Source organism: Mycobacterium sp. AT1, from assembly GCF_002043095.1.
Classification (GTDB): domain Bacteria; phylum Actinomycetota; class Actinomycetes; order Mycobacteriales; family Mycobacteriaceae; genus Mycobacterium.
On record NZ_MVOC01000044.1, the window covers coordinates 1 to 57,089 of the forward strand.

The 57,089-nt window shown below is 68.0% G+C and carries 54 protein-coding genes and 1 pseudogene; 32 read left to right on the forward strand and 23 right to left on the reverse strand.

From position 1 onward, the window contains the following. A pseudogene (locus B1790_RS35375) lies at window positions 1-328 on the reverse strand (hypothetical protein); the annotation flags it as partial. Window positions 329-452: 124 nt separating this feature from the next. Between B1790_RS35375 and B1790_RS20025 the strand changes: the two are divergent. The 4 genes from B1790_RS20025 (at window position 453) to cysC (ending at window position 5,507) form a co-directional block, all read left to right on the forward strand. Continuing rightward, window positions 453-1,835, forward strand: a complete 1,383-nt coding sequence (locus tag B1790_RS20025; RefSeq protein WP_079925002.1) for a sulfatase — start codon at window positions 453-455, stop codon at window positions 1,833-1,835. 77 nt (window positions 1,836-1,912) lie between these two features. Continuing rightward, a complete protein-coding gene (locus B1790_RS20030; protein WP_079925003.1) occupies window positions 1,913-2,713 on the forward strand; it encodes a Stf0 family sulfotransferase in 801 nt (266 codons plus the stop codon). Then, window positions 2,710-3,633, forward strand: a complete 924-nt coding sequence (gene cysD, locus B1790_RS20035) for a sulfate adenylyltransferase subunit CysD (protein ID WP_079925004.1) — start codon at window positions 2,710-2,712, stop codon at window positions 3,631-3,633. The genes B1790_RS20030 and cysD overlap by 4 nt, the downstream gene beginning before the upstream one ends. Further along, window positions 3,633-5,507, forward strand: a complete 1,875-nt coding sequence (cysC, locus tag B1790_RS20040; protein ID WP_079925005.1) for an adenylyl-sulfate kinase — start codon at window positions 3,633-3,635, stop codon at window positions 5,505-5,507. Before cysD ends, cysC begins: the two co-directional genes overlap by 1 nt. Here the strand turns inward: cysC and B1790_RS20045 are convergent. Continuing rightward, window positions 5,504-6,277, reverse strand: a complete 774-nt coding sequence (locus B1790_RS20045) for a trans-aconitate 2-methyltransferase (RefSeq protein WP_079925006.1) — start codon at window positions 6,275-6,277, stop codon at window positions 5,504-5,506. The two genes, cysC and B1790_RS20045, sit on opposite strands and share 4 nt — an antisense overlap. Window positions 6,278-6,295: 18 nt before the next feature. Between B1790_RS20045 and B1790_RS20050 the strand changes: the two genes are divergently transcribed. Beyond that, window positions 6,296-7,186: an amidohydrolase family protein gene (locus B1790_RS20050; RefSeq protein ID WP_079925007.1), complete on the forward strand. Its 891-nt coding sequence runs from the start codon at window positions 6,296-6,298 to the stop codon at window positions 7,184-7,186. 9 nt (window positions 7,187-7,195) lie between these two features. Here B1790_RS20050 and B1790_RS20055 read toward each other — a convergent pair whose 3' ends face one another. Both B1790_RS20055 and B1790_RS20060 read right to left on the reverse strand, forming a co-directional pair. Beyond that, window positions 7,196-8,110, reverse strand: a complete 915-nt coding sequence (locus tag B1790_RS20055) for a class I SAM-dependent methyltransferase (protein WP_079925008.1) — start codon at window positions 8,108-8,110, stop codon at window positions 7,196-7,198. Window positions 8,111-8,137: 27 nt separating this feature from the next. Beyond that, window positions 8,138-9,037 (reverse strand): oxygenase MpaB family protein, encoded by a 900-nt coding sequence (locus B1790_RS20060; RefSeq protein WP_079925009.1) that lies wholly within the window; start codon window positions 9,035-9,037, stop codon window positions 8,138-8,140. An 83-nt stretch (window positions 9,038-9,120) separates the two neighbouring features. Here B1790_RS20060 and B1790_RS20065 point away from each other — a divergent pair, with 83 nt between their 5' ends. The 7 genes from B1790_RS20065 to B1790_RS20090 all read left to right on the forward strand — a co-directional run bounded on the left by B1790_RS20065 (window position 9,121) and on the right by B1790_RS20090 (window position 17,765). After that, a complete protein-coding gene (locus B1790_RS20065; protein ID WP_198952061.1) occupies window positions 9,121-9,765 on the forward strand; it encodes a TetR/AcrR family transcriptional regulator in 645 nt (214 codons plus the stop codon). Between the two features lie 102 nt (window positions 9,766-9,867). Beyond that, entirely contained in the window at window positions 9,868-10,986 is a 1,119-nt protein-coding gene (locus B1790_RS35380; protein WP_233165224.1) for an alpha/beta hydrolase, read from the forward strand. Next, on the forward strand, window positions 10,962-11,939 hold the full coding sequence (locus tag B1790_RS35385) for a 2-hydroxyacid dehydrogenase (protein WP_233165225.1): 978 nt from the start codon (window positions 10,962-10,964) through the stop codon (window positions 11,937-11,939). The genes B1790_RS35380 and B1790_RS35385 overlap by 25 nt, the downstream gene beginning before the upstream one ends. Before the next feature lie 49 nt (window positions 11,940-11,988). Beyond that, on the forward strand, window positions 11,989-14,169 hold the full coding sequence (locus B1790_RS20075) for an acyl-CoA dehydrogenase (RefSeq protein ID WP_079925011.1): 2,181 nt from the start codon (window positions 11,989-11,991) through the stop codon (window positions 14,167-14,169). A 21-nt stretch (window positions 14,170-14,190) separates the two neighbouring features. After that, window positions 14,191-15,126, forward strand: a complete 936-nt coding sequence (locus B1790_RS20080) for a LysR family transcriptional regulator (RefSeq protein WP_233165226.1) — start codon at window positions 14,191-14,193, stop codon at window positions 15,124-15,126. A gap of 88 nt (window positions 15,127-15,214) precedes the next feature. Next, window positions 15,215-16,714: an APC family permease gene (locus tag B1790_RS20085; RefSeq protein WP_079925012.1), complete on the forward strand. Its 1,500-nt coding sequence runs from the start codon at window positions 15,215-15,217 to the stop codon at window positions 16,712-16,714. 28 nt (window positions 16,715-16,742) lie between these two features. Then, window positions 16,743-17,765 carry an aminotransferase class IV gene (locus B1790_RS20090; RefSeq protein ID WP_079925013.1) on the forward strand — a complete coding sequence of 341 codons (1,023 nt, stop codon included), beginning with the start codon at window positions 16,743-16,745 and terminating at the stop codon, window positions 17,763-17,765. A gap of 76 nt (window positions 17,766-17,841) precedes the next feature. Here B1790_RS20090 and B1790_RS20095 read toward each other — a convergent pair whose 3' ends face one another. Further along, the gene (locus B1790_RS20095; RefSeq protein WP_079925014.1) at window positions 17,842-18,645 is read right to left on the reverse strand and encodes a transglutaminase family protein; all 804 of its coding nucleotides are present in this window, start codon (window positions 18,643-18,645) and stop codon (window positions 17,842-17,844) included. Between the two features lie 134 nt (window positions 18,646-18,779). Then, on the reverse strand, window positions 18,780-19,571 hold the full coding sequence (locus tag B1790_RS20100; RefSeq protein ID WP_079925015.1) for an SDR family NAD(P)-dependent oxidoreductase: 792 nt from the start codon (window positions 19,569-19,571) through the stop codon (window positions 18,780-18,782). 157 nt (window positions 19,572-19,728) lie between these two features. On the opposite strand from B1790_RS20100, the gene B1790_RS20105 reads away from it, so the two are divergent. Together B1790_RS20105 and B1790_RS20110 are read left to right on the forward strand one after the other, a co-directional pair. Further along, complete coding sequence (locus B1790_RS20105; RefSeq protein ID WP_079925144.1) at window positions 19,729-20,661, forward strand: esterase family protein; 933 nt, start codon at window positions 19,729-19,731, stop codon at window positions 20,659-20,661. A 20-nt stretch (window positions 20,662-20,681) separates the two neighbouring features. Next, entirely contained in the window at window positions 20,682-21,485 is an 804-nt protein-coding gene (locus B1790_RS20110) for an MBL fold metallo-hydrolase (RefSeq protein ID WP_079925016.1), read from the forward strand. 14 nt (window positions 21,486-21,499) lie between these two features. On the opposite strand, the gene fadD2 is transcribed toward B1790_RS20110, so the two are convergent. Further along, the gene (fadD2, locus tag B1790_RS20115; protein ID WP_079925017.1) at window positions 21,500-23,191 is read right to left on the reverse strand and encodes a long-chain-fatty-acid--CoA ligase FadD2; all 1,692 of its coding nucleotides are present in this window, start codon (window positions 23,189-23,191) and stop codon (window positions 21,500-21,502) included. Window positions 23,192-23,263: 72 nt separating this feature from the next. On the opposite strand from fadD2, the gene B1790_RS20120 reads away from it, so the two are divergent. Further along, window positions 23,264-24,517: a DNA polymerase domain-containing protein gene (locus B1790_RS20120; protein ID WP_079925018.1), complete on the forward strand. Its 1,254-nt coding sequence runs from the start codon at window positions 23,264-23,266 to the stop codon at window positions 24,515-24,517. Between the two features lie 161 nt (window positions 24,518-24,678). Continuing rightward, window positions 24,679-25,134, forward strand: a complete 456-nt coding sequence (locus tag B1790_RS20125; protein WP_079925019.1) for an STAS domain-containing protein — start codon at window positions 24,679-24,681, stop codon at window positions 25,132-25,134. A gap of 171 nt (window positions 25,135-25,305) precedes the next feature. On the opposite strand, the gene B1790_RS20130 is transcribed toward B1790_RS20125, so the two are convergent. After that, window positions 25,306-25,608, reverse strand: a complete 303-nt coding sequence (locus B1790_RS20130) for a hypothetical protein (RefSeq protein WP_079925020.1) — start codon at window positions 25,606-25,608, stop codon at window positions 25,306-25,308. A gap of 248 nt (window positions 25,609-25,856) precedes the next feature. On the opposite strand from B1790_RS20130, the gene B1790_RS20135 reads away from it, so the two are divergent. Continuing rightward, window positions 25,857-27,281 (forward strand): sugar porter family MFS transporter, encoded by a 1,425-nt coding sequence (locus B1790_RS20135; RefSeq protein WP_079925021.1) that lies wholly within the window; start codon window positions 25,857-25,859, stop codon window positions 27,279-27,281. Between the two features lie 69 nt (window positions 27,282-27,350). After that, window positions 27,351-27,521 carry a hypothetical protein gene (locus B1790_RS34735; RefSeq protein WP_158083854.1) on the forward strand — a complete coding sequence of 57 codons (171 nt, stop codon included), beginning with the start codon at window positions 27,351-27,353 and terminating at the stop codon, window positions 27,519-27,521. Here B1790_RS34735 and B1790_RS20140 read toward each other — a convergent pair. Further along, window positions 27,518-30,037, reverse strand: a complete 2,520-nt coding sequence (locus B1790_RS20140; RefSeq protein WP_142271412.1) for an excinuclease ABC subunit UvrA — start codon at window positions 30,035-30,037, stop codon at window positions 27,518-27,520. The genes B1790_RS34735 and B1790_RS20140 overlap by 4 nt on opposite strands. 143 nt (window positions 30,038-30,180) lie before the next feature. On the opposite strand from B1790_RS20140, the gene B1790_RS20145 reads away from it, so the two are divergent. From B1790_RS20145 to car, 6 genes are all read left to right on the forward strand, one after another. Then, window positions 30,181-30,444: a hypothetical protein gene (locus B1790_RS20145; protein WP_079925023.1), complete on the forward strand. Its 264-nt coding sequence runs from the start codon at window positions 30,181-30,183 to the stop codon at window positions 30,442-30,444. 92 nt (window positions 30,445-30,536) lie between these two features. Then, window positions 30,537-30,947: a phage holin family protein gene (locus B1790_RS20150; protein WP_079925024.1), complete on the forward strand. Its 411-nt coding sequence runs from the start codon at window positions 30,537-30,539 to the stop codon at window positions 30,945-30,947. Next, window positions 30,934-31,224 carry a DUF3618 domain-containing protein gene (locus B1790_RS20155; RefSeq protein ID WP_079925025.1) on the forward strand — a complete coding sequence of 97 codons (291 nt, stop codon included), beginning with the start codon at window positions 30,934-30,936 and terminating at the stop codon, window positions 31,222-31,224. Before B1790_RS20150 ends, B1790_RS20155 begins: the two co-directional genes overlap by 14 nt. Then, window positions 31,221-31,514, forward strand: coding sequence for a DUF4235 domain-containing protein (locus B1790_RS20160; RefSeq protein ID WP_079925026.1), 294 nt, complete (start codon window positions 31,221-31,223; stop codon window positions 31,512-31,514). Before B1790_RS20155 ends, B1790_RS20160 begins: the two co-directional genes overlap by 4 nt. Before the next feature lie 66 nt (window positions 31,515-31,580). Continuing rightward, complete coding sequence (locus tag B1790_RS20165; RefSeq protein ID WP_079925027.1) at window positions 31,581-31,781, forward strand: hypothetical protein; 201 nt, start codon at window positions 31,581-31,583, stop codon at window positions 31,779-31,781. A 198-nt stretch (window positions 31,782-31,979) separates the two neighbouring features. Then, window positions 31,980-35,513 carry a carboxylic acid reductase gene (car, locus tag B1790_RS20170; RefSeq protein WP_079925028.1) on the forward strand — a complete coding sequence of 1,178 codons (3,534 nt, stop codon included), beginning with the start codon at window positions 31,980-31,982 and terminating at the stop codon, window positions 35,511-35,513. Between the two features lie 97 nt (window positions 35,514-35,610). Here car and B1790_RS20175 read toward each other — a convergent pair whose 3' ends face one another. The 7 genes from B1790_RS20175 to B1790_RS20205 form a co-directional block, all read right to left on the reverse strand. Continuing rightward, complete coding sequence (locus B1790_RS20175; protein ID WP_079925145.1) at window positions 35,611-35,949, reverse strand: hemophore-related protein; 339 nt, start codon at window positions 35,947-35,949, stop codon at window positions 35,611-35,613. Window positions 35,950-36,177: 228 nt separating this feature from the next. Then, the gene (locus B1790_RS20180; RefSeq protein WP_233165227.1) at window positions 36,178-37,155 is read right to left on the reverse strand and encodes a pyridoxal-phosphate dependent enzyme; all 978 of its coding nucleotides are present in this window, start codon (window positions 37,153-37,155) and stop codon (window positions 36,178-36,180) included. A gap of 20 nt (window positions 37,156-37,175) precedes the next feature. Further along, on the reverse strand, window positions 37,176-37,937 hold the full coding sequence (locus B1790_RS20185) for a class I SAM-dependent methyltransferase (RefSeq protein ID WP_198952062.1): 762 nt from the start codon (window positions 37,935-37,937) through the stop codon (window positions 37,176-37,178). After that, a complete protein-coding gene (locus tag B1790_RS20190; RefSeq protein WP_142271426.1) occupies window positions 37,934-38,884 on the reverse strand; it encodes a methylenetetrahydrofolate reductase in 951 nt (316 codons plus the stop codon). The genes B1790_RS20185 and B1790_RS20190 overlap by 4 nt, the downstream gene beginning before the upstream one ends. 40 nt (window positions 38,885-38,924) lie before the next feature. Further along, entirely contained in the window at window positions 38,925-40,106 is a 1,182-nt protein-coding gene (locus tag B1790_RS20195; RefSeq protein ID WP_079925031.1) for a zinc-dependent alcohol dehydrogenase, read from the reverse strand. Between the two features lie 114 nt (window positions 40,107-40,220). Beyond that, window positions 40,221-40,469: a hypothetical protein gene (locus B1790_RS20200; protein ID WP_142271413.1), complete on the reverse strand. Its 249-nt coding sequence runs from the start codon at window positions 40,467-40,469 to the stop codon at window positions 40,221-40,223. A gap of 256 nt (window positions 40,470-40,725) precedes the next feature. Further along, window positions 40,726-44,232 (reverse strand): indolepyruvate ferredoxin oxidoreductase family protein, encoded by a 3,507-nt coding sequence (locus B1790_RS20205; protein ID WP_079925032.1) that lies wholly within the window; start codon window positions 44,230-44,232, stop codon window positions 40,726-40,728. A gap of 138 nt (window positions 44,233-44,370) precedes the next feature. Here B1790_RS20205 and B1790_RS20210 point away from each other — a divergent pair, with 138 nt between their 5' ends. Continuing rightward, the gene (locus tag B1790_RS20210) at window positions 44,371-44,841 is read left to right on the forward strand and encodes an Lrp/AsnC family transcriptional regulator (RefSeq protein WP_079925033.1); all 471 of its coding nucleotides are present in this window, start codon (window positions 44,371-44,373) and stop codon (window positions 44,839-44,841) included. Here B1790_RS20210 and B1790_RS20215 read toward each other — a convergent pair. Both B1790_RS20215 and B1790_RS34380 read right to left on the reverse strand, forming a co-directional pair. Beyond that, entirely contained in the window at window positions 44,831-45,181 is a 351-nt protein-coding gene (locus tag B1790_RS20215; RefSeq protein ID WP_233165229.1) for an SRPBCC family protein, read from the reverse strand. The genes B1790_RS20210 and B1790_RS20215 overlap by 11 nt on opposite strands. 81 nt (window positions 45,182-45,262) lie before the next feature. After that, window positions 45,263-45,541 carry a hypothetical protein gene (locus B1790_RS34380; RefSeq protein WP_142271414.1) on the reverse strand — a complete coding sequence of 93 codons (279 nt, stop codon included), beginning with the start codon at window positions 45,539-45,541 and terminating at the stop codon, window positions 45,263-45,265. A gap of 79 nt (window positions 45,542-45,620) precedes the next feature. Here B1790_RS34380 and B1790_RS20220 point away from each other — a divergent pair, with 79 nt between their 5' ends. From B1790_RS20220 to B1790_RS20235, 5 genes are all read left to right on the forward strand, one after another. Next, entirely contained in the window at window positions 45,621-46,319 is a 699-nt protein-coding gene (locus B1790_RS20220; protein ID WP_079925035.1) for a TetR/AcrR family transcriptional regulator C-terminal domain-containing protein, read from the forward strand. Window positions 46,320-46,352: 33 nt separating this feature from the next. Then, the gene (locus B1790_RS20225) at window positions 46,353-47,705 is read left to right on the forward strand and encodes an NAD(P)/FAD-dependent oxidoreductase (RefSeq protein ID WP_079925036.1); all 1,353 of its coding nucleotides are present in this window, start codon (window positions 46,353-46,355) and stop codon (window positions 47,703-47,705) included. A gap of 129 nt (window positions 47,706-47,834) precedes the next feature. Further along, window positions 47,835-47,966: a hypothetical protein gene (locus B1790_RS35665; protein ID WP_255407286.1), complete on the forward strand. Its 132-nt coding sequence runs from the start codon at window positions 47,835-47,837 to the stop codon at window positions 47,964-47,966. Window positions 47,967-48,048: 82 nt separating this feature from the next. Beyond that, window positions 48,049-48,756 carry an ANTAR domain-containing protein gene (locus B1790_RS20230; protein ID WP_198952064.1) on the forward strand — a complete coding sequence of 236 codons (708 nt, stop codon included), beginning with the start codon at window positions 48,049-48,051 and terminating at the stop codon, window positions 48,754-48,756. A gap of 46 nt (window positions 48,757-48,802) precedes the next feature. Further along, complete coding sequence (locus B1790_RS20235; protein WP_079925037.1) at window positions 48,803-49,549, forward strand: GAF and ANTAR domain-containing protein; 747 nt, start codon at window positions 48,803-48,805, stop codon at window positions 49,547-49,549. A gap of 19 nt (window positions 49,550-49,568) precedes the next feature. On the opposite strand, the gene B1790_RS20240 is transcribed toward B1790_RS20235, so the two are convergent. After that, window positions 49,569-50,606, reverse strand: coding sequence for an agmatine/peptidylarginine deiminase (locus tag B1790_RS20240; protein ID WP_079925038.1), 1,038 nt, complete (start codon window positions 50,604-50,606; stop codon window positions 49,569-49,571). A gap of 55 nt (window positions 50,607-50,661) precedes the next feature. After that, entirely contained in the window at window positions 50,662-51,339 is a 678-nt protein-coding gene (locus B1790_RS20245) for a TetR/AcrR family transcriptional regulator C-terminal domain-containing protein (protein WP_369832387.1), read from the reverse strand. Between the two features lie 52 nt (window positions 51,340-51,391). Between B1790_RS20245 and B1790_RS35670 the strand changes: the two genes are divergently transcribed. Both B1790_RS35670 and B1790_RS20250 read left to right on the forward strand, forming a co-directional pair. Beyond that, entirely contained in the window at window positions 51,392-51,526 is a 135-nt protein-coding gene (locus tag B1790_RS35670) for a hypothetical protein (protein ID WP_255407287.1), read from the forward strand. Window positions 51,527-51,570: 44 nt separating this feature from the next. Continuing rightward, window positions 51,571-54,453 carry an aminotransferase gene (locus tag B1790_RS20250; RefSeq protein WP_079925040.1) on the forward strand — a complete coding sequence of 961 codons (2,883 nt, stop codon included), beginning with the start codon at window positions 51,571-51,573 and terminating at the stop codon, window positions 54,451-54,453. 53 nt (window positions 54,454-54,506) lie between these two features. Here the strand turns inward: B1790_RS20250 and B1790_RS20255 are convergent, their stop codons facing one another. From B1790_RS20255 to B1790_RS20265, 3 genes are read right to left on the reverse strand one after another with little or no spacing between them, the layout of a single operon-like run. Beyond that, window positions 54,507-55,592 (reverse strand): alcohol dehydrogenase catalytic domain-containing protein, encoded by a 1,086-nt coding sequence (locus B1790_RS20255; protein ID WP_079925041.1) that lies wholly within the window; start codon window positions 55,590-55,592, stop codon window positions 54,507-54,509. Beyond that, window positions 55,589-56,299: a phosphonatase-like hydrolase gene (locus B1790_RS20260; protein ID WP_079925042.1), complete on the reverse strand. Its 711-nt coding sequence runs from the start codon at window positions 56,297-56,299 to the stop codon at window positions 55,589-55,591. The genes B1790_RS20255 and B1790_RS20260 overlap by 4 nt, the downstream gene beginning before the upstream one ends. Then, entirely contained in the window at window positions 56,296-57,078 is a 783-nt protein-coding gene (locus B1790_RS20265; protein WP_079925043.1) for a GntR family transcriptional regulator, read from the reverse strand. Before B1790_RS20265 ends, B1790_RS20260 begins: the two co-directional genes overlap by 4 nt. Window positions 57,079-57,089: the final 11 nt, after the last annotated feature.

Below are 57,089 nucleotides of genomic sequence, written 5' to 3' on the forward strand. Positions count from 1 at the left end.
TCGATCCCGGCATGCCGGGAATTCCCCCCGCCATTCCGGGCATGCCGCCTGCGGGCGATCCTCCCTCGTAGGGTGCGCCGTCCGGCATCGAGCTTCCCGGTAGACCGCTGCCCATCGGCGGGGGCATCGGCGGCGGGGACGGCGGCATTGGCGGCGGAGTGTCGTACACGCCACCCTGGCACGCGAAGGCCCACGGCTGCGTCGCGCAAGCGGGATCATTCGGATCGGTGGGCTCGGCGTTTGCCGGAGCAGTCGCACCCATCGCCGCCAACCCCACGAGCAACGCGACGACGGAGGACCGCACCACCCAGGGAGAGTTTGCTGCCATCTGCCCATCACAGCACGAGATCGGTAGTCGACCCGCCGTTTCAGCACGATTCGTCGGCGCACATTCATTCCGTCACGAGCTCGACAGTTGCCGATTCGCCGCGAAACCTGTTCGGTAGGCAACGATGACGGACAACGTGCTCTTCGTGCATTGGCACGACCTCGGAAGATATCTCGGCGCCTACGGCCACGACGACGTGTCGAGCCCTCGGTTGGACAAACTGGCCGCCGAAGGGATCCTCTTCACCCGCTCGCACGCCACCGCACCCCTGTGCTCACCGTCACGGGGTTCGCTGTTCACCGGTCGCTACCCACAGAGCAACGGGCTGGTCGGACTGGCGCACCATGGCTGGGAGTACCGCGCGGGGGTTCGCACACTGCCCCAAATCCTGGGTGAATCCGGTTGGTACACGGCGCTTTTCGGCATGCAACACGAGACGTCGTTTCCGGCCCGGCTTGGATTCGACGAGTACGACGTCTCGAACTCCTACTGCGAATACGTCGTCGACGAGGCGACCACTTGGTTGAAGCACGCGCCCACCACGCCATTCCTGTTGACCGCAGGCTTCTTCGAAACACACCGCCCCTACCCGCGAGAACGCTACGAACCCGCCGACGCCGACGCCGTGGAGCTGCCCGACTACCTGCCCGATCTCCCCGACGTGCGGGAGGACCTCGCCGACTTCTACGGCTCGATCACCGTCGCCGACGCCGCGGTGGGCCAACTGCTCGACACCCTGGCCGAGACGGGCCTGGACGCCACGACATGGGTGGTGTTCCTCACCGATCACGGTCCCGCCCTCCCCCGCGCCAAGTCGACGCTCTACGACGCGGGCACCGGCATCGCGACGATCATCCGGCCGCCGACGCGGTTCGGCGCGTCCGGCCGGGTGTACGACGACCTCTTCAGCGGCGTCGACCTGCTGCCGACCCTGCTCGGGCTGCTCGGCCTACCGACACCCGACGACGTGGACGGGCTGTCGCACGCCACGAATCTGCTCGACGGAGTCGACGGTTCCGCACCCGTACGCCCCGGGCCGGTGCGCTCGGCGGTCTACACGACGAAGACCTATCACGATTCCTTCGATCCGATCCGCGCGATCAGAACGACCGACTTCAGTTACATCGAGAACTACGCCACACGGCCACTGCTCGATCTGCCGTTGGACATCGAGGAGAGCGCGCCGGGCAAGGCGGTGGCGACGTTGAGTTCGGCGCCGCGCCCCAATCGGGAGCTCTACGATCTGCGCACCGATCCAGGAGAGCGGCACAACCTGTTGACCGAGGTCGTGACCAGCGAATCCGAGACCGTCGCCAATGAAATGTCGATGCTGCTCAACGACTGGCGTGAGAAGACCAACGACGTCATTCCGTCCGAGTTCGCCGGCACCCGCATCTCTGCCAGGTACACCGAAACCTATATGCGGGTCAAGGGAATACCGTTGCCCAGTCGGTCCGCGCTGGCGGACGGACGCGGCATCGAAGATCAAGTCCGGACACCGCAATAGTTTTGCTCGTGATGAGTTGAATTGCGTTGCCTCCGGCGAATATGCAACCCCATTTTTCTCCGGTTAGGCTCACGCGCATGCCGTCGGAGACCGCGTATCTGGTGCTCGCCTCGCAGCGCAGCGGCAGCACCCTTCTGGTCGAGTCGCTGCGCGCGACGGGCGTCGCGGGTGAGCCGCAGGAGTTCTTTCAGTATCTGCCGACGACCAGTCAGTCACCGCAGCCGCGGGAATGGTTCGCCGACGCCGGCGACGAGTCGATCATGCGTCTGCTCGACCCGCTCGACGAGGGCAAGCCGGATCTCGCCCCTCCGGAGATTTGGCGTGACTACATCCGCACCGTCGGGCGCACCCCCAACGGCGTGTGGGGCGGCAAGCTGATGTGGAACCAGACGCCTCTGCTGATGCAGCGTGCCGAGGGGCTGGCGGACCGATCGGGCACCGGCCTGCTGTCGGCGATCCGCGACGTCGTCGGCTCCGACCCGGTGCTCGTCCACGTCTACCGGCCCGACGTCGTGTCGCAGGCGGTGTCGTTCTGGCGGGCCGTGCAGACCCGGGTGTGGCGGGGTCGACCGGACCCCGTGCGCGACGCTCGGGCCGAGTACCACGCGGGCGCCATCGCACACGTCGTGACGATGCTGCGCGACCAGGAGGACGCATGGCGGGCGTGGTTCGCCGACGAGGACGTCAACCCCATCGACGTTTCGTATCCCCACCTCTGGCGCAACCTCACCGAGGTCGTCGGTACGGTACTCGAGGCGTTGGGGTTGGATCCGAGGTTGGCCCCCGCGCCCGTGCTCGAACGCCAGGCCGACCAGCGGTCCGACGACTGGGTCGAGCGCTATCGCAGGGATGCGGAGAGGGAGGGCCTGCCTACATGACCGTTCACACGCAGGACGACACCCGCGTCGAGGAGTTGCGACTGCTCGAAGCCGAGTCGGTGCACATCATCCGCGAGGTGGTCGCCGAGTTGCAGCGGCCGGTGCTGCTGTTCTCGGCGGGCAAGGACTCGATCGTCTTGCTTCGCCTGGCGGAGAAGGCCTTTCGTCCGTCGCCGCTGCCGTTTCCGGTGCTGCACGTCGACACCGGGCACAACTTCGACGAGGTCATCGAGTTTCGCGACCGCCGGCTCGGCGAACACGGCCACAAGCTGATCGTCGGGTCGGTGCAGGACTCGATCGACAGCGGTCGCGTGCAGGAGGTCGGCGGACCCGCCGGGTCCCGCAATCGCCTTCAGACGCGCACGCTGCTCGACGCGCTGGAGGCCGGCGGTTTCGACGCCGCCTTCGGCGGAGCACGCCGCGACGAGGAACGCGCCAGGGCCAAGGAACGCATCCTGAGCTTCCGCGACGAGTTCGGCCAGTGGGATCCGCGGGCGCAACGGCCCGAGCCGTGGTCGCTGTACAACGGCCGGATCAAGAAGGGCGAGCAGGTCAGGGTGTTCCCCCTGAGCAACTGGACCGAACTCGACATCTGGCGCTACATCGAACTGGAGAACCTCGAGCTACCGTCGATCTACTTCGCGCACCAACGCGAGGTGGTCGCCAGGGACGGCATCTTGCTCGCGGTGTCGAAGTACGTGCAGCCCCAGGGCGACGAGACCTCCGCGGTCGAGTGGGTCCGCTACCGCACCGTCGGCGACCTCACCATCACCGGAGCCGTCCGCTCCCACGCCACCGACATCGCCGGCGTCATCACCGAGATCTCCGCGGCCACCGTGTCCGAACGCGGTGAGACCCGAGCCGACGACCGGACGTCGGTGGCGGCCATGGAAGACCGCAAGCGCGAGGGGTATTTCTGATGAGCGCGACCACCCGACAACTGCTTCGGATCGCCACGGCAGGGTCAGTCGACGACGGCAAGAGCACGCTGATCGGCCGGCTCATGCACGACACCGACAGCTTGCCGCTCGACCACCTCGAGGCCGTCACCGACGAAGAAGGCATCGCCGACCTGGCCGCGCTGTCCGACGGCCTGCGGGCCGAACGCGAGCAGGGCATCACGATCGACGTGGCCTACCGCTTCTTCTCCACCGACAGGCGCAGCTACATCCTCGCCGACACTCCTGGTCACGAGCGCTACACGCGCAACATGTTCACCGGCGCGTCCAATGCTCACGTCGCGATTCTGCTCGTCGACGCCCGCGCCGGGGTGCTGCGCCAGACCCGACGGCACGCCAGGATCGCAAAGCTGTTGGGCATCAAGCACTTCGTCGCGACGGTCAACAAGATCGACCTGGTCGACTTCGACCAGAGCCGGTTCGACGAGGTGGCGCGCGAACTTCAGCAGATGGCCGCGCGCCTCGGTGGCGCGGAATTGTCCGTGATCCCCATCGCCGCCAAGCACGGGGACAACGTCGTGCACCGCTCGGAGAGCACCCCCTGGTACCCGGGGCCGACGCTTCTCGAGTACCTCGAGGGCGTCGAATTGTCCGCGCCGCAACCGGAAGCCGCCAAGTTGCGGCTGCCGATTCAATGGGTGTCGCGACCGACCGCCGACGAGCGACGGCGCTACACCGGGCGGTTGGCTGCCGGCACGATCAGCGTCGGCGACCAGATCGTGTCGCTGCCCGCGGGTACCCGCTCGACCGTCACCGCCGTCGACACGCTGGACGACGAGCGCACGACGGCCGTTGCGCCACTGTCGGTTTCGGTCGAGCTGTCCGACGACATCGACGTGGGCCGCGGCGACGTGTTCGTCAGCGGCGCCGACGACGCCGCCCTGCCGGTGTTGGCCCGCGAGCTGGACGCGACGGTGTGCTGGTTCACCGAGACCCCGCTGCGCGCTGGCGACCGGGTCGCGCTGAAGCAGACCAGCAAGACGGTCCGCGCGACGGTGCAGGCCATCCACACCCGGTTGGATCCCGAGACGCTCGACGAGCTCGACAACCCGGTTGAGTTGTCCATCAACGACATCGGCGAAGTGACGCTGCGCACCAGCTCGGTGGTGGTCGCCGACTCGTATTCCGACAATCGGGACAGCGGCGCCTTCATCCTGATCGACGAGACGTCCAACGACACCATCGGCGCGGGCACCATCATCGAGCCGCGCGAGGTCAAGCCCGGCTCCCAGACCCGCAACGACATCCGCTGGCACCCTTCGACTCTCGATCGCGCCCATCGTTGGAGCGCGACGGGACAGCGCGGTGCCACCATCTGGTTCACCGGGCTGCCAGCCTCCGGCAAGTCAACGCTGGCCGTCGCGGTCGAGCGCGCACTGGTCGAGGCCGGCGACGTCGCATACCTTCTCGACGGCGACAACATCCGGCACGGGTTGTCCGACGACCTCGGATTCTCGGCCGGTGACCGCGCCGAGAACATCAGGCGCGTCGGCCATTTGACCCGCTTGTTCGCCGACGCCGGGGTGGTGGCGTTGGCCTCGCTGGTATCGCCGTTGAAGTCCGACCGCGAAATCGCGAGGGCCCTCAGCGACGCGGCGAAGCTGCCGTTCGTCGAGGTCTACCTCTGCACCTCGGTCGAGGAGTGCGAGAAGCGCGATCCCAAGGGCCTCTACGCCAAGGCGCGGTCTGGCGAACTCAAGGGCCTCACCGGCGTCGACGCGCCCTACGAACCGCCGGAGAACGCCGACCTGGTGCTCGACACCGCGGGCGCCGACATCGACGACATGGTCGCCGAGGTGATCGAGGTGCTGCGGATCAAGCGCGACGGCGCCTAGCGGCCAGCCGAAACCTGGGCCACCACGAAGATCCGGCGGAACGGGAAGAAGGTGCGCCCGTCGGGCCGAGCCGGGTACGTCTCGGCCAGCATGGGGATCAGCTCGCTGCGGAAGCGCTGCCAATCCTCCTGTCCGAGAGCGCTCTTCACCGAGGTGAGAGCCGTGCCCGTGATCCAGTCCAGCACGGGGTGTGCACCGGTGAGTTCGTGCACGTAGGTGGTCTCCCACGTGTCGACGGCGCAGCCGGCGTCGGTGAGCATCCCGGCGTACTCGACGGCCGAGTCGACGACCTTGCCGACGCGAAAGGGAATGTCACCCAAGGCATCCAACCACCGCGGGCTACTGGCCAGCTCACGCACGACAGCGTGCGACGGGGCGTCGAAGTTGCCGGGCACCTGCACCGCGATCCACGCACCGTCGGGCAGCTCGGCGGCCCAGCGGCGCAACAGTTCCCGGTGCGACGGCACCCACTGAAGTGCGGCGTTGCTCACTACGACGTCGGTGTCGGGTTTCGGCGACCACGCCTCCAGGTCGCCGAGGGTGGCCTCCAGCCCGCGCTCGCGCGCCGCGTCGACCATCTCCTGCGAGCTGTCGACCGCCTCGACGACCGCGCCGGGCCATCGCTCCGCAAGCGTGACCGTCAGGTTTCCCGGGCCGCACCCGAGGTCGACGACGCGGCGCGGGGATCCGGCGCGCACCCGCGACAGCAGGTCGTAGAACGGACGTCCGCGATGGTCTGCGAAGGCCAGGTACACGTCGGGATTCCACATGATGACATCCTATGGACGATGGACGAATCAGCCGCAGTGCGTGCGATCTGGGAACCGCTCGGGATACCGGGGATCGTCGACGTCCACACCCACTTCATGCCAAAGCGGGTGATGGACAAGGTATGGCAGTACTTCGACGCCGCCGGGCCGCTCGTCGGCCGGACATGGCCCATCACCTACCGCACCGACGAGGCCGACCGCCTCAGAACGCTGCGCAGTTTCAGTGTCCGCGCCTTCACCTCGCTGATCTATCCGCACAAACCCGGGATGGCCGCCTGGCTGAACCAGTGGGCCGCCCAGTTCGCGTCGGCCACGCCCGACTGTTTGGCCACCGCGACGTTCTACCCGGAGCCGGGCGCCGTCGAATACGTCACCGCCGCGATCGACGGCGGCACCCAAGTATTCAAGGCCCACGTCCAGGTCGGAGACTACGACCCGACCGACCCGCTGCTCGACGCGGTGTGGGGCGTCGTCGCGGAGGCCCGGATTCCCGTCGTCATCCACTGCGGATCCGGCCCGCAGCCGGGCACCCACACCGGACCCGACCCGATCCGGGCGGTGCTGGCGCGCCACCCTGGGCTGCGACTCGTCGTGGCCCACATGGGAATGCCGGAGTACGGCGAGTTCTTCGATCTCGCCGAGGCGTATCCCGAGGTCAGGTTGGACACCACGATGGCGTTCACCCCGTTCGTCGAGGAATCACATCCGTTCCCCCCGGCCGACCGACCGCGGCTGCTGGCTCTCGGTGATCGCATCCTGTTCGGCAGCGACTTTCCGAACATCCCGTATGGCTATCTCGAGGCCATGCGAGTGCTGACCGAGGTGAACGGCGTCGACGACGAGTGGCTGCGCGGCGTGTTCCACGACAACGCGGCCCATCTCTTCGGGCTGGCCACCACCGCGGAGTAACGCGACCGGTCAGCCCTTGACGGCGCTGACCAAGCTGTTGGCCTCCGCCATGGGGCCGGCGTCCGGATCGTCGGCCGGAATGGGCCGACCGACGAAGGTCAGGTACCGAGCCAGCGGCGTCGGCGTGCCGTGCCACCCCCGAGCGCCGAACCACTCGTCGGCTGGGGCGATCTGCTCGTTGTAGATCAGGGTGAAGAAGGTGCCCGCCCGGCCGGCGTCGCGTTCCTCCTGCTGCTTGGCCTCGAACACGCGCTGCGGCATGGGTCTGCCCTCCTCGACGGCTACTCGGCTGCCAGACGCCGACAAGCCGTCGATCCCGGCGAACAACTGGTCCTGCGCCGCCGCGGGAAGGTAGATCAACAGCCCCTCGGCGATCCACGCGGTGGGCACCGACGGGTCGAATCCGGCGTCGACGAGGGCCCGCGGCCAGTCGTCGCGGAGGTCCACGGCGACTTCGCGTCGGTCGGCTCGCGGCGAGTCGCCGAGTTGGGCGATGACGTCGCGCTTGAACGCCAACACCTTGGGCTGGTCGAGTTCGAAGATCACCGTGCCGTCCGGCCACGGCAACCGGTAGGCGCGCGAGTCGAGACCCGCCGCGAGGACGACGATCTGCCGTACCCCGGCTGCGATGGCGTCGGCGAAGTAGGCGTCGAAGTACTTGGTCCGCGCGGCCTGAAAGGACACGAAGTAGCCACCGAAGTCGCCCTCGAGCAGTTGCCTGCCGTGGCTGCCCGACGCGCGGCCGTCCATCATGTCCGACCACTCGCCCCCGGCCGCCCGGCAGAAGACCTCGGCATAGGGGTCCAGCACCAGCGGCTCGGGACGCTGGGCCTCCAATGCCCTTGCCGCAGCGACGAACAGAGCCGTCGAGCCGACGCTGGTGGTGATGTCCCACGTGTCTCGTTCGTCGTCACCGGGTCGCATTTAGCAGACGATACGCCCGAAGTCTGGCTAGACCAGTGGGCGCCCGGTCCTGATTCGCCAGTCGACGTCCTTCAGCAACACGTTGAACGGAAACTGCCGGACCACGCGGGGCGACAGGCGGGTGGCGACGCGCAGCAGCGCCATCAGCCGGTCGAACTGGCGCTGACGGTGAGCGTCCCACGGCAACTGCATCTCGTCGCGAAAGCGTTGCGGGAGAAAGCCGGTCGTGATCAACAACGCAAGGGCCTCGTTGCGGCGCTGCAGCGGTCGCGGCAAGCGCACCCCGCGGATCCGGCTCGCGGCGATCGGATACAGGTACTCGCGGACGGTGTCGTCGATGTGCACCTTCGCGAGCTGTTCCTGCCAGTACGCGTCGAAGGCGGCGCGGTCGGCCGGCCACATCTCCTGTGGCACCTGGAGCGTGGTGCCCAGCGAACTGCCCTCGGCGTAGTGCCGATCGGCGGTCTCGTCGTCCATTTCCCCGACGAAGGTGCGGTAGGAGTCGACGGCGCCCTTGTACAGGCAGGCGGCGACCCACATCTGCAGATCCTTGTCGAAGGCGTTGTACTTCACCGGGCTTTCGTCGGTGGAGTAGACCTGCGCGTGAGCCTTGTTCACGGCCTGCCGGAAGGCGGCCTTCTGCTCGTCGCTGCCGCGCCCGGCGACGGCCAGGTAGGTGAACGTGGTGCGGGCGCGCTTGATCGGGTGCAGGTCGACCCGACCGCTTTCGACCCGGCTCTCCAGCACGCCGTAGCCGACGCCCGGTCTGGCCAATTGCATGATCACGTTGGCTGGTCCAAGCAGCAGTCCCACCCCAAGCAGGCCCTCGTCGACGGTCGGCCCGCGCCGCGCGAGCCGCCTACGCCGCGTCGGCGGTGCGGCGGGCGCACTGATGGAACGCTCGACGTGACTGTTGCCGACCACCATTGGCTCAAACCCCTCGTCGCATATCTGACAACATTCGTTTCCAGATATTGCCCTCGGACCCGACAGGTGTCAAGATCGGGACCATGGCGAAAGTCCGGCCCTACGGCGGCGTGCAAGCCCGCGACCGGATAGCCGAGCGCAGAGGCCGCCTGCTCGACGCGGGCCTCGAACTCCTCGGCGGCTCCGACGACGCTGCGGACCTCACCGTCCGCGCCGTCTGCGCCGAGGCGGGGATCACCGCCCGCTACTTCTACGAGAGCTTCGCCGACAAGGACGCCCTGGTGGCAGCGGTCTTCGACCGCGTGGTCGCCGACATCGCCGCCACCACCCAGGCCGCCGTCGCCGCCGCGCCGCCCGAGGAGCAGAACCGGGCGGGCATCGCCAACCTCGTCAGAGCGGTGGCCGAGGACGCCCGCGTCGGACGGCTTCTCTTCAACCCCCGGCTGACCAACGCGGTGTTGGCCCGCAAGAGGGCCGAGGCCGGTGGCGTCTTCGCCGTCCTCTCCGGCGAGCACGCGACCAACGCCTACGCGCTGCCGGACGACGAATGGATGAAGTCCGCCGCCCACTTCATCGTCGGCGGTGTCGCGCAGACGATCAGCGCGTGGGTGTCGGGCGACGTCACTCTCAGCGAGTCGCAGCTGATCGCCCACCTGACGCGAATGCTCGACGCGCTGGCCGGCCCTCGGGAACGTCACGCGTCGGCTGTCCCGAATCCTCCTGCCTAGCAGACGCTTCCGATGCAAGGCCAAGAATCTCCTGGTCAAAGCGTCATTCGGTATCTACCATCGATCTCAACTGCGATCCGCAGATCGGCAGAGAGGTCGCCAATGACCCCCGGGGTACTGCGCGAGTTCGTGGCGTCGGACTCCCCCACCGCACGCCGCGCAGGATCGGGCGGACATCCGTGTCAGGGCGTCTACTACCGAGGTGTCGGCCGCAAGCCGAAGGTCGGGATGATCGCCACGCACTACCAAATCGACTTCTCGGAGCACTATCTCGCCGACTACATGGCGACCAGGGGCATCGGCTTCCTGGGCTGGAACACCCGGTTCCGCGGAAACGAGACCAGCTTCCTGCTCGATCACGCGCTCGTCGACGTCGGAGTCGGCATTCGTTGGCTGCGCGAGGTGCAGCATCTCGAAACCATCGTGCTGCTTGGCAATTCAGGCGGCGGATCGCTGATGGCCGCCTACCAAGCGCAGGCCGTCGACCCCCACGTCACGCCCATGGAGGGCATGCGACCAGCCATCGGAATCGGGGAACTACCCCCGGCCGACGGCTACGTCGCCAGCGCCGCGCACCCCGGCAGGCCCGAGGTACTGACGGCATGGATGGACGCCTCCGTAGTAGACGAGAACGATCCCGTCGCCACAGACGCCAGCATGGACATCTTCGACCGGCGCAACGGCCCGCCGTTCTCGGCCGACTTCGTCAAGCGGTACCGGGACGCGCAGACCGCCCGCAACCACGCGATCACCGACTGGGTCGACGACGAGATGAAACGTGTTCGAGCAGTTGGTTTTTCGGATCGCCCCTTCACGGTGATGCGCACCTGGGCAGACCCGCGGATGGTCGACCCGACACTGGAGCCCACGAAGCGGCCACCCAACACCTGCTATGCAGGGGTGCCGGTCAAGGCCAACCGGTCGGCCCGTGGCATCGCGGCTGCCTGCACACTGCGAAGTTGGCACGGCATGTGGAGCCTGCGGACCGCGCAGACCCGTGCGGAGCCGCACCTCGCCCGCATCGACTGCCCCGCGCTGGTCATCAGCGCCGAGCAGGACACCGGCGTCTACCCGTCGGACGCCCGCCGCATCCACAGCGCGCTGGCCAGCACCGACAAGACCCTGCTGTCGATCGACACCGACCACTACTTCACCACTCCCGGCGCGCGCAGCGAGCAGGCCGATACGATCGCGAAGTGGATTTCAAAGCGGTGGAAGTAAGAGTGCTCGCGCACTTCACCCCGGGCGACAAGGTCCGCGAATTGCTTGCGCCCGAGGCTGATTGGCTAGACGTCCGCTATTGCGCCGAGGACGACGAGGAAACGTTCTACCGCGAACTGCCCGAGGCCGACGTGATCTGGCACGTGTTGCGTCCACTGTCCGGTGACGACCTCGAACTCGCGACTCGGTGCCGGCTGGTGCACAAGCTTGGGGCGGGGGTCAACACCGTCGACGTCGACGCCGCGACGCGGCTGGGCATCGGAGTGGCCAACATGCCTGGCGCCAACGCCCCGTCGGTGGCCGAGGGCACGGTGCTTCTGATGCTCGCGGCCCTGCGCCGCCTCGTCACCCTGGACGCCGCCACCCGCCAGGGCCGCGGCTGGCCGTCCGATCCGGCACTTGGCGAGACGGTCCGCGACGTCGGCAGTTGCACGGTGGGGCTGGTCGGCTACGGCAACGTCGCCAAGCAGGTCGAGACGATCGTGACCGCCATGGGAGCCCAGGTGCTCCACACCAGCACCCGTGACGACGGCACCCCTGGCTGGCGCCCCCTTGCCGAGCTGCTCGCCGGCAGCGACGTCGTTTCGCTGCACCTGCCGCTCACGGAGAAGACGTCGGCCCTGCTCGACGCCGAGAAGCTAGCCCTGATGAAGCCCGGCGCAGTGCTCGTCAACACCTCCCGCGGGGCGATCGTCGACGAGCAGGCGCTGGCCGACGCACTCCGGGAAGGCGGGCTGGCCGCGGCGGGTCTCGACGTGTTCGCCGTCGAGCCAGTGCCCGCCGACAATCCCCTGCTGGCGCTGGACAACGTCGTCGTCACCCCGCACGTCACCTGGTACACGGCCGACACCATGCGCCGGTACCTGATCGTGGGCGTGGACAACTGCCGCCGCTTGCGCAACGGCGAGCAGTTGGTGAACCTGGTAAACGAGGTGACTGTCGCACGGGGTTGACTCCCAGGTACGCTCGAACCCAACCCACCGGTTGATCTAGGAGTACCGCATGCCGATCGCGATCCTTTCCGAGCACAACGACCTCGCCGAATCCGTCCGCGATCTGGTGAAGCGGGTGGCACCGTCGGACGTACTGCACGAGGCACTGGAGACGCCGATCTCCAACCCGCCGCCCTACTGGAAGGCCGCCGCCGAGCAGGGCCTCCAAGGGCTGCACCTCTCCGAGGACGTCGGCGGTCAGGGCTTCGGCATCCTCGAACTCGCCATCGTGCTCGCCGAATTCGGCTATGGCGCGGTTCCCGGCCCGTTCGTCCCGTCGGCGATCGCGAGCGCGTTGATCGCCGCCAACGACCCCGGCGACAAGCTTCTCGAAGGCCTCGCCTCCGGTGAGACCATCGCCGCCTACGCCATCGATTCCGGACTCACCGCAACTCGTCAGGGTGGCGGCCTCGTCATCCGCGGCGAAGTCCGCGCCGTACCCGCCGCCGCGCAAGCGGCGATCCTGGTGCTGCCCGTGTCGATCGACAGCCGCGAGGAGTGGATCGTCCTCGACGCCGACCAGGTCGAGATCGAACCCGTCAAGAGCGTCGACCCGCTGCGCCCCCTGGCCCACGTCCGCGCCAACGCCGTCGAGGTCGCCGACGACCGCGTGCTGACCAACCTCAGCCGCACCCGCGCCCGTGCCCTGATGTCGACGCTGCTGTCCGCCGAGTGCATCGGCGTCGCGCGCTGGGCCACCGACACCGCGTCGGAGTACGCCAAGATCCGTGAGCAGTTCGGCCGCCCAATCGGCCAGTTCCAGGCCATCAAGCACAAGTGCGCCAACATGATTGCCGAGACCGAGCGGGCGACCGCCGCGGTGTGGGACGCAGCACGCGCCGTGGATGAAGAAGGCGAGAACTCCGCTTTCGAGTTCGCCGCCGCCGTCGCCGCCACCCTCGCGCCCGTCGCCGCCCAGCACACCACGCAGGACTGCATCCAGGTACACGGCGGCATCGGCTTCACATGGGAGCACGACACCAACGTCTACTACCGGCGCGCGATCGTGCTCGCCGCGTGCTTCGGCAGAGCAGCCGACTACCCGCAACAGGTGGTCGACGTGGCGACCAGCACCGGGATGCGCCCGATCAACATCGACCTCGACCCCGACACCGAGAAGCTCCGGGAGGAAATCCGCGCGGAAGTGGCTGCGCTGAAGGCACTTCCGAGCGAAGAGCGGGTCACGGCGATCGCCGAGGGCGGCTGGGTGTCACCTCACCTTCCAACACCGTGGGGTCGGGCCGCTCAGCCGATCGAGCAGATCATCATCGCCCAGGAGTTCTCCACCGGCCGTGTGAAGCGGCCGCAGATGGGCATCGCCGCCTGGATCATCCCGTCGATCGTGGCCTACGGCACCGACACTCAACAACAGCGCTTCCTGCCGCCGACCTTCCGCGGCGAGATGATCTGGTGTCAGCTGTTCTCCGAGCCAGGCGCAGGCTCGGACCTCGCGAGCCTGACCACCAAGGCCACCAAGGTCGACGGCGGCTGGCGGATCACCGGGCAGAAGATCTGGACCACCGGCGCTCAGTACTCCCAGTGGGGTGCGCTGTTGGCCAGGACGAACCCGAGCGCCCCGAAACATGGTGGCATCACGTACTTCCTGCTCGACATGGCCAGCGAGGGCGTCGAAATCAAGCCGCTGCGCGAGCTCACCGGCAACGCGATGTTCAACACCGTCTTCATCGACGACGTGTTCGTCCCCGACGAGCTGGTTCTCGGCGAGGTGGACCGCGGCTGGGAGGTCAGCCGAAACACGCTGACCAACGAGCGCGTGTCGATCGGCAGCAGCGAGCCGCCGTTCCTCGCCAGCCTCGAGCAGTTCGTGGAGTTCGTGCGCGACGGTCAGTTCGACCAGATCGAGCAGAACGAGGCGGGCAAGCTGATCGCCGAGGGCCATGCCGCCAAGCTGCTCAACATGCGCTCGACGCTGCTGACGTTGGCCGGCGGGGACCCGATGCCCGCGGCTGCCATCTCGAAGCTGCTGTCGATGAAGACCGGCCAGGGCTACGCCGAGTTCGGCGTCTCGTCGTTCGGCACCGACGCGGCCATCGGCGATCAGGGCGAGCTGTCCGGCAAGTGGGCCGAGTACCTGCTGGCCGGTCGCGCGACGACGATCTACGGCGGCACCTCCGAGGTGCAGCTCAACATCATCGCCGAACGCCTGCTGGGCCTCCCGCGCGATCCGTAATGCCGTGACACCCTGGTCCGGGTGAGCGCCGACATCACCCTGCGTCAGCTGCGCTACTTCGCGGTGCTCGGCGAGGAGCTCAACTACCGGCGGGCGGCCGGGCGACTGTTCATCACCCAGCCCGCGCTGTCGACCGCGATCAAGCAGCTCGAACAGCACTTCGGCGTGGTGCTGTTCACCCGCAGCACCCGCGAGGTCGCGCTGACCGACCTCGGCGCGGCCTGGCTTCCGCAGGTGCAGCAGGCGATCTCGGGCGTTGACGCGGTGGTCGAGAACCTCGTCACGCTGTCGGGCACGCGAAAGGGCGTGCTGCGGCTCGGATATCTCATCGGCACGGGCGCCGATCTGCTGTTCCGCGTGGTCCGCCACTTCGAGGCCGCCTACCCCGAGGTGACGGTCGAGCCCATCGAGTACGACTTCGCCGACCCGACCGCCGGGTTGGCCGAGGGCAGCACCGAGGTCGCCATCATCCGCCCGCCGGTCGACCTGCCCGAGCACCGGATGCTGATGCTCGACGCCGAGTCGTGGGTGGTGTGCATGCCGCGCGACCACCGCCTCGCCGAGCGGGCCGAGGTGTCGATCACCGAGCTGCTCGACGACCCGATCGTCTGCGCGCCGCTGACCGCCGGCCCCTGGCGCGACTACTGGCTGGCGATGGACGTCCGGGGCAACCGGCCGCCGACCATCGCGGCGGTCGCCGCCACCTACGAGGCGGAGACGACGTGCATCGCCCGGGGTCTCGGCATCAGCTTCACGTCGTCGTCGGTCGCCCGCTTCTACGACCGACCGGGCATCGTCTACGTGCCCATCACCGACCGGCCGCCGAGTTACACGGCACTCGCGTGGCAGCCGTCGTCGCTGTCGCCACAGGGAGATGCGCTGGTCAGGCACGTGCAGGCGCACTGGAACTTCGGCGACACCCTGGTCGACGACACCATTGATAACGCCAGCTTATGAGCAGATCAAAACATTGAACTTCCGCCGACGGGGGCGACGGGCTTTCCTGTCTCTAGGTGCAATTCGACCGACCTGACCTGGAGCGATCATGACCGATGCCCTGGCTTCACACACTCATTCAAACTCACCCCTCAACGAGGAGGACGCCAAGCTCGCCGAGTTCGGTTACTCCCAAAAACTCGACCGTTCGGTCGGCAAGCTGGCGTCCTTCGCCATCGGCTTCGCGACCATCAGTGCCACCACCGCGGTGTTCACCGGCTTCGGCGCCGGCTACTTCACCGCGGGCGCGCCCTTCGTCTGGACCCTGCTGCTCGCCGCGGCGGTGTTCCTGATCTGGGTCTTCATTGCCGCTGACCTGACGGCCAAGATTCGACTGGCCGGCTACGCCTATCAGTGGACCAGCCGGATACACGGCTCGACCCTCGCCTGGTTCACCGGGGTGATGGCGCTCGCCGGCTGGATCTGCGGCATGACCGGCGTCGGATTCATCCTGTCGGGTTACCTAGGCGGCCTGTTCGGCTGGGCGATGACCCAGACCGTGCAGATCTTCGTCGCCATCGGGGTGATGGCCGTCTGCATGCTCGTCAACATGTACGGCGTCCGGTTCGCCACGATGGTCAACAACGTCGGCGTCAGCCTCGAATTCGTCATCACCATCGGTGCGACGATCCTCGTGGCGATCGTCGCCTTCTCCGCCCCCGAGAACCACCAGTCCATCTCGGTGCTGTTCAACGGCGGCACCTCCGAGGGCACGACGCCGTACATCGTGGCCTGGCTGGCGGCCTCACTAGGACCGTTCTTCGGCCTGATCGGCGTCGAGGCCAGCGCCGACGTCGCCGAGGAGACCAAGGACGCGCGCCGCGTCATCCCGCGCACCATGTTCTACGCGCTGAGCGCGTCCATCGTCATCGAGTTCCTGATGTACGTCGTCTACGTCTTGGCCATCAAGGACGCCGCAGCGGTCGAAGCGAATTCGGGCGCCCCGATCGAGGAGATCATCACCCAGCAGGTCGGTCCGGTGATCACCAAGATCGTCGTCGCGGTGGCGCTGACCAACGTGATGGCCTGCATCCTGGCCAACATCCTGGTGGCCACCCGGCTGACCTATTCGATGGCCCGCGACAACATGCTGCCGTTCTCCCACGTCTGGCGGCACGTGTCCCCGAGCAACCGCACGCCCACGTACGCGGTGCTGGGGCTGTTCGGCTTCTCGACGGCGCTTCTGCTCCTGGCTCTGGTCAGCGAGAAGGCCTTCTTCCTCATTCTCGGGCTGTCCGCGCTGGCCGTCTTCGCCACCTACGTGCTGCAGACCGTCGCCCTGATCATCGGGCACCGCCGCGGCACCATCCCGACCGCCGAGCCGGGCACGTTCGACCTCGGACGGGCGCGGATGCCGATCTACGTCGTCGGACTGGTCGTCTTCACCTGCGTGTGCGTGGCGCTGGTCGTCCTGCCGCAGTTCGCAGGCAACGGCTACGTGTTCCTGGGTCTGGTCGTCTTGGCCGGCCTCTGGGCGGCCACCGGCCTTCGCAAGCGACTGGCCACCGGCGAGGCGGGCCCGAACTTCGCCAAGACCCACATCTCCTGAAACCTACTCACCAGCAAGGACATTCAACATGAGCCTCACCACCGACATCGGCACCAGCAACCTCGTCGCCGTCGAACCCGGCGCCGCCATCCGCGAGGACACCCCCGTCGGCTCGGCGATCCAGTACAGCGACTACGAGCTCGACACGTCCAGCCCCTTCGCCGGCGGCGTGGCCTGGATCGAGGGCGAGTACATGCCCGCCGAGGACGCCAGGATCTCGATCTTCGACACCGGCTTCGGGCATTCCGACGTGACGTACACCGTCGCACACGTGTGGCACGGCAACATCTTTCGCCTCGACGACCACGTCGACCGGCTGCTCGACGGGGCCAACAAGCTGCGCCTCGACGCCGGGATGAGCAAGGAAGAGATCGTCGAGATCACCAAGAAGTGCGTGTCGCTGTCGCAGCTTCGCGAGTCCTTCGTCAACCTGACGATCACCCGTGGATACGGAAAGCGCAAGGGCGAGAAGGACTTGTCCAAGCTCACCCATCAGGTGTACATCTACGCCATCCCGTACCTGTGGGCCTTCCCGCCCGCCGAGCAGATCTTCGGCACCACCGCGATCGTGCCGCGCCACGTCCGTCGCGCCGGTCGCAACACCGTCGACCCGACCATCAAGAACTACCAGTGGGGTGACCTCACCGCGGCCAGCTTCGAGGCCAAGGACCGCGGCGCGCGCACCGCCATCCTGCTGGACTCCGACAACTGCGTCGCCGAGGGACCCGGCTTCAACGTCGTCATCGTCAAGGACGGCAAGTTGTTCTCACCGTCGCGGAATGCGTTGCCGGGCATCACCCGCAAGACGGTCTACGAACTCGCCGAGCAAATGGGCATCGAGGCCACCCTGTGCGACGTGACCAGCCGCGAACTGTACGACGCCGACGAGATCATGGCCGTCACCACTGCCGGCGGCGTCACTCCGATCAACACCCTCGACGGCGAGAACATCGGCAGCGGCGAGCCAGGACCCGTCACCGTCGCCATTCGAGATCGCTTCTGGGCGTTGATGGACGAGCCCGGCCCGCTGATCGAGGCCATCCAGTACTAACCGCTGCCGCCGACTGCACGCTTGTTGCACGCAAACGTCGAGAGACGACGTGAACAAGCGTGCAGTCGGCGTGCGGTCAGCCCAGCGAGACGAGTTCCTCCACCGAATCCAGCGGCAGCATGCCCTCGACCCAGGCGTTCACGTTCATGCTGGTGAGGTTGATCCCGCCCCCGTGATTGTCCAGGAAGGCCGTGTCGGCGGCGTCGCGGCCGGTGGCGATGCGCACCATCGTCTGCCGCGGCGCCAGGCACGTCGCGTCCACGACGCGCCACAGCCCGTCGACGTAGGCCTCGGCAACGGCGTGGAAGTCCATCGGGTAGCAGCCCGGCGCGTACACCGCGACCAGTCGGGCCGGCACGTTGACCGCCCGTAGCAGCGCGATCACCAGATGCGCGTAGTCCCGGCACACACCCGTACCGGCGAGCACGGTGTCGGCCGCGCCGTCGATGGGATCGCTGGACCCCGGCACGTACTGCAACCGCGTGCCCACCCAGGACGACACCTTCTCCAGCAGCGCCGTCGACTTGGCGTCGTTGCCGAATTCCGTTGCGGCGAAACCGTAGAACTTGTCGGCTTCGGCATACCGGCTGGGCCGCAGATACGTCGACAGGTCGATCTCGGTGACCGGAGCCGGGTCGGCCTGGCCGATGATCGTGGCCGAGTAGTTCGCCAGCACCGTTCCCTTGCCCGCCTCGAACTTGTGGATGCGGGTGCCGTGCTGGCCGACCAGTTCGATCGGCTCGACGGCGTTGCCGTTCAGGGTGAAGGACAACTCCTCGGTCACCTCGGCACCCGGCTGGGGTGCAACGGCGATCTGGAATTCCAGTGTCGTGGTGTCGAACACCTCGACCTGTAATTGCGCGCCAACTTCGCGTCTCATGGGCTCACCACGTCTTTCCGGTCAAGTGTCAGGGGAGGCGCGGCAAGCGCATCTTCTCGGCCCATCCTTACCCAGACGGGTCGCAGCCAAAACAAAGCACCGGGCCAGATCACGTCGACGTGATGGCGACGAGTCTAGGGGACGATCGAGTCGACGTATCCACCGTCGACGCGAACCGCCGCCCCAGTGGTCGCCGACGCCTGCGGCGAGCTGAGATAAGTGACCATGTTCGCGATCTCGTCGGGTTCGATCAGACGCTGAAGCAGTGATTGTGGGCGGTGCTTGCGCATGAACTCACGCTGCGCCTCCTCCCACGGCAGGTCCGCGTCCACCAACTGGTAGACGAAGTCCTCGACCCCTGCCGTGTGCGTTGGCCCGGCGATGACGGAGTTCACCGTGACACCCGTCCCCGCGGCATCCTTGGCGAAGCCCCGCGACACCGCCAGCAGGGCCGTCTTCGAGGTGCCGTAGTGAATCATCTCCTCGGGGATGACGATTGCCGAGTCGCTGGCGATCTGCAGCACCCGCCCCCAGCCACGCTCGGTCATCCCCGGCAGATACGTGCGGATCAGGCGAACCGCGGACAACACATTCACGTCGAAGTAGCGACGCCACTCGTCGTCGGAGATCTCACGGGCAGGTGCCGCGCCGAAGATGCCGAGGTTGTTGACCAGAACGTCCACCGCGGGAAGCTGGTCGACAAGACCCTCGACGCCCTCGGCGGTGGTGACGTCGGCCGCGATGCCAAGCACGTCACCGCCGGTGCTCGAGCGCAGTTCGTCGGCCGCCTCGTCGACGCGAGCCGCCGTGCGCCCGTTGACGACGACGCGGGCGCCGCTCTGCGCCAACCCCTTTGCGATGGCCAGGCCGATGCCCTGGGTGGAGCCGGTGACGAGTGCGGTCTTTCCTGTCAAGTCGATGATCACTTGGGAGTAGTACCACCAACGCGCCGAGGCTATTCCCGCACCCGACGCGCTACGAGCGGCAGCCACGAGAGTTTGACAGGAGCGCGTGCCACCGTGGACTGCACTGAGTTCGACACCTGAGGAGAACATCGTGCGCCGCTTGCTCGTCACGGCCTTCATGGCAGTGCTACTACCCGTATTCGTCGGATTCGCCGGCGGCGCCGCCACCGCGAACGCCTTCTCCCGGCCCGGACTGCCGGTCGAATACCTGATGGTGCCCTCGGCGAGCATGGGACGCGACATCAAGGTCGAGTTTCAGAGCGGCGGCGCCAATGCGCCCGCCATCTACCTTCTCGACGGTCTTCGCGCACAGGACGACTTCAACGGCTGGGACATCAACACCCCGGCCTTCGAGTGGTACAGCGGCTCGGGCCTGTCCGTGGTGATGCCGGTGGGTGGCCAGTCGAGTTTCTACAGCAACTGGTACAAGCCCGCGTGCGGCACGAACGGGTGCCAGACCTACAACTGGGAGACGTTCCTCACGCAGGAACTCCCCTCCTATCTGGCGAGTGAGAAGCAGGTCAAGCCGACCGGCAGCGCCGCGGTCGGACTGTCGATGGCCGGCTCGGCGGCACTAACGCTGGCCATCCACCACCCCGCGCAATTCCCTTATGCGGCTTCGCTATCTGGCTTCCTGAACCTCTCCGAGGGCTGGTGGCCGGGATTGGTCAACACCGCCATGGGTGACGCGGGTGGCTACAAGGCGAACGACATGTGGGGTCCCGCCGAAACCGACCCGGCGTGGAAGTACAACGACCCCATGGTCAACATGGCGACGCTGATCGCCAACGGAACCCGCATCTGGATCTACTGCGGCAACGGCACCCCGTCCGAACTCGGCGGCGACAATCTGCCCGCCAAGTTCCTCGAGAGTTTCACGCTGCGCACCAACAAGACGTTCCAGGACAACTACCTGGCCGGCGGCGGGAAGAACGGCGTCTTCAACTTCCCGGACAGCGGCACGCACGACTGGGGATACTGGGGTCAGCAATTGCAGGCGATGAAGCCCGACGTGCAGCGGGTGCTGGGCGCCGTCCCGACCGCCACCTAGGGCGCGACTGGAGGACCGTCATGGACGACCAGGTCACCGAGACGAGGCGTCGCTGCGCGGTCGCCGTGGTGGGCGGACCGACGACGGTCGTCGACGTCGCGGGGCATCGGATCGTGGTGGACCCCACGTTCGACCCGCCGGGGCCGCACGCATACCTCACCAAGACGGCCGCACCAGCGGTCGACGCCGCGGCACTCGGCCGGGTGGACCTGGTCCTGGTCAGCCACGACCAGCACCTGGACAACTTCGACGACGCCGGCCGGGCGTTGGCGCTGGCGGCCCCGCGGGTGCTCACCCATCCCGGTGCGGCACGACGGCTCGGGTCACCCGCCAAGGGTCTGGCACCGTGGGAGACGGTCGAGCTGGACGGACTTCGGGTCCAAGCGGTGCCCGCGGTGCACGGACCCGTCGACGGCGACCGCGACGACTCCGGCCACGTCAACTGCGAGGTGACGGGTTTCGTACTGTCCGGCGACGGCTTGCCGACCGTCTACATCAGCGGCGACAATGCTTCTCTTGCAACGGTTTCGGAGATCGCTCACACCGTCGGCGCGATCGACGTCGCGGTGCTATTCGTCGGCGCGGCCCGAGTGCCGCCGAAGCAGGACGGTCGCCCGCTGACCCTGACCAGCGCCAGGGCCGCCGCGGCGGCGGAGGTGCTGGCGCCGCGCCTGGTGGTGGCGGCACACCTCGACTCTTGGGCACACTTCACCGAGGGCATCGAGGACGTCGCCGCCGCATTCCACGACGCCGGCATTGCGGACCTGCTGGACCGCACCCCGCACGGCCGCTGGACCGATCTGGAGTACCTAGTCGCAGGCTAGGCCGCGCACGCTGCCTACTCGGCTCCGCCGACCTCGAGATCCTTCAGCTCGCGCTTGAGGATCTTGCCCGTCGGGTTGCGCGGCAGCTCGTCGAGGAAGATCACCTCGCGTGGCACCTTGTAGCGCGCCAGGTTGTCCTTGACGTAGGCCTTGATCGCATCCTCGTCGACGGAGGCGCCCTCGGTCTTCACCACGAAGGCGCGCAGCCGGTGGCCCCACTCCTCGTCTTCGACGCCCAGCGCCGTCGCCTCGACGACCTCCGGGTGGCCGCTGATCAGATCCTCGACCTCGGCGGGGAAGACGTTCTCGCCACCGCAGACGATCATCTCGTCGTCGCGGCCGCTGACGTAGAGCAAACCGTGCTCGTCGAAGTAACCGACGTCGCCCGAGGACATCAGGCCGTCGATGATCGCCTTGTGCCCGCCGCCGGTGTAGCCCTCGAACGGGAACGTGTTGCCAACGAAGATGCGGCCAACCTCACCCGGGGCCACCTCGTTGCCGTTGTCGTCGAACAGCTTGACCTTGACGCCCTTGACGACGGGGCCGACCGTGGACGGGTTGATCGAAAGGTCCTTGGGCCGTGCGATGGTCGCGAACGCGATCTCCGTCGACCCGTAGAGGTTGTAGACGACGGGGCCAAGATCCTTCAGCGCGCGGGTGGCGAGCTCGCCACCGAGCTGGGACCCGGAGACGAAGACGATGCGCAGGCTCGACAGGTTCGGCTTGGGACTCGTCTTCTCCAACTCGTCGAGGATGCGCGACAACATCACCGGGACCACGACAACGGCGGTCACCCGATGCTTCTCGATGTCGGCGAGCACGGTGGCCGGCTTGAATCGGCGACGCAACACCAGCGTGCTGCCCAACATCATCGCGATGGTCGCGTGGAGGAAGCCAAGCGCGTGGAACATCGGCGCGGGCAGCGACGTCACCTCACCGGACTTGAACGGGACGTGCGACAGCACACCGCCGATCGGAGCCAACGACGGTGGGCTACTTCGATTGGCGCCCTTGGGAGTTCCCGTGGTTCCGCTGGTCAGGATGATGATCTTCGAATGGGCGCTCGCCTTGGGCGGCGGGCCGGACTTGCTCCGACTGATGACGTCGGCCAAGGTCGCGTCGGTACTCTCCGACGGCTGATCGGGATTGTCGGGGTTCGTCGGCAACGCGCGGAGCTTGCCCAACTCCGGCTCGGCGGCCGCGCACGCCTTGGTGTACTCGTCGTCGTGGATGATCAGCTTCGCGCCTTCGCGCTCGGAGACTTCCTTGATCTGTGGTCCGGAGAATTCGCTGTTGAGCAAGATCAGCCGCACACCCACCTTGGCGGCGCCGTACAGCCCGATCAGGAACCAGCGGTGGTTGCGGATGAGGAGCGCGACCCCGTCGCCGCCCCGCACGCCCATGCCGATCAACCCGTGGGCGACGGCGTTGGCCGCCTCGTCGAGTTCGGCGAAGGTGAGCTCGCCGTCGTCGTCGACGATCGCCGTCCCGGTGGGATTGCGACGGGCGTTGAGCGCCGGGATCATTCCGATCTCGCCCCACCGCCGGATGTCGGCGAGCATCGCGGCCACGTTTTGCGGCGGCTCGACCTTCAGGGCGCCCGCCTCGAACATCTTCCTGGCGTAGTGCAGTTCGGCCGAGCCGCGTTCGAGGTACTGCTGCACCTTGGCCGCTGCCTGCAGGGGTAGCTCTGTGAGGTTGGGCATGGCCCCACAATATGTGACCGCGGTCGCACGCGGGCCCGGTGCACGTCGGGATCCCTGACTAGCATCGTCGTCATGGCGTCTTCGCTGTCGATGGACATCGGCGGTCGGACCTTGCGAGTCACCAATCCCGACAAGGTCGTCTTCCCCGGTGCGGACGGCCGGGCGGACGTGACCAAGCTTGCTCTCATCGAGTACTACCTGTCCGTCGCCGACGGCGCCCTGCGCGGAGTGGCCGGGCGGCCGATGATCCTCAAGCGCTTCGTCAAGGGCATCACCGAAGAGGCGGTGTTCCAGAAGCGCGCACCCGAGAAGCGGCCCGAATGGGTCGACGTCGCCGAGCTGAAGTACGCCTCGGGCACGTCGGCCAAGGAGGCCGTGCTCTCCGATGCCGCCGGGCTGGCGTGGGCGGTGAACCTGGGTTGCGTCGACCTCAACCCGCACCCGGTGCGCGCTCACGACCTCGAACACCCCGACGAGCTCCGCGTCGACCTGGATCCGATGCCCGGGGTGGAGTGGGCGCAGATCGTCGACGTCGCGCTGGTGGCCCGCGACGTGCTCACCGACTACGGCCTGACGGCGTGGCCCAAGACCTCGGGCTCCAAGGGCTTCCACGTCTACGCCCGCATCGAGCCGAACTGGCCATACCGGCAGGTACGCCTGGCGGCGGAGACGATTGCGCGCGAAGTCGAAAGGCGCGCACCGGATTTGGCGACGAGCCGGTGGTGGAAGGAAGAACGCGAGGGCGTCTTCGTCGACTTCAACCAAAACGCCAAGGACCGGACGGTCGCGTCGGCCTACTCGGTGCGTTCGCGGCCGGACGCGCGGGTCTCGACGCCGCTGCGGTGGGACGAGGTGCCCGGATGCCGACCGGAGGCGTTCACCGTCGCCACGGTGCCGGAGCGCTACGCCGACATCGGCGACCCGTGGGAGGGAATGGACGACGCCGCGGGCGGCCTCGAGGGGTTGCTCGCGCTTGCCAAGGAGTTGGGTCCTGCGGAGAAGGCGCCGAAGGGCGCACGCCGCGACGGCGGCGGAGCCGGCCAGCGAGTATCCACGAAGCCGCTCATCGAGATCGCCAGGACCAAGACCAAGGACGAAGCGATGGCCGCCCTCGAGACGTGGAAGGCGAAGTACGCGTCCGCCGCCGACCGGCTGACACCGGTCGACGTCCTCGTCGACGGCATGCGGGGGCCCAGTTCGATCTGGTATCGCGTCAGGATCAACCTGCAGCACGTGCCCGAAGACCAACGGCCAGCGCAGGAGTCACTCATCGCCGACTACTCCCCCTGGGAGGGCTACACGGGTAACCAGGGTGCCCGGAACTGACCGCTTTCCGGCACGGTTTGCTGTCAGGCCCTCGCGGAAGTCTTAACGATGTTTTAGGACTTACTCCCCGGTACCTTATTTTGGCCCCTTACCTTGGGATTCAAGTCGAAGTGACGGCGACGCCGCCAACGCATCGGCAACTACCGAAGGGAGGCAGTGCCATGATCGCAACGAGCACCAGCTCAGCAACGAATTCCCGCTTCCGCTATGGAAATCCGTCGGTCGAGTGCAACGGCGCCGAGCTCCACAAGCAGTGCCGTCAGCTGGCCACCGTCCTCACCATCACCGGATCCGTCGACGAGGTGAACGTCGGCCAGGTGGTCGCCCAGGCCAAGGGCTGCATCATTGCCGAGAAGCCCTTCGTCTTAGATCTCAGCGGCGTTACCTCCTTCGCTGCCCAGGGCATCGAACTGCTCGACGCCATCGACGAGGCCTGCTACGCCGCGGGTGACGAATGGTCACTCGTCATCAGCCAGGCGGTCTCGCGCACGCTGCGGCTGTGCGGGGTGGACGATGTCTTCCCGGCCACGCCGTCGGTTCCCGATGCGCTGCACCACTTCTCGGACGTTGCGGGCGAACGCCGGCGCATCCTCCCCATCCTCACCAAGTCCGCCTGAGCGAAAGGAATCACGACATGCTGATCGACGTTCGCTGGCTACGCTTTCTCCTGCAGCGCCACCACAGGGCCACCTTGGCTCAGCCCGCCCGCTAACCGCGGCCTTCCTCTTCATGGGAAATGCCCACCTCCGAGCATCGCTCGGGGGTGGGCATTTTCGTTGGGCGGGCTTCTAGCAGTCGCCAAAGTGGAGCAGTCCGAGCGGTCCGGTGACGCACGCGCCACCCGGATAGCCGTAGCCGCCGTAGTACGCCGGTGGTGGCGGGGGACCCCAGCCTCGCCCGCGATCCCACCCGGGACCGCCGCCACCCCAGGGGCCCGGGCCGTGACCCCAACCGCGGTCCTGCGCCCACGCCGAATGCGTCGCGACGGGGGACGGCGCGGCGTTGGCGACGCCCGACCCCATTCCCAGCGCTGCGACGCCGATGGCTCCTGCGATGGCGGCGCCCGCGGCGATGGCCTTCACGTCGATCATCTGAACCTCAATCCAAAACCGTTGTGCGATAACGGAAGCGACAATTAATTATGCCGTCTTCCTAATTCTGGACAGTACGCCTCCACCCTCGTGGAAACGCCGTGCCGGGCCTGTGCAACTTCTCACCCTCCGTGGCGGAATACCTCGAGGTCGGAGCGCGCCGCACCCTGCGTCATTTCGGCGTTTTGTGGGTATGACGGCACAGCACCACCGAGACGACGACGTCATCACAGGCTGGAGGACCACGCATGGGTTCGACCGAGGGCACCAAGGGTTCGGCGGAGGCCCGAGAGAAGGCACCCGGCCAGCTGACGGGGGCGGTGGTGATCGTCGCGTTGGTGTCGGCGGTGTCAGGCATGCTCTACGGCTACGACACGGGCATCATCTCCGGAGCCCTGCTGCAGATCACCAAGGACTTCGGCATCGAAGAGGCCTGGAAACAGGTGATCGCCGCGAGCATCCTGCTTGGTGCCGTCATCGGCGCACTCACCTGTAGCTACCTGTCCGACAGACGCGGCCGCAAGGGCACCTTGGTGATGCTCGCCGTCGTCTTCGCCGTCGGCTCGATCTGGTGTGCGTTGGCGCCCAACCCCGTGCTGCTTTCGGTCGGACGGCTCGTCCTCGGCTTCGCCGTCGGCGGTGCCACCCAGACCGCCCCGATGTACGTCGCCGAGCTCGCACCGCCGAAGTATCGCGGTCGTCTGGTGCTGTGCTTCCAAATCGCAATCGGCGTCGGCATCGTGATCGCGACCATCGTCGGCGCCTCGGAGTCGATTCCGTGGCGGTGGTCGATTGGAGCTGCGGCCGTCCCCGCCGCGCTGATGTTGGTTCTGCTGCTGCGGCTTCCGGAGAGCCCGCGCTGGCTGGTCAAGCGTGACCAGGGCGACGAGGCACGGAGCGTGCTCGAGCGGGTCCGACCGTCGGACTACGACGTCGACGGGGAGCTCGACGAGATGGCCGAGCTGGCCCACGAGGAGAAGACGGCCAAGACCCGCGGCTGGCCGGGACTGCGCGCAGCGTGGGTGCGACCTGCGTTGATACTGGGCTGCGGAATCGCGATCTTCACCCAGCTCAGCGGCATCGAGATGATCATCTATTACTCGCCGACGATCTTGACCGACAACGGCTTCTCGGAATCGGTCGCGCTGGAGGTGTCGGTCGCCCTCGGCGTGAGCTATTTGGTGGCTCAGCTCGTCGGGCTGGCGATCATCGACAAGGTGGGCAGGCGCCGGCTGACCCTCATCATGATTCCCGGTGCGGCGGTCAGCTTGTTCGTTCTCGGGTGGCTGTTCGTCTCCGGTAACAGCGGACGCGAATCCACCCCGTTCATCATCGCCTGCCTGGTCGTGTTCATGCTCTTCAACGCCGGTGGGTTGCAGCTCATGGGCTGGTTGACCGGCTCGGAGACCTACCCGCTCGCGGTGCGGCCGGCAGGTACGGCGGTGCAGTCCGCGGCCCTGTGGGGCACGAATCTGCTGATCACCTTGACGCTGTTGACGCTGATCAGCGGCATCGGTGTCGGGCCGTCGATGTGGCTCTACGGGTTGTTCAACGTCGCAGCCTGGGTCTTCGTCTACTTCCGCATGCCGGATCTGACCGGACGAAGCTTGGAGGAGATCGAGTCCAAGCTCAGCGCCGGCAAGTTCACGCCTGCGGACTTTGCGCGCGGCTGACACGGGCACACCACGGGTTGGGCGAATCGACAGGTTTGGCAAAGGTTGACGTGCGGGTAAATAGCCTGCGTGATCGAACCCGACGACTTCGCGGTCAGCCCGGCCCGGGAGAGCAAACCCATGTTCACACCGCCGGTCGGCGACCCGTCACTGGAACTCTTCGGACACGGCTGGTCGCCGACCAAGGCCGTCTCGGTCGACGTCGGCTCCTACCGGGGCAGACACCGCGCCGAGAACTAGCGCAGCTTCGCCGCCAGGTAGGGCGCCGTCCTGCTGTCCGCCGCGCCGGCGACGTGCTCAGGCGTCCCCGCCGCGACCACCCGGCCGCCGGCGTCGCCTGCGCCCGGACCCAGGTCGATCACCCAGTCCGCTCCCGCCACCACGCCCATGTCGTGTTCGGCGACGACAACGGTGTTTCCCGCCTCGACCAGCAGGTGCAGTTGGCGCTCCAACAATTCGACGTCGGCCGGATGCAGACCCGTCGTCGGCTCGTCGAGTACGTAGAAGGTGTGTCCGCGGCGGGACCGCTGCAACTCCGACGCCAACTTGATGCGCTGCGCCTCCCCGCCCGACAATTCGGTGGCGGGCTGCCCGAGTCGCAGGTAGCCCAGTCCGACGTCTCGCAGCGTGGCGAGACTCCTTGCCGCGGCGGGCACGTCGGCGAGGAACTCCGCGGCCTCGTCCACGGTCATCGCCAAAACGTCGGCGATGGTGCGGTCGTGATAGCGCACCGTCAACGTCTCCTCGGAGTACCTGGCGCCGTGGCAGGTGGGGCACGGCGCGTAAGTGCCTGGGAGGAAGAGTAATTCGACCGCGACGAACCCCTCGCCCTGACAGGTCGGACACCGCCCCTCGACCACGTTGAACGAGAAGCGCCCCGCGCTCCAGCCGCGCTTTCGCGCCTCGTCGGTGGCCGCGAACGCCTTGCGGACGGCGTCGAACATGCCGGTGTAGGTGGCGAGGTTCGACCGTGGCGTGCGGCCAATGGGCTTTTGGTCGACGATCACCAACCGGTCGACCACCTCCACGCCCTCGACGGTCACCCCGACGCTGGCGTCCACGTCGACGTCGGCAACCCCGGCGTCGACGTCGGCGGGATCGGCGTCCTCGGCCTCGGCGGTGCTGGCGGCCCCCAGATGCCGGGCGACGACGTCACCCACCACCTTGCAGACCAGGGTTGACTTGCCAGATCCGGACACCCCGGTGACGGCGGTGAACACCCCTAGCGGGATCTCCACCTCGAGGTCGCGCAGGTTGTGGAAGCACACGCCGCGAAGGCGCAGGGTCTGCGTCGCCACCCGCTTGGCTCGCGGCTCGGACACCCCGCCGCCGAACAGGTACCGCCGCGTCACCGACGTCGTCACGTCGGCCAGGCCAGGCACCGGACCGCTGTAGAGCACCTCACCGCCGAGCTCGCCCGCACCGGGTCCGACGTCGACGATCCAGTCGGCGCGCCGGACGACGTCCATGTCGTGTTCGACGACGAAGAGTGAATTGCCCGCTCGCCGAAGACGATCCAGCACGTTGAGCAACGGCTCGGCGTCGGCGGGATGCAGCCCGGCCGACGGTTCGTCGAGCACGTAGAGAACCCCGAACAGCCCGGCCCGCAACTGAGTCGCCAACCGAAGCCGTTGCAGCTCACCGGGTGACACGGTCGGCGTCCGCCGGTTGAGGCTGAGATACCCGAGGCCGAGGTCGACGAGCACCTGAATGCGCGCGACGAGATCGGCCGCGATCATCGTGGCCACCTCGGTGAACTCGCCAGACTCGATGGACTCGTAGGCCGCCTCGAAGTCGACGCGGTTGGCCGCGGGCGCAAGCGCCGCCGCCAGATCGGTCAGCGGCAGCGCCACGAGCTCGGCGATCGTCTTCCCGGCGAAGGTGACGCCGAGCGCCTCCGGCCGCAACCCCGAGCCGCCGCATACCGGGCATTCGACGGAGTCGACGAACTGCAACACCCGCCTGCGCATCATCGCGCTCTGCGAGTTGGCCAGCGTGTGCCGCACGTGGCGCTCGGCGCTGGAGAACGTGCCGTTGTAGAAGTAGTCGGCGGTCACCGCGGCACGGTTCGGATGGATCTCCACGGTCGGCTGGTCGTCGGTGAACAGAATCCAGTCACGCTTGCGCTTGGGCAGCTTCTTCCACGGCACGTCGATGTCGTGGCCGAGCGTGATCAGGATGTCGCGCAGGTTCTGGCCCTGCCACGCCCCCGGCCAGGCCGCGACGGCGCCCTCTCGGATCGTCAACGTCGGGTCGGGGACCAACGTCTCCTCGGTGACGCGATGAATTCGACCAAGCCCGTGGCACTCCGGGCACGCCCCGATCGCGGTGTTCGGCGAGAACGAGTCGGAGTCCAGCCGGATGGTGGCGCCGGGCGGGTAGGTGCCGGCCCGGGAGTAGAGCATCCGGAGCAGGTTCGACAGCGTCGTCACGGTGCCGACCGTCGACCGTGAGGTGCCCGCGCCGCGGCGCTGCTGCAGCGCCACCGCGGGGGGCAGACCGGTGATGTCGTCGACCTTCGGGGCTCCGGCGGGCAACAGCAGTCGGCGGGCATAGGGCGCGACGGATTCGAAGTACCGGCGCTGCGCCTCGGCGTAGACCGTACCGAAGGCCAACGACGACTTACCCGACCCCGACACCCCGGTGAACGCGACGAACGCGTCACGTGGTGCGGCCACGTCGACGGTCCTCAGATTGTGGACCTGCGATCCGACGACGCGGACGAAGGGATCGACGTCTTCGGGTGGCGTTGACACGACGTCAGTGTGGGCGCAGCCTCCACGAGTATCAAATGCCGCACGGACTGGTTGACGAAAGGGCCACTGCCACAACGGCACTGATCTTGATGAATTTTTCCGAGCTCGCCCCGGAGACACCGCGCCGGTGGCAGGCTCGGGCAATGGCATTCAAACTGACCTACTCCGACGGGCAAGAGACCGACTACGACGACGACACGGCATGGGAGGTCGACGACGGCGTCCTCAAGATGGGGCGCCGCGAGGGCGAGTGGTCCGTCCTCGTCTCACCCAGCCACTGGGCCGTGCTCGAAGTGGGCGGAAACCGGCCGAAGGATCGCGACGACATCGACGAGAAGGACACAGCCGAGAAGGACACGGCCGACGAGGACTCCGACGACGAGAAGAAGGACAAGGACGGCGACTGACCTGCGGGGACGCCTGCTCGCCGGCAGTCAGGTTTGAGCGAGGCGACAGCGGGAACGCCGCCTTGACCGGGAAACCGCGTGAAGGAGGAGTGATGACCGCAGGCTCGACGCCGACCGACAGTGCCTCCACCGGCGAACTGATCACCCAGCTGGCGGCACAGACGTCGCGACTCGTCCGCGACGAGATTCGGCTGGCACAGAAGGAGTTTCAGGAGTCGGCCAAGCATGCCGGCATCGGTGCCGGATTGTTCAGCGTCGCAGGCGCATTCGCCGTCTTCGGTGTCGCGACGCTCATTGCGGCTGCCGTGGCCGCCCTCGCCCTCGTCCTCCCCGTGTGGGCGGCCGCCCTCATCGTCGGGGCCGTGCTGCTCGCCGTCGGCGGTATCGCCGCGCTGACGGGCAAGCGACAGGTGCAAGAGGCGTCACCGGTCCCGCAACGAACGGTCGCGAACGTTAAGGACGACATCCGCGAAGTGAAGGACGCCACCCATGACCGCACCTGACCCCACTCCGCCCGAACCGGGGCCGGACGCAAGCCTCGATGATCTGCAGGCCGACATCGAGGAGACCCGGGAAGACCTCGGCGAGACGGCGCAAGCGTTGACCCACAAGCTCGACGTCAAGGCGAGGGCAGGCGACGCGGTCGCCGAGGCCAAGGAGAAGGTCGTGGAGACAACCACCACGTCCGACGGCTCGGTCAAACCCGCGCTTCCGGTCACCGCCATCGCCGTCGCCGCACTCGTCGTCGGCGTCTTCTTCTGGCGTCGGAGCAGGCGATGAGCCCCGCCGCGCCGTCGGCCACCGCGAAGATCCTCTACCGCCCGGTGGGTCTGGTCAGCTCGATTCTTGGTGGGCTGGTGGCCAGCGCCATCTTCAAGCAGATCTGGAAGCGGGCCAGCCCCGGCGACAAGCCGGATCCGCCGACGGCGTTGCAAACCGAGTATCCGTTCAAGGAGATCTTGGTGGCGGCCGCCGTGCAGGGTGTCGTGTATTCACTGGTCAAGACCGTGATCGACCGGCAGGGGGCGCGGGCCTTCGAGCGGTGGACCGGCGAGTGGCCAGGTAGCTGACTCGGTCCCAGCAGACGAGAAGTAGATCCACAGCTTGACCGGTGGTCGTCGTGCCACCATCGCACCATGTCGACGACCAACGCTGCCTTCGCGGTCATCCCGCACGGCGGGCCCGCGATCGCGGTGTTCGTAGGGTCGATCTTCTTCGCCGTCATCGCGGCCGTCGTCGCGATGGAGACAAAGCGCGCAGCCGTCGGCTGGGCGGTGGCCTCGTTCGTCGTGAGCGCGGTGGTGCTGAGCGCAGGCGTCGACGTCGCGGTGCACTGAGCGTCGAGTGAGATCGATCACCGGCGAGGAAACGACGCGTCGACGACTGCGCCGCTCCGGGGCCTGGCGGCCCGAACGACAAGCCTCCTCACAGTAAGCGTCCAGGAATATTTAGTTTCGCTAACGTAGTTTTCGGCAGTGGAGCCGACGACGGCACTCGTTGGCGATACGACCACCTGGAATTTTGAGGAGACCCCAATGTCAACTCCCACCACTGCCCGCGAAGTGCGCCTCTCCCGTCGGTTCGACGAGTTGACCTCGCGGTCGGGTTCCGGCGATCCGCAACTCGTTGCGGCCCAACCCGATCCGGCGGTCACCGCCGCCATGCAGGGTCCCGACGAGATGCTCGCCGACGTGATCCGCATCGCGATGACCGGCTACGCCGACCGACCCGCACTCGGCCAGCGTGCCGTCGAGTTCGTCCCCGACGAGTCGGGCCGCACGGTGGCCTCACTGCAGCCCCGATTCGAGACCCTCACCTACCGCGAGACGTGGCAGCGGGTCCGTGCGCTGGCCGACGCGCTGGCCGGAAACCCCGTCGAGCCGGGCGACCGCGTCGCAACCCTGGGATTCACCAGCGCCGACTACGCCGTCGTCGACATGGCGCTGCCCCTGACGGGCGCGGTGTCCGTCCCGCTGCAGACCAGTGCGCCCGTCGCCCAGCTGCATCCGATCATGGTCGAGACCACTCCCGTGGTGATCCTCTCGAGCATGGACCACCTCGACGACGCGGTCGAGCTCGCACTCACCGCCCACGCGCCGCAGCGCCTGGTGGTGTTCGACTACCACCCCCAAGTCGACGACCACCGCGAGGCACTGGAGTCCGCCGCCACCCGACTCGCCGACCTGAAGGTCGACGTCACCACGCTCCAGGACGTCGTCGAGGGCGGCGCCAAGCACTCCGCCGCGACAGAGACCCGCACGGGCGACGCCGACGCCCTTCGACTGCTGATCTACACCTCTGGCAGCACCGGTGCACCCAAGGGGGCGATGTACACCGACCGCCTGATGGCGAACTGCTGGCGGGGCTGGTTCAGCCCCGAGTGGGACACCGAGAACAAGCTGCCCGCCATCAGCCTGAGCTTCATGCCCATCAGCCACGTCATGGGCCGCGTGATCCTCTACTCGACGCTGGGCGCGGGCGGCACGGCCTACTTCGCCGCCAAGAGCGACCTGTCCACACTGCTCGAGGACCTCTCGCTGGTACGTCCGACCAAGCTCGACTTCGTCCCCCGGATCTGGGAAATGCTGTTCCAGGAAGTCCAAAGCGAGACCGACCGCCGGGCCGGCGGCCTCGACGGCGCCGACCGGGCCGCCGTCGAGCAGGAGGTCATGGCCGAGCAGCGCACGAGTCTCGTTGGTGGACGCCAGTTCTCGGCGATCACCGGCTCGGCGCCGATCTCACCCGAGCTGCATTCCTGGATCGAGGACTTCGTCGACGTCCACGTACAGGACGGTTACGGCTCCACCGAGGCCGGCGTCGTGCTCGTCGACGGCGCGATCCGACGGCCACCGGTCGTCGACTACAAGCTGGTTGACGTCCCCGAGCTCGGCTACTTCGCCACCGATCGCCCCCACCCCCGTGGTGAGCTGTGGGTCAAGACGGCCGACGTCATCCCCGGCTACTACAAGCGACCCGACGTGACCGCCGAGCTCTTCGACACCGACGGCTGGTACCACACCGGTGACGTCTTCGCGGAGACCGCGCCCGAGCATCTGTCCTACGTCGACCGCCGCAACAACGTGCTCAAGCTCTCGCAGGGCGAGTTCGTCACCGTCTCCAAACTCGAAGCGGCCTACGGCGGTCATCCATCGGTCCGCCAGATCTTCGTCTACGGCAACAGCTCTCGCTCATATCTGCTGGCGGTGGTCGTGCCGACCGACGACGTGCTCGCCAGCGTCGGTGGTGACGTCACCGCGGTGAAGTCGGTGCTGGCCGAGGCGCTGCAGAGCGTCGCAAGGGAGTCCGGGCTGCAGGGCTACGAGATTCCCCGCGACTTCCTCGTGGAGACAACACCGTTCACGCTGGAGAACGGACTGCTCACGGGCATCCGCAAGCTCGCGCGTCCAAAGCTCAAGGAGTTCTACGCCGAACGGCTCGAGCAGTTGTACGTGGACCTCGCCGACGGTCAGGCCGACGTGCTGCGCTCCCTGCGGCGCGACGGTGCCCAGCGCCCCGTTGCGGAGACCGTAAGCCGCGCCGCGAGCGCACTGCTCGGGACCGCTGCCACCGACGTGTCGCCAGACTCGGCGTTCACCGATCTCGGTGGGGATTCGTTGTCTGCGTTGACCTTTGCCAACCTGCTGCACGAAATCTTCGAGGTCGACGTACCCGTCGGCGTGATCGTGAGTCCGGCCAGCGACCTCGCGTCGATCGCCGCCTACGTCGAAGCGCAGCTGGCCGGCGGCACCAAGCGACCGACGTATGACGCGGTCCACGGCCGCGACGCGGTCGAGGTGCACGCCCGCGATCTGACGTTGGAGAAGTTCGTCGACGAGGCCACCATCGCCGCGGCGCCGTCGTTGCCCAAGCCGTCAGGCGAAGTGCGCACGGTGCTGCTCACCGGTGCCACCGGCTTCCTCGGCCGCTACCTGGCCCTGGACTGGCTTGAGCGGATGGATCTCGTCGACGGCAAGGTCATCTGCCTGGTGCGGGCCAAGTCCGACGACGACGCGCGGGCCCGACTCGACGCGACGTTCGACAGCGGGGATCCAAAGCTGTTGCAGCACTACCGCTCCCTGTCCGACCACCTCGAGGTGATCGCCGGCGACAAGGGCGACGCGAATCTCGGCTTGTCGCAGACGACGTGGCAGCGGTTGGCCGACACCGTCGACCTGATCGTCGACCCGGCCGCCCTGGTCAACCACGTGCTGCCCTACAGCCAGCTGTTCGGGCCTAACGTGGTCGGCACCGCCGAGCTGATCCGCATCGCCATGACCACCCGCATCAAGCCGTTCGTCTACATCTCGACGATCGGCGTCGGGGACGGCATCGAGCCGGGTCACTTCGTCGAAGAGACCGACATCCGGCAGATGAGCGCGGCGCGAAATGTCAACGACGACTACGCAAATGGCTACGGGAACAGCAAGTGGGCAGGCGAGGTGCTGCTGCGTGAGGCGCACGACCTGTGCGGTCTGCCGGTCTCGGTGTTCCGGTGCGACATGATCATGGCCGACACCACCTATGCGGGTCAGCTGAACGTGCCGGACATGTTCACCCGGATGATGCTGAGTGTGGTGGCGACCGGCGTGGCCCCGGCGTCGTTCTACGAATTGGACGGCGGCGGAAGTCGGCAGCGCTCGCACTTCGACGGCCTGCCCGTCGAATTCATCGCCGACGCGGTCGACACGATCAGTGCCCACGTCACCGGATTCGAGACGTTCCACGTCATGAACCCCCACGACGACGGCATCAGCATGGACACCTTCGTGGACTGGCTGGCCGAGGCCGGCCACCCGATCGTCCGGATCCCCGGCTACGCCGACTGGTTGGCCCGGTTCGAAACGGCGTTGCGGGCCCTGCCGGAGAGGCAGCGTCAGGCGTCGCTGTTGCCGCTACTGCACAACTACGGGCGACCGCAGCTTCCGGTGAACGGATCCATGGCGCCGGTGGACCACTTCCGCACGGCAGTGCAGGAAGCCAAGATTGGTCCCGACAAGGACATCCCCCACCTGACGGCACCGGTCATCGACAAGTACGCCACCGACCTGAAGCTGCTCGGGCTTCTCTAATCGGTCACACGAACATGCCCACCTCTGAGCGACTTTGCTCGGAGGTGGGCATTCGTGTCGGTGGCCGCGCTACGACGGCCCCGGATTACTCAGTCGATCAGTAGTTGTTGCAGCTGGTCGCCACGGACATGATCAGCCCGTTGAACTGAGCCGCCTGCGGGAAGCTACGAACGAAGTTGATCTTCTGCTGGCGCTCGGGCGACCCGGGAGGCGAGGCGACCAGACCCTGCAGGAACCCGTTTGCCGCCGGATCCTTCTGCAGCGCGGCGGTCGCCACGGGATCCTGAGCCTGGGCCGCGGCGATCACCTGGGGGTAGGTGCACGTCGAGTTGAGGATCACGGCGTCACCGGGGGCTGCCGAAGCAATTCCGCTTCCCGCCATTGCGGCGAGAGCCAAACCACCCAAACCAGCGGCCATCTTCGTTGAAAAAGTCATTTCGTCCACCTTCCGACACGTGTATACGACGGCATCATCGAAGTGTCGTCACGAGTTTAACCGTCGGCGACGGCGTCCGCGTTACATCTTCTCCGAGGGCAAAATCCGCACTTCGTCGAGCGGACACCGACTTGGTTAGCCACGGTAGCTATTTTGCCGCAAATGGTCCGCGCTAAACCCGTTCCGACGGGCAGTCGAGTACTCGGCGGGCCGGCCGCCCCGAATTCGCTAACTTCCTTGGCCGTCGGCCAACGAATCAGCCCAGGTCATCGCGGCATCGGAACCGAACAGTCCCGGCAGCCCGCCGGAGTGCAGAAACACGGTCGATTGACCGGGGCGCACGTCGCCGTCGCGCACCGCCGCGACGAGCCCTGCGAGCGCTCGGCCGGTGTAGACGGGATCGAGGATCAGCCCCTCCGTGCGCGCCGCCAGCAGCAGGGCGTCCTTCACCGATTCGGTGAACGCCGAATAGCCCGCACCCACCTGGTCGGTGCGCAGCCGCAGCGCAGGGGCGGCGTCACCGCTTGGACCACCAAGCCCGACGACGAGGTCCCCGATCCGCGCCTCGGGATCGGGCACTGCCCCCGTGTGCACGCCAAGCACGCGGTCGGCGCCAAGGGCATGGGTCAAACCGGCCGCGGTACCCCCGGAGCCCACCGCCACCACCACCTGCGCCAGCTCCGGCAGCTGGGCGAGCAGTTCGTGGCCGGCGTCGACGTATCCGCGGGCCCCGACCGCGTTCGATCCGCCAAATGGAATCTGCCTGGCGACGCGGCCATCCGCGGTCAGCTGCGCGGTGATCCGTGCCGCGTGGCGCTCCAACTCCCCCGAGTCCACGTCGCCCGCCCACACGATCCGCGCGCCGAGCATCGCGTCCAAGGCCAAGTTCCCGGTGGCGACGCCGCCGGTTCCGGCCAGCACCAGAACCACGTCGAGGCCGAGCCGAGCCCCCGCAGCGGCGGTGAGCCGGGCATGGTTGCTCTGCGCCGCGCCGGTGGTGACCAGAGTGGTTGCGCCTGCGGCGAGCGCGGCGGCCACCGTGTACTGCAGCTTGCGCACCTTGTTGCCACCACCGCCAGGCCCCAAGAGGTCGTCGCGCTTGACCCAGAGATCGTCCGGGCCGAGCCCGATGGCCGCGGCCAGCCGTGGCGCCGCCTCGAGCGGTGTCGGAAGCGTGCTGAGGGCAACGGACTCTCGATCGGTCACCCGAGGATTCTCCATCCCCGTCACCGACGGCGTCGCAGCGAGAAGAGCTCGGCCGAGATCCGTCCGTCGGCGATCAATTCCCCGATGAGGTCGGACTGGTGTTCGGCCTGCTGCCATGCGCGCGCGTCGCCGTGACGGGCGGTCAGCTCGGCCGTCACCGCGTCGACGCGGCGGCTCCACTCCCCTGGGACCGCGTCGAGTTGATCCGTACCGCACGCGTCGTCGACGCGAAGGCCCGCCTCGTCCACCAGCCGGTGAAACGCGTCCATGGTCGGAAAGTGGTTGCCATCGGGCACCTCCGCCTCCCCGAGGGGCTCTGCGGCGACGAGCACCAAGAGGCCGATCCGACCGGGCGTGCGCGTCACCCGCACCAGTTCGTGCAACAGCTCCAGCTGCGCCTCGGTCGTGCACAGCACCCCCAACGCCCATGCCGCGTCGACCGAGCCGTCGGCCACCGGCAGGGCGGCGGCATCTGCGCGAACCACCGGATGGGCGAACAGGGTCTGCGCCGCGCGGCAGGCACCCGCCTCGGGCTCGACCAACAGCGGCCGCACCTCAGTTCGCCGAGCGGCGTACGCGGCGGGCCCTCCCACGCCTGCGCCACAGTCCACCAGTGTCTCTCCCGATGCGAGGTCGAGCCGCGCGACCAACCAGTCGAGCGCGGCGGGGCTGCCGCTGCCGCGACAAGCGGCCGGAACGTGATGGTCGGGGCCTAGCTGCACCGCGACGTCGGCGGTCCACTCGGCGACCGTGTCGAATTCGGCGGACATGGCGTCACTCATCGGCCGAGCTCCCTCCGGATGCGAGCGCCGACCTCGGCCTTGATCTCGGCCCCAAAGCGGGTGCCGCGGGCCGTGGCCGAACCCGAAAGGTTGACTCCGTCGACGCCGTCGATCGAGAGCAGATTCCGCGCCTCGGTCACGGCGGCCTCGATACCCGCCTCGACGGGATCGTCCGCGGCGAGGACGTCGTCCACGACGCGCTCGTCGAGTTCCAGCCCCGGCAGGCCTTGCAACACCGCGGCCGAGACGACGTCGGTGAACACCGCGACGCCGGCCACCACCGGCATCGTCAGGCCGGCCGCTCGGGCCGCGGCCACGAACTCCTGCGCCACCGACGGTGACGGCACGTGGTTGAGTACCGCCAGACTGGCTCCGGCGCGCTGTTTGTAGACCAGGCGCAGGGGACGTGCGGACACCGGCGGCGCCGTTGGCGTCTCGGGTACGGCCGCCACCATGCCGAGGGAATCGGCCAACGCCACCAGCCGAGGTCCGTCCAGGTCGAAGGTCTGCGTGACGTCCGGGCGCACGTCGTAGCCGCGGCCGTCGCCGGTGACACAGAAGACCGTGCGCACGCCGACGTGTGCCAGCCCGCGCAGTTCCTGCTCGAGCACTATGCGGTTTCGGTCCCGGCACGACAACGTAATCCACGGCGTCACACCGGTTTCCAGGAGAAGACCACCCATGATCGTCGGCGGGAAGTCGGGGCGATTCTGGTGCTCGCCGACCAGCACGGCGTCACACGACCTCGCCAGAATCCCCGCGGTGGCCACGACGTCCGCGGCGTCGAACGGACTGCAGCTGAAGTCGCCGAGGATCAGTGGCGCCGGCACCGGGATCGGCTCCGCGACGGCTCCCGACCAGGGTACCGCGTCGTCGAATACGCATGGGGCGGGCAGCATTTCACATTGCCCGTCGAGCCTGACCCCACCGCAAGGCCCGAATTCCATTCGCTTGGGACAACTCTCGACCGTCGGACGGGCCGTCACGTCACGGCTTGAGCATGATCTTGACGGCGTTGTCCTGCTTCTTCTGGAAGATCTCGTACGCGTGGGGAGCGTCGTCGAGCGGCAGCACGTGGCTGGCGAAGTCGTCGACGCCCAGCGGGTCGTCGTCGCCGAGCAGCGGCATGATGTCGTCGACCCACCGCTTGACGTTGGCCTGGCCCATCTTGAGCTGAACCTGCTTGTCGAACATCGTCAGCATCGGCATCGGGTCCGCCACACCGCCGTACACGCCGATGACCGAGATGTTCCCGCCGCGCCGCACGACGTCGATGGCGGAGTACAGGGCTCCGAGGCGGTCCAGGCCCGCCTTCTTCATGAACGGCTTGGCCAGTGCGTCGGGAAGCAGTCCCGTCACCTGCTGGGCGATCTTGGTGACCGGCGAGCCGTGTGCCTCCATGCCGACCGCGTCGATCACCGAATCGGTGCCCCGACCGTCGGTCATCGAGCGGATCGCGTCGCCGACGGCGAAGTCGATCTCGTTGAGGTTGACGGTGCGGATGCCGCGGGCAGCGGTGCGCGCGAGGCGTTCCGGAACCAGGTCAACGCCGATGACCTCGTACCCGAGATGATGCGCGATGCGCGCGGCCATGTCGCCGATGGGGCCGAGCCCGAGCACCGCGACGGTGCCGCCGTCGGGAATGTCGGCGTACTGCACCGCCTGCCACGCGGTGGGCAGCACGTCGGAGAGGTAGACGAAGCGCGAATCCGGCGGGCCGTCGGGCACCTTGATGTGGGTGAACTGGGCCTGGGGCACCCGCAGCAACTCAGCCTGCCCGCCGGGAACGGCGCCGTAGAGCTCGGAGAACCCGAACAGGGCTGCGCCCATCCCCTGATCTCGAACCTGGGTGGTCTCGCACTGGGTGTAGAGGTGGGCGTCGCACATGAAGCAGTGACCGCACGAGATCTGGAACGGAATCACCACCCGGTCGCCAACCGCCAGGTTCGACACGTCCTTGCCGACTTCGCGAACGATGCCCATCGGCTCGTGGCCGAGAATGTCGCCGGGGGTCATGAACGCACCGAGCACCTCGTAGAGGTGCAGGTCGGAGCCACAGATGTTGGTGGACGTGACCTCGATGATCGCGTCGTTGGGTTCCTCGATCCGTGGGTCGGGAACCTGCTCGACCCTCACGTCGCGTTTGCCCTGCCAGGTCACTGCCTTCACCGTGTGCTCCGTCCGCTGTCCGAGTCCGCCTTGCGGAGGGCACGTACCCGCGTCTGGTACGGCAAAACTCGACGGGCCGGGTTGCGGCTGCCTGGCTAGAAGATTCGGAGCGGGTTACTCGGCCTCGAGATCCTCGCTGTCGACGAACAGCAGATTGTCGTCGTCCAGCATGACCGCCCAGCGGCGCGCGGGTCCGGCGATGAGGTTGCCGCCGATTTCGACCGGGATGCCGATGGATTCGCCGAAGTCGTCGACGATCACCCCGTGCGCCTCGCGGTCGGAGCTGGGAAACACTCGGACCCGCGTGGTAATGCCGACGCCTGCAGGCGCGTCACCGCCGCCGCTGGCTGCGACTTCACTCATCATCGTTCCCCCGTCTGTCAAAGTTTCCCCGACGGTTCACATTCTCGACCAACCGAGGACGCGCCGACAACACTTCGGCCGATATGACGTGTTCGTCACGTCGAACCGGCTTGGGTCACCCGGGGTCCGGGGGCGCCTGACGAGGAGCGCCCTTGAGGGCTTGATGCCAAAACCGCCAAGGGCTTGAGGGGATCGCAGGCCGGCCTGCGTTACCTCTCCGCGTCCAAAGCTACACCGTCACCTGCAGACTCGTTTGTTAGCTGGCGCCACGGTCGACGCCGAGTTCTCGCAATCGCGCTCGATAGGCGTCGACGTTCGCGAGCTTCACGCCCTCGTAGCCACGGACCACGTCCGGGAGTGCGGCGACGGTGACCGCACGGTCGTAGTCCCCGCCGGGCAGCTCGGCTGCCAACTCGGTCACGATGTGTTCGTACTCGTCGCGCAGACGACGCTCCACCCTGCGGACGTGTGCATGGCCGAACGGGTCGAAAACGGTTCCCCGCAACACCTTTCCCTTGGCGAGCACGCGCAGTGCAACGTGACTCCTCGGCCCGAGACCGATCTTCTTCTTCCTCCCGAGAGCCCGAAGCGCGGGTGGGTGCAGCTTGTAGGTCAGCTTCTCCCCGGTGGGGAACTCGGCTTGGACCTGCTCGACGAATCGCGGATCCGTCAGCAGGCGGGCGACCTCGTATTCGTCCTTGTAGGCGGTGAACTTGAAGAGCCCGCGGGCGACGGCTTCGCTGAACTCCGTGCGGTCCGACGCCGCCCGCTCGGCCGTCCACACCTCGTGCATCACGGTGACGTATCGACGAGCCACCCGCTCGCCCTGAAACTCCATCAGATCGGCGGCCCGCCGCGAGACCAGATCGCCCAGCTGCCCGGTGAAGGACGTTCCGGCCAGGACGCGCTCAGGCGGTGGCACCCGCTTGCGCGCCGGCGCGGGAGCAACGGCGTCGCCGAAGCGGGACGGGTCGGCGACGGCGACTCGACCCCAGCGGAAGGCGGCCAGGTTCGCCTCGACCGCGACCCCGTTGACGCGGATGGCTTCCTCGACGCACTCCGCCGGTATCTTGAGCGCTCCACTTTGATGGGCGGCGCCGATCAGCAGGAAGTTCGCCGCCGCCGTGCTGCCGAACAAGGCCTGAGCGGCTGCCAGGGCGTCGAACGAGTGCACGCTGCGAGACACCCGGCCGAGTCGGTTCAGCAGGTATGGCGTCTCGGGATAGGCGACCGACTTGTCGTAGACCATGGCGCCGGTCGGCGTCTTGGACGTCGACGCGACGGAGATCGTCCGGGCGGGGTCGCCGTACTCGAGGTTCTTGCCGTCCACCGCGGCCAGCAGGTCGAAGGCGACGAAGCAGTCCGCGGCCCCCGGCGTGAGCCGGTTGGAGGGTTCGAGCCTGCCTGCGGCGAATCTCAGGTGCGACACGACGGGTCCGGCCTTCTGGCTCAGCCCAATCTGGTCGAGACTCTCCACTTCGTAGCCGGCGCGCAGAGCCGCCGTCGCGAGAACCTGGTTCACGGTGACGATGCCGGTTCCCCCGATGCCTGCGAAGAAGACGTTGTGGGTCGAGGTGATCGGTTCGACGTCGTTGTCGGGCAGCTGTGGCGCGTCGGGCAGCTGTGGCGCGTCGACCCGCCGGGTCCGACGAACCTTCCCGCTCGGCTTTACCTCGACCGTGACGAACGACGGGCAGTCGCCGTCCAGGCAGCTGTAGTCGGTGTTGCACGACGTCTGGTCGATCCGGGTCTTGCGGCCGAGATCGGTGTCGACCGGCTGCACCGACAGACAGTTGGACTTGACCCCGCAGTCGCCGCAGCCCTCGCACACCGCTTCGTTGATGAGAACCCGGGTGGTGCGTGTCGGCAAGGTTCCGCGCTTGCGTTGCCGCCTGGCGTCGGCCGCGCAGTGCTGGTCGTAGATCAGGACGGTGACGCCTTCGACTTCGCGCAGCCGCTTCTGGGCGTCGTCGAGTCGATCGCGGTGCCAGACGGTCGTGCCCTTGGCCATCGCGCGGCGATCGTGACGCTTGGGCTCGTCGGCGCAGACGATGATCTGCTTGACGCCTTCGGCGGTCAGCTTGTGGGTCAGCCGCGCGACGGTGAGCGCACCCTCGGCATTCTGCGCGCCCGTCATGGCGACGACCTCGTTGAAGAGCAGCTTGTAGGTGATGTTGACACCCGCTGCGACGGCGGCCTGCACGGCGAGTTGGCCCGAGTGGAAGAAGGTTCCGTCGCCGATGTTCTGGAATATGTGCGCGACGTCGGTGAACGGAGCCTGGCCGATCCACTGACTGCCCTCACCGCCCATCTGGGTGAGTCCGGTGACGGCGCTGTCCGTGCGGTCCGACATCGTCACCATCGTGTGGCAACCGATCCCGCCACCGGCCAGCGAGCCCTCGGGCACGGCGGTCGACCGGTTGTGCGGGCAGCCGCTGCAGAAGTAGGCCGCACGCTTGGCGGGGAGTACGTCGAGCGTCAAGGCGGGAGGCGGCGGCGTCTTCAGTTCGAGCCGGCCGGCGAAGACGCGACGCAGCGGCGCCAGCAACCGTCCCGCGGTGAGTTCGCCACCCGCGGGGATCAGCGGCCGACCGGCGGCGTCCCGCTTGCCGAGGATGCGCGGTGCGCCCGTCGTGCCGTACAGGATCTCGCGCACCTGCGTCTCGACGAATGCCGTCTTGTCCTCGACGACGAGGATCTCGTCCAATCCGTCGGCGAAGGCCGTGACGGCGTCCGGCCCCAACGGGGTCGGCATGCCGATGCGCAGCAGTCGGATCCCGGCGCGGTGCAGCGCCACGTCGTCGGCGCCGAGATCGGCCAGTGCCTGCCGTACCGCGTCGAACGTCGGTCCCGTGGCGGCGATCCCGACCGTCGCGTCGGGAGGGTCGAGGTCGACGACGTCGAGGTGGTTGGCCGCGCCGTAGGCGCGCACCATCTCGGTGCGCGGCCCGTACAGATCGGCCTCGGCGTCGAGGCTGCTGGAGGGCGCAGCCATCGGTCGCTGCCGGTAGCTGAAAGGCCTTCCCTCCCAATGCACTTCGGGCACCACCACGTCGACGTCGGCAACGCTGCCATCCACCGACCAGGCGCCGTCGGCCACGTCGGCCACGATCTTGAGCGCGACGACGCACCCGGAGGCGCGCGACATCGCCACGCCGTGCATCGCCATCGTGACGACCTCGCGGGCGTTGCGCGGAAACAGCACCGGGATTCCGAGCGCCGCCAGGGACCGTTCGCTGACGGCGGGCACGGTGGAGGACTTCGACGCCGGATCGTCGCCGACGAGAAGCAGCACTCCCCCATGCGGATTGACGCCGTACATGTTGGCGTGCCGCAGCGCGTCGGTGGCGCGGTCCAGGCCGGGCCCCTTGCCGTACCAAACCCCGACGACGCCGTCGTACTTCGGCGGGGAGTGAGCGATGCCTGCCGCCGCCGCGAACGCGGCGAGATCGGCCTGACTGCCCCACACCGAGGTCGCGGCCAACTCTTCGTTGAGACCGGGGACGAAGGTGATGTCGTTGGCGTCCAGCACCTCGGGCATGCCCGCAAGCATCCGGTCGACTCCGCCCAGCGGACTGCCCTGATAGCCGGACACGAACGTCGCCACCCGTCGACCCGCGCGGGTGTCGCGTTCGTGCTGCTCGACCAGCGCCCTGGCGATGGCCTGCACACCGGTCAGCACCACCGCGCCCGAGCCCGATCGGTAGCGGTCGCCCAATTCGTAGGGCTGGCGGTCGATCGGACGGGTGTCGAGGTCCGTCATGGGAGGTCACCACCTTGGCTGTAGTGGGCGTATTGCTGACTCCAGGGAACCATCGGTACGCATAGTGAGCAAGCAGTGCCGACTCTCTTGAGCATGTTGCCCATTATTGGTGAAGTGTGACGTGGAATACTGGGCGACATGACGAAGCTCGATCGCACCGATGCGCGGATGCTCCTGGCGATGTGTGACGCGCCGCGGGCCACCGGCGTCCAGCTGGCCGCCGCGCTCGGCCTTGCCCGCAACACCGTCGCGGCCCGGCTGGCACGGTGGGACGAAGACAAGGTCCTCGCCCCCGTCGACCGATGCGTGTCACCGCGCGATCTCGGCTACCCGTTGAAGGCGTTCATCAGCGCGGTGGTCGACCAGCATCGCCTGGATCAGGTGCTCGTCGAACTGGAGACCATCGCCCAGGTCACCCAGATCACCGGCCTGTCGGGGGCGGCCGACCTGCTGATCGGTGTGGTCGCGACGGACGCCGACGACCTCTACCGGGTCGCCGGGCTGATACTCGGGGTGCCGGGGGTCGAGCGCACCACCATGTCGGTCGCGATGCACGAGGTCGTCGCCTACCGCACCAGGCCACTGCTGGAGGAGCTCGCTAGGCCCTAGCCAGTTTCTCGATTCGCTTGAGCGCCAACGCACACACGGGCAGATACGCCGGCGCCCACAGCGGCACGCCGAACGATGCCCGGCACCCCCGCGAATGCGGCGTCACCACGTGCCGCGTCGCGGGCACACCGGCGACCTTCCACGCCCACACCCGGCCGTCGTCGAATTCGGTGATCTCGAAGGGCAGCGCCACGCCGACCGGAGTCCACACCTTGCCTCGGGATCCGAGTCGCAGCGGACCGGGGTCGTCGAGCTCCGCACGCTGCACCGTTGGTCCCCACTGCGGCCATGCGTCCAGATCGGTCAGTACCCGCCACACCGAATCGACCGGAACGGCCATCGTGCGTGCCGTGCTCAGCATTCGCCTGGGCCGTTCGAGCTCATGGCCCCACTCTTCCCTGGCGTTGGGCCGGTCAAACCGTCAGGCGGCCTGGGCCTCGTACCAGGAGTCCAAGAAGCGGTCGACCCATTCCGCCGAGACGAACTCGCCGAACTGCCGGGGGTTGTCGATCAACTCGTGATCCCATCGGCCGTCGCCGTTTCTGCGGGACATCAGCACCGGCCCGACGAAGATGTTGCCTGCGAAGACGAGGTGGAGTGAGTCGTCGCCGCTGCCCTCGACCTCTAGGTAGTAATTTACGTGTCCCGCCTGCCCCGCGACGCGCCTAAAATTACGAACAGTCGGATGTCTGTCAGGCACCGATTTCACCCCCTTGGCGCCCCAGACTCCGGCATCGAGACGTTGACGTCAACGGTGTTGACATAAGGAGCGCACAGCCGTGGCCGAGTCGAGCAGGCAGCAGGCCGCGGGCAGGCGACGCCGGCGCACCGGCACCGGCACCGAGTTGTCGCGCGAGGCCTACGTCGACGCCGCGGTCAACCTGATCGAGAACCGGGGCGCGTCCGTGCTGAGCGCGCGGACGCTCGCGGCGGCCGTCGGCGCGGACGCCACCGCTCTCTACCGACACTTCACCGGCGTCGACGACGTCGTGCGGGCGGTGGCCGACCGGATGATCGGTCTCGGCCTCGACCGCTGGACACCCGGGCCGGACTGGCTGGAGTCGTTGGCCAGGCTGGCGCGGGTCCTGTTCGCGGTCTACGCACAGGACTTCCCCAGGGCGGGGTTGGCGGTCGCGAGCCGGGCGACCGGTCTGCCCAACGAGATTCGAGCCGTCGAGCTCACCCTTGGGTTGTTGCGGGAGGGCGGTTTCGACGACGAGTCCGCGGCGAAGTGGTTCGGCGCCATCGCCAACTTCGTGCTCGGCCAGGCGATGCTGCAGAGCGCCATCGTCACGCTGCCTGCCGAGATTCAGGACGCCGACAAGGCCTCCTGGCAGACGCTGTCGACCCGGCTGCCGCACGACGAACATCCCCACACCCACGCCGCGGCGCCACACCTCGGCGAGTACATGGTGCAGCCCTCATTCGAAATGGTTCTCGAACTGACACTCAAGGGCCTGGCCGCCTCGGTGCCATAGGGCGACGGGTCCTGCGCTGCGTACTGTCGAGCGATGAGCAACGGTCGGACCAAGGTACTGATCATCGGAGGCGGCTTCGGCGGACTGTTCTGCGCACGCAGCCTCGGCGGCGACGACGTCGACGTGACGCTGCTCGACCGGGCGGCGTGCCACGTCTTCCAACCCCTCCTCTACCAATGCGCGACCGGCACGCTCAGCATCGGCCAGATCAGCAGGTCGCTGCGCGAAGAACTGGCTCGGCACCGCAACGTGACCACCCTTCTCGGCGAGGCCGTGGACCTCGACGCCGACGCCCGCCGCGTCACCGCGCGGCGGCCCGACGCGAGCACGTTCGAACTCGACTACGACGTGTTGGTGGTGGCCGCCGGAATGCGTCAGTCCTATTTCGGGCGCGACGAATTCGCGAAGTGGGCGCCGGGGATGAAGACGCTCGACGACGCCCTGACCATTCGCCGCCGACTCTTCGCCGCGTTCGAGATCGCCGAAACCCTCGCCCCCGGTCCGGAACGCGACGGATGGCTCACCTTCGCCATCGCCGGCGGGGGACCGACCGGAGTCGAACTGGCCGGCCAGATTCGGGAGATGGCGACCCGCGCGTTGGCCAACGAGTTCCACAGCATCGAGCCCGAGGACGCCCGCGTGCTGCTCTTCGACGGCGGTCAGTGCGTCCTCGCCGGCTTCGCGCCGGGTCTGGCCGCCAAGGCCGCCACGATTCTCGAGGACCTCGGGGTGGAGATGCACATGGGCGTGCACGTCACCGACGTCCGTCGGGAAGGCATCACCGTCACCCCCAAGGCCGGCGGACCCAGCGAGGACCACGCCGCACGGACGGTGCTGTGGACCGCAGGGGTGGAGGCGGTGCCGTTCGCCAGGAGGGTCGCCGACGTGCTCGGTGCGACGTCGGATCACGCGGGCCGGATCGCGGTGGAGGCCGACCTGACCGTCCCAGGGCACGGCGAGATCTTCGTCATCGGAGACCTCGTCGGCCGGGACCACCTGCCCGGAGTGGCCGAGAACGCCATGCAGGGCGGCCTACACGTCGCGTCCTGCCTCCGACGTGACCTAAAGGGCAAGCCCCGCAAGCCCTTCCGATATCGCGACCTGGGCTCGGCGGCGTACATCAGCCGAGGCCACGCCCTGCTACAGGCCGGTCCCGTGAAGCTCACTGGCGTATTGGGTTGGCTCGGTTGGGGTTTCATTCACATCGCCTTCCTCACCGGCGTGCAGAACCGGGTCAGCACGGTGGCCACCTGGTTGTCGACGATCGCCCGCGCGCGACGGACGGACCGCACCTTCATGCTCGGCAGCGGCACCACCCCGGAGCAGCCCTACACCTGGGCGGCCTGTGGCCCGGTGACGCACCCGCGGGCCGTCGACCCGTCCTGAGCCGACTCCGTGATTGACGACCGGATGGTCGGGGTATCCCCTGTCCGCAGGTGGCTACCCAGCCGCCCAGGACGGAAGGCTCCGCCGATGAGCGTGGTCGAACGAGGCACGGCACGGTGCCCACGGTGCATGGTTCAGGCCGACTACTCCTTCCAGGAGGGAGACGGCGGCTTCCTGCGCTACGAGGTGTCTTGCCAGCCCTGCGGCTACGTATACGTCGAGGACTGCGCGGCGCCGTCGCTCGACGCACCCGCCGCCTGACCCGATCTCACCCCATCCCGTGTCCACGCGCATCCAATGGCTCATGCTTGACCCATGAGCAAGCTTCGTTGCGGGAACTGACGTGACACTGCAGGAACAGCTGATCGCCGCGGTGGGCGACCGGCGTGGACTCGATGCGGCCGACCAGCTTTGCCTGGCGTGCGTGATGCTGTTCGACGTCGAAGCGGCAGCCATTTCGGCGGTGTACGACGGAATCAACATGGGCACCGTCGGCGTTTCGAGTCCATCGGCGCGTACGTACGACGAGCTGCAGTTCACCTTCGGCGAGGGACCGTGTCTCGACGCCGTCCAGTTCCGGGGGCCCGTCGCGTCCGTCGACCTGGCCCACCGCGACGAGGTGCGCTGGCCGGCCTTTCGGCCCGCCCTGGTGGCGCACACCATCCGCAGCGTCTACGCCGCTCCGGTGGTGGTGGCCGGTGAATACGTCGGCGCGCTCGACCTGTTCCGCACCCTGCCCGGCGATTGGCCTGCCGAGACGTCGGCGGGCGCACTGGTAGCGGCGCAGATGGCGACCGTGCCGTTCATGGATCTACTCGCCGACGACTCGGTGGCGGCGATCAGCGACCCGTCGAGCGACGCGTGGGCGGAGCTGTCCCAGTTCGCGCGGGCAGAGGTCAGCCAGGCCACCGGGATGTTGGTCGCCCAGCTGGACGTCACCCCGTCCCAGGCCTTGGTCCGGCTCAGGGCGCACGCCTACGCCACCGGGCGCAGCGCGACCGAGGTGGCTCGCGACATCATCGAGCGCCGCCTCCGGTTGGACGCCGACTAATGGGGCCGACGACGCACCGGACGAAGGTCGACGGGGGTGCACACGCGTGACGGAACTTCCTCGGGAAACCCAGGTCTTGGCAGCGGTGGTCACCCTGGTGGACACCTTGCTCGACGACTACGACGTCGTGGAGCTCCTCACTCAGCTCACCGAGAGCTGCACCCAGGTCCTCGACGTACACGCCGCCGGTCTGCTCCTCGCCGACCCCAGCGGCGACCTGCATCTGATGGCGGCGACGTCGGAGAAGGCTCGAGATCTCGAGCTGTTCCAACTGCAGGCCGAACAGGGGCCGTGCCTGGACTGCTTCACGACGGGCCGGCCGCTGTCGGTGGCGGACGTGCGGGGGGCCACCGACCGCTGGCCCCGCTTCGCCGATGCCGCCACCCGGGCCGGCTTCGCCTCGGTGCACGCCCTGCCGATGCGCGCGGGCGGCACCGTGCTTGGCGCCATGGGCCTGTTCGGAACGCGGGTCGGTGAGCTGAACGACGCCGATCAGCTCGTCGGCCAAACCCTCACCCACGTCGCCTGCGTGGCGATCCTGCAGGAACGTTCCCCCAGCCCGGCGACGGTGCTACCGCACCTGCACCACGCGTTGCAAAGCCGGGTGCTGGTGGAGCAAGCCAAGGGATTCCTACGCGAACGCCTCGGGGTCTCGGTGGAGTCGGCGTTCGTCCTGCTGCGGCAGTACGCCCGCGTCAACGGCGAGCACATGAGCGACGTGGCCCGGCGTCTGATGGCTCATCCGGCAGAGCGTGGACCGATCGTCGACGCGATGCGGCACCTACACGTCTGAGGATCGACCGGCGTTCTCGTCAGGACGCGTCGACTCGGGGCTGCTGCTGCGTGATGCAGTGGACGCCGCCACCGCGCGCGAAGATGGGCCGCGCGTCGACGGTCACCACCCGCCGACCCGGGTAGGCCTCTCCCAGCAATTCGGTGGCGCATTGATCTGCCGCCGCCTCTCCGAAGCCGCAGGCGATCACACCGTCGTTGACGACATGGTGGTTGACGTAGCTCCAGTCGACGAAACCATGGGCGTCGCGAAGGGTGGCCGGTGCGGGCACGTCGACGATGTCCCATGCTCGTCCCGCGGCGTCCGTCGTCGCCTCGAGGGCAGCTCGCACTTCCCTGCTCACCTCGTGGTCGGGGTGCGCGGGATCGGTCTGAGCGTGCACGAGCAGGCGGCCCGGTGACGGGATGGTCGCGACGATGTCGACGTGGCCGTTGGTGCCAAGGCTCTCGTAGTCACGGGTCAGGCCGCGCCGCAGCCAGATCACGTGCGTGGCACCGATCGTGCGCTCCAGCTCGGCCTCGACGCGACGCTTGTCGGCGTACGGGTTTCGGCGCGGGTCGAGCTGCACCGTCTCGGTGACCAACACCGTTCCCGCGCCGTCCACGTGGATTCCGCCGCCCTCGTTGACGAGGGTAGAGCTGACGATCTCCGCTCCGACCAGTGGAGCCACCCCTCGGACGACCTCGGCCGACTTCTTCCACTCCGCCCAGTCGGGCGAGCCCCACCCGTTGAAGGTCCAGTCCACTGCGCCAAGAACATTGGGACGGTCGTCGTCGACGACGAACGTGGGCCCGAAGTCACGCATCCAGAATTCGTCGAGTGGCAACTCGACGACGTCGATGTCGGTGGACAACATTCGTCGGGCGCGCTCGATCTCGGTGGGGTCGACCACCATGCTGACCGGTTCGAATTCGGCAACGGCGTGCGCGACCTCGGTCCACGCCGCGTAGCACTCCTCCCGCTCGGCGGCGCTGTCGCCCATCGTGAAGCCCTCCCGCGGGAAGGCCATCCACGTCCGGTCGTGGGGGGCCGTTTCGGATGGCATGCGCCAGGTCATGAGTACCGTCTTTCTCGAGAAGTCAATGTTTGCAAGGGATTGCGCACGAGGTCGGTCACCGCTTGCGCTTGCGGCGACCCGGTGGACGTGGGGGTCGTGCCGATGCGACGAGCATCGCGAGACCCCGCTCGAATGCGCGAGTAGCGATGGGATCGTCGGGGTCTTCGTCCAGCAGCGTCTCGTAGGCCGCGGCCAGGCGCGGAAAACACTCTTCCTGACCGACCGGATCGAACACCACACTGGGCCCCGACATGTCGAGCACGCTGCCGAGAATGAAGGACTCGAACGCGGTCAAGAGGGGAAGCACCTCCGCGCTCGGCCACCCGACGGCCTCTGCCGCGACCGCGAAGTCCTCGTACTCCGCCAGCAGCACCGGCGCCGACGCGCGCGTGGTCATGAGCAGCGGGACCGCCCGGTGATGCCGTGCGAGGGCCACCCGGTAGGACCTGGCCCAGGCGACAAGGCCGTCCTCCCATGGCAATTCGCGCAGCGGTGCCGAATCGATGTTGGCCGACACCAAGGCTCGGAGGTCTTCGATCATCGCCGCCCGGTTGGCGACGTGGTTGTAGAGCGAGGTGGGGTTCACCCCCAGTTTCTGGGCCACACGCCGCATGCTGGCGCCGTCGACGCCGTGCCGGTCGACCAGGGCCAGGGCGGTGCGGGCAATGAGGTCGCGGCTGAGCAGTGCGCGAGGTGGTCGTGCGATGGTCGCCTCCTCCTGGGTGCACGTCAGCGCGCGCGGATACTCTCTTTCGTAAACCTACAGCGTATGTTTTAGTGCTGTCATGATCACCGCCGCATTCAGGGTCGCCGAGGCCGACGTCGACCGCTTGCGCCGGGCGCTGGGTGAGGGTGACGGTTGGTTCACCGACGGCGCCGTCGCCGGGGCACTTACCATCACCGCCGGGTCGCCGTTGTGAGCACCTCGAGCACACCGTCTTCGAAAGAGAGCAGCCAAACGCCCATGACCGAAAAGGTTTTCGACTTCTTCGCCAACCCCGAGCTTCCCTCGCCGACGCTGGAGATCGACGAGGTTCGGCGACTGATGGACGAGACATTCGGGATCTCTTGCAGCGCCACCGAGCTGGGAAGCCAGCAGGATCAGAACTTCGTGGTGTCCGACGTCGCGAACACCATGCCGATCGGTGTCCTCAAACTCAGCAACCCCGTCTTCAGCGAGGCAGAGATCGACCTGCAGGACCTCGCCGCAGCGACCGTCGCCGAGCGCGAGCCGACGCTGCGCGTCCCTCAGGTGGTCGACGGCCCTCGTGGGCCAATGTCCGCGTGGTGGAACACCTCCCAGGGCCGCATCCACGCCCGCGTCATCACCCACGTCTCCGGCGCCACGCTGACGGGGTCGGGCTACCTCTCCCCCGCAACGGTGGCCCGGTTGGGAGAGCTCGCCGCCAAGGTGAGCGTCGCGCTCGCCGACCTTCGGCACCCGGCGTCCGTCCGGGTGCTGCAGTGGGATCTGCGCCACGCCGCGCGCGTCATCGCGACGCTCGCACCCGACGAACCCGACACCGCGGTGCGCGGGTTCGCCTACGCCGTCGCCGAATCGGCGCAAACCCGCCTCGACGCGGTCTCCTCGCGCCTGCCCACCCAGCTCGGGCACTTCGACATCACCGACGACAACGTGATCGGTAGACCCGGCGCTCTGCCAGATGCCGTCATCGACTTCGGAGACGTCATCGAGTCGTGGGCCGTCGGCGAAATCGCCGTCACCGTCTCCTCACTGCTGCATCACGACGGCGTCACCCCAGCCGACGCGCTGCCCGCCATCCGCGCCTTCCACTCGATTCGCCCGCTCAGCGAGGACGAGGTCGACGCGATCTGGCCGCTGGTTGCCCTTCGGGGGGTGGTGTTGGCACTGAGCGGCCGTCAGCAGGTCCGGCTCGACGCGGGGAACGCCTACGCCGACGCCGCGTTGGAACGCGAATTCCTCGTGCTCCGGCAGGCGGCGTCGGTGCCGTTCGAGGTGATGGGCGAATGCATCCGTCGTGCAGTCGGTTTCGCGTCCCGCCCGCGCCCGGTGTGGGACGCGGCCCCCCTGGTCGACGGCCTGACCGGTGCGGTCACCCTCGACGCCGGGACGATGTCGCCGCTCAACGACGAGGGACGCTGGTTGGACCAGGGAGCACTGGGAGACACCGCACTGGCGGCGCTGGACGGCGGCGCCAGTGCGGCCGTCGCGCCGGCGTGGCGCCCTCGGCTCGCGGGCGCCCCTGCACGCACTCCCGCCGCGCCGGCCACCGTGCCCACCGCGCTCACCCTGTGGCTCGCCGAGGACACCACCGTCGCCGTCCCGGCCGACGGCCGCCTGGTGCCGACCGACGACGGCTTCACGATCGTCACCGGCGAGCACGCCGTGCGATTCACCGGCGTCGCAGCCAGGGCCGGGGACCGGGGGCAGCTTCCGGCCCGCACCCCGGTCGACGTCCAGTTCACCCGCGCGGACGCCTGCGAGGTGCCACTTCTGGTGGAGCAGGCGTACGCCGTTGGCTGGCAGATTCTCGCCGGTGATCCCGGTCCGAGCCTCGGCCTGCCTGCGACGGTCGAGGAGGTCGACGACGACACCCTCGCCCTGCGCGAGCGCGTACTGGCCGACGTGCAGGAGCACTACTACGCCCGTCCCCCGCGCATCGAGCGGGGATGGCGTGAGTTCCTCGCCGACGTCGACGGTCGCGTCTACCTCGACATGGTCAACAACGTCGCCTCCGTCGGGCACGCCCACCCCAGGGTGGTCGAGGCAGCCAACCGGCAAATGCACCTGCTGAACACCAACTCCCGCTTCAACTATCGTGTGATCGCCGAATACGCGGAGCGGATCTCCGCGACGCTGCCCGCCGAACTCGACACGGTGTTCTTCGTCAATTCCGGCTCGGAGGCAACGGATCTCGCCATCCGCATCGCGATGGCCGCGACCGGACGAACCGACATCGTGGCGATGCGCGAGGCGTATCACGGCTGGACCTATGCCAGTGACGCCGTCTCGACGTCGATCGCCGACAATCCCAATGCCCTTGCCACGCGGCCGTCCTGGGTGCACACCGTCGACGCGGCGAACTCCTATCGCGGCGTGCACCGCGGTGCCGACGCCGTCCGCTACGCTCCCGAGGCCGTGCAGGTCATCGAGGACTTGGCTGCCGCGGGAACGCTTCCCGCCGGGTTCATTTGCGAGTCCTACTTCGGCAACGCCGGTGGGGTTGCGCTCCCCGACGGCTATCTCGCGCAGGTGTACGCCGCGGTGCGCAGGCACGGCGGCCTGGCGATCGCCGACGAGGTGCAGGTCGGCTACGGCCGGCTCGGCGAATGGTTCTGGGGTTTCCAGCAGCAGCAGGCAGTCCCCGACGTGGTGGCCGTCGCGAAGTCCGTGGGCGGCGGGCAGCCGATCGGCGTCGTCGTCACCCGACGTGACATCGCCGAGCGCTACCGCTCGGAGGGATACTTCTTCTCCTCCACCGGTGGCTCACCGGTCTCGTCCGCGATCGGCCTTGCCGTGCTCGACGTGATCGAACAGGAAGGCTTGCAGGAGAACGCGCGCGTCGTCGGCGCACACCTCAAGGCCCGCCTTCTCGCGCTGGCCGACGAGCACCCGATCGTCGGCACCGTCCACGGCTCGGGCTTCTATCTGGGCCTCGAATTCGTCCGCGACCGAGTCACTCTCGAACCAGCCACCGAGGAGACCGCCGCGATCTGCGACCGCCTGCTCACTCTCGGGGTCGTCATGCAACCCACCGGCGACTACCTAAACGTATTCAAGATCAAGCCGCCGATGTGCATTTCGAAGGAGTCGGTGGACTACTTCGTGGACTCGCTCGAACGGGTTCTCGCGACGGGCTGGTGACGGGCCAGGCTCGAACGTCCACGGCGTGAGCGTCGTTCGCCGCGGACGGTCACCTAGGGGGCTACCGCGTCCCGGGGCGCCACCCCGGCTGGTTCGAGGAGCAGGCCGACGACGTCCTCGAGCGGCCGAGGCGGGGCGACGAGGTCGGCCCAGGGGAACCGCAGGCTGCTGTCGCGGAGGAAGCCCAGCGCCGCGGTCAGATGGCGCGGTTCGTAGTTGTGCACACCGAAGATGGCCAGCTGCCGGCGGACGACGGACTCGGGCGTCATGGCGACGTCGGCGTCGGGTGCCACGGCACCGGCGAGGACTGCGACACCCTGGACGTCCAGCGCTCGAAGCCCCTCCTGCAGTGCCGACGACGACCCGGAGAATTCCAGCAGCACGTCGGCGGGTCCGGCCTCCGAGACCAACGCGACGGCCTCCGTCGCTCCGAATCGCCTTGCCAAGTACCGCCTTCCGCGATCGACGTCGACCGACGTCACCGCTGATGCGCCGCCCCACGCCGCTGCCGCGATCGCCGTGAGCCCGAGCATTCCGGCCCCCACGACGACGACCCGGCGATCGGTCAGCCGCCCGGCGCGTTCCGCGACGGCCATCACCGTGGCAGTGGCGCACGCAGCAGGCGCGGCGACGGCATCGGCGAGCGCGTCGTCGACCACGGCGACCGCCAAGCCGGCAGGGAGCAGGACGTGCCGGGCGTATCCACCGGACAGTCCCCACCCGGAGTCCAGCGCCTCGTGGCCCGCCTTGCGCACGGTCCGGCACTTGGCCGTAACCCCGCGCCGGCACCGGTCGCAGGCACCGCAGCCCAGGGTGACCGACCAGATGACCCGTTGCCCCACGCGCAGCGCATCACCATCGGCGCCCCTCGCTCCCCCAGCCGCGATTTCGACGATCTCGCCCACCGTCTCGTGACCGAGCACCGACGGGCAGGGCTGGTCGCGTCGCCCGCTGACGGTGTGCCGGTCGGATCCGCAGACGGTGGCCAACCGAACCCGCACCAGCACCTCGCCGCGCTGCAGAGCAGGTACCGGCACCGACTCGACCGCGATGTCGCGGCCGCCGCGCCAGACGGCGGCGTCAGTGCGATCAAGATGTGCCGCAACGGTTGTCGTCTCGGTCAGCGGTCGGATCGTCATGCGCTGGCCAGTGCGCCGACGGACACTCCGAGCAGAGCGGGAAGATCGGCCACCGAAGGCACCAGGTGGGTGTGACGGTGGGCGCCGAGTTCCACCGCGTCGCCAGCTCCGGACAGGACCCCCACGACGAGGGCAGCGCCGGCGTGGACTCCGGCCTGCAGATCTCGCGGGGTGTCACCGGCGACCAACACGCGGGCCACGTCGGTGACGCCGACGGCCTCCATCGCGCGGAAGATCATGTAGGGCGCGGGGCGACCCTCCGTGACGTCACTGCCGCAGACCACCGCGTCGACCACCGACTGGCCGTCCCACCCCAGTGCCCCCAGGAGCGAGTCGACGATGTCGCGGTCGAACCCGGTGTTCAACGCGACCCGGATGCCCGCCGCCCGCAGGTCGGCGAGCGCCTCGGGCACACCCGGCAACGGCGTCGGCGGCCGCTGCACGTAGGCGTCCTTGAGCCGTGCCCGGAAGTCGGCTACGACGGCGTCGAGCCGATCGGCGCTCGGTGGTGCGCCCGTACGGGACGTCAGCAGTGCGCGCAGCGCCTCGTGCTTGGAGGCCCCATGCCAACGTGCGATGTCCGACGATGACGGGGACGCACCGTGCGCGGTAGCCGTCTCCCCGAGGACGCGGTAGACCTGCAGGCCTTCGTCGACGGTGGTTCCGGCCATGTCGAGGACGACGAGTTCGGGGGTGGACGAGGTCATGGTGTGGAGCCCTTCCTGCTGGTGTCGGTGGGGGTCGAATCCGTCGCGTTGCGGGCCAGCGCGCATCGTTCGTCGAAGGCGTTGTGCAACGTGAAGCTGACGAGACCGGGCAGATAGCGGTCGTCGTGGTACTCGATCACCTCGCCGTCGGCGCCACGCGTGGAACGCTGCTGCCGCAGGAGAGGTGACCCCTCGGGCACGTCGAGGTTCAGCGAATCGATGGGATCGGCTGCGACGGCGTCGATTACGTGCGAGGCGGTGGCGAAGCGGACACCTTGGGCCAGGAGATGCGCCCAGATCGATCCGGAATCGCAGTCGAAGTCGAACAGGCGGCGCCCGACCGACTCCACGAAGGTCGCGCGCTCCAGCATGGCCGGCGCGTCCTCGAGGTACCGCAGGCGAAGCAGCTGTACGACCGGCGCTCCCACCTCGACGTCGAGGACAGACGCGACGTGCTCGTCGGCCCGTCGCACCGCCAACTCGATCGTGCGCTGTCCGGGCGTGCGGCCGATCGAGCGGGCCCACGCCGAGTAGGAGAGCAAGGTGTCGAAGGGCTGGCCGACCGAGGTCGAACTCACGATCGGTGGCTTGCCGCGGCCACCGGCGATGAGGCCTTCGGCGCGAAGCGTGGTCAGAGCCTGCCGCACCGGACCCCGCGAGGCGTTCCACCGTTGACACAGTTGAGATTCGGACGGGAGGGCGGCACCCACGGCGAGTTCACCGGCGCGGATCTGGGCACGGAGGCTGTCCGCGATGACTTCGTGCAGAGCGACGCCCATGTGACTTGACT

Bases quoted from the DNA above. Each gene is read 5' to 3' on its own strand.
- B1790_RS20025 (WP_079925002.1), top strand. From the start codon at position 453: ATGACGGACAACGTGCTCTTCGTGCATTGGCACGACCTCGGAAGATAT.
- B1790_RS20030 (WP_079925003.1), top strand. From the start codon at position 1,913: ATGCCGTCGGAGACCGCGTATCTGGTGCTCGCCTCGCAGCGCAGCGGC.
- cysD (WP_079925004.1), top strand. From the start codon at position 2,710: ATGACCGTTCACACGCAGGACGACACCCGCGTCGAGGAGTTGCGACTG.
- cysC (WP_079925005.1), top strand. From the start codon at position 3,633: ATGAGCGCGACCACCCGACAACTGCTTCGGATCGCCACGGCAGGGTCA.
- B1790_RS20045 (WP_079925006.1), bottom strand. From the start codon at position 6,277: ATGTGGAATCCCGACGTGTACCTGGCCTTCGCAGACCATCGCGGACGT.
- B1790_RS20050 (WP_079925007.1), top strand. From the start codon at position 6,296: ATGGACGAATCAGCCGCAGTGCGTGCGATCTGGGAACCGCTCGGGATA.
- B1790_RS20055 (WP_079925008.1), bottom strand. From the start codon at position 8,110: ATGCGACCCGGTGACGACGAACGAGACACGTGGGACATCACCACCAGC.
- B1790_RS20060 (WP_079925009.1), bottom strand. From the start codon at position 9,037: ATGGTGGTCGGCAACAGTCACGTCGAGCGTTCCATCAGTGCGCCCGCC.
- B1790_RS20065 (WP_198952061.1), top strand. From the start codon at position 9,121: ATGGCGAAAGTCCGGCCCTACGGCGGCGTGCAAGCCCGCGACCGGATA.
- B1790_RS35380 (WP_233165224.1), top strand. From the start codon at position 9,868: ATGACCCCCGGGGTACTGCGCGAGTTCGTGGCGTCGGACTCCCCCACC.
- B1790_RS20075 (WP_079925011.1), top strand. From the start codon at position 11,989: ATGCCGATCGCGATCCTTTCCGAGCACAACGACCTCGCCGAATCCGTC.
- B1790_RS20085 (WP_079925012.1), top strand. From the start codon at position 15,215: ATGACCGATGCCCTGGCTTCACACACTCATTCAAACTCACCCCTCAAC.
- B1790_RS20090 (WP_079925013.1), top strand. From the start codon at position 16,743: ATGAGCCTCACCACCGACATCGGCACCAGCAACCTCGTCGCCGTCGAA.
- B1790_RS20095 (WP_079925014.1), bottom strand. From the start codon at position 18,645: ATGAGACGCGAAGTTGGCGCGCAATTACAGGTCGAGGTGTTCGACACC.
- B1790_RS20105 (WP_079925144.1), top strand. From the start codon at position 19,729: ATGGCAGTGCTACTACCCGTATTCGTCGGATTCGCCGGCGGCGCCGCC.
- B1790_RS20110 (WP_079925016.1), top strand. From the start codon at position 20,682: ATGGACGACCAGGTCACCGAGACGAGGCGTCGCTGCGCGGTCGCCGTG.
- fadD2 (WP_079925017.1), bottom strand. From the start codon at position 23,191: ATGCCCAACCTCACAGAGCTACCCCTGCAGGCAGCGGCCAAGGTGCAG.
- B1790_RS20120 (WP_079925018.1), top strand. From the start codon at position 23,264: ATGGCGTCTTCGCTGTCGATGGACATCGGCGGTCGGACCTTGCGAGTC.
- B1790_RS20125 (WP_079925019.1), top strand. From the start codon at position 24,679: ATGATCGCAACGAGCACCAGCTCAGCAACGAATTCCCGCTTCCGCTAT.
- B1790_RS20130 (WP_079925020.1), bottom strand. From the start codon at position 25,608: ATGATCGACGTGAAGGCCATCGCCGCGGGCGCCGCCATCGCAGGAGCC.
- B1790_RS20135 (WP_079925021.1), top strand. From the start codon at position 25,857: ATGGGTTCGACCGAGGGCACCAAGGGTTCGGCGGAGGCCCGAGAGAAG.
- B1790_RS20145 (WP_079925023.1), top strand. From the start codon at position 30,181: ATGGCATTCAAACTGACCTACTCCGACGGGCAAGAGACCGACTACGAC.
- B1790_RS20150 (WP_079925024.1), top strand. From the start codon at position 30,537: ATGACCGCAGGCTCGACGCCGACCGACAGTGCCTCCACCGGCGAACTG.
- B1790_RS20155 (WP_079925025.1), top strand. From the start codon at position 30,934: ATGACCGCACCTGACCCCACTCCGCCCGAACCGGGGCCGGACGCAAGC.
- B1790_RS20160 (WP_079925026.1), top strand. From the start codon at position 31,221: ATGAGCCCCGCCGCGCCGTCGGCCACCGCGAAGATCCTCTACCGCCCG.
- B1790_RS20165 (WP_079925027.1), top strand. From the start codon at position 31,581: ATGTCGACGACCAACGCTGCCTTCGCGGTCATCCCGCACGGCGGGCCC.
- car (WP_079925028.1), top strand. From the start codon at position 31,980: ATGTCAACTCCCACCACTGCCCGCGAAGTGCGCCTCTCCCGTCGGTTC.
- B1790_RS20175 (WP_079925145.1), bottom strand. From the start codon at position 35,949: ATGACTTTTTCAACGAAGATGGCCGCTGGTTTGGGTGGTTTGGCTCTC.
- B1790_RS20185 (WP_198952062.1), bottom strand. From the start codon at position 37,937: ATGAGTGACGCCATGTCCGCCGAATTCGACACGGTCGCCGAGTGGACC.
- B1790_RS20190 (WP_142271426.1), bottom strand. From the start codon at position 38,884: ATGGAATTCGGGCCTTGCGGTGGGGTCAGGCTCGACGGGCAATGTGAA.
- B1790_RS20200 (WP_142271413.1), bottom strand. From the start codon at position 40,469: ATGAGTGAAGTCGCAGCCAGCGGCGGCGGTGACGCGCCTGCAGGCGTC.
- B1790_RS20205 (WP_079925032.1), bottom strand. From the start codon at position 44,232: ATGACGGACCTCGACACCCGTCCGATCGACCGCCAGCCCTACGAATTG.
- B1790_RS20210 (WP_079925033.1), top strand. From the start codon at position 44,371: ATGACGAAGCTCGATCGCACCGATGCGCGGATGCTCCTGGCGATGTGT.
- B1790_RS20215 (WP_233165229.1), bottom strand. From the start codon at position 45,181: ATGGCCGTTCCGGTCGATTCGGTGTGGCGGGTACTGACCGATCTGGAC.
- B1790_RS20225 (WP_079925036.1), top strand. From the start codon at position 46,353: ATGAGCAACGGTCGGACCAAGGTACTGATCATCGGAGGCGGCTTCGGC.
- B1790_RS35665 (WP_255407286.1), top strand. From the start codon at position 47,835: ATGGTTCAGGCCGACTACTCCTTCCAGGAGGGAGACGGCGGCTTCCTG.
- B1790_RS20240 (WP_079925038.1), bottom strand. From the start codon at position 50,606: ATGACCTGGCGCATGCCATCCGAAACGGCCCCCCACGACCGGACGTGG.
- B1790_RS35670 (WP_255407287.1), top strand. From the start codon at position 51,392: ATGATCACCGCCGCATTCAGGGTCGCCGAGGCCGACGTCGACCGCTTG.
- B1790_RS20250 (WP_079925040.1), top strand. From the start codon at position 51,571: ATGACCGAAAAGGTTTTCGACTTCTTCGCCAACCCCGAGCTTCCCTCG.
- B1790_RS20255 (WP_079925041.1), bottom strand. From the start codon at position 55,592: ATGACGATCCGACCGCTGACCGAGACGACAACCGTTGCGGCACATCTT.
- B1790_RS20260 (WP_079925042.1), bottom strand. From the start codon at position 56,299: ATGACCTCGTCCACCCCCGAACTCGTCGTCCTCGACATGGCCGGAACC.
- B1790_RS20265 (WP_079925043.1), bottom strand. From the start codon at position 57,078: ATGGGCGTCGCTCTGCACGAAGTCATCGCGGACAGCCTCCGTGCCCAG.